The 57,223-nt window shown below is 55.8% G+C and carries 51 protein-coding genes, 3 rRNA genes and 3 pseudogenes (2 of these 57 running past the window's edge); 40 read left to right on the top strand and 17 right to left on the bottom strand.

What is annotated here, in order from left to right; all coding sequences use genetic code 11:
• Together HMPREF1261_RS01710 and HMPREF1261_RS01705 are read right to left on the bottom strand one after the other, a co-directional pair.
• Positions 1–1,168, bottom strand: partial view of a bifunctional ADP-dependent NAD(P)H-hydrate dehydratase/NAD(P)H-hydrate epimerase gene (locus HMPREF1261_RS01710; RefSeq protein ID WP_023029732.1) — the 5' portion only. It extends 425 nt beyond the left edge of the window; the window shows 1,168 of its 1,593 coding nt (coding positions 1–1,168); it begins with the start codon at positions 1,166–1,168; the stop codon falls past the left edge of the window.
• A gap of 17 nt (positions 1,169–1,185) precedes the next feature.
• A complete protein-coding gene (locus HMPREF1261_RS01705; RefSeq protein ID WP_023029731.1) occupies positions 1,186–2,001 on the bottom strand; it encodes an Fpg/Nei family DNA glycosylase in 816 nt (271 codons plus the stop codon).
• Positions 2,002–2,119: 118 nt separating this feature from the next.
• On the opposite strand from HMPREF1261_RS01705, the gene HMPREF1261_RS01700 reads away from it, so the two are divergent.
• Together HMPREF1261_RS01700 and HMPREF1261_RS01695 are read left to right on the top strand one after the other, a co-directional pair.
• Positions 2,120–3,616 (top strand): DUF1846 domain-containing protein, encoded by a 1,497-nt coding sequence (locus tag HMPREF1261_RS01700; RefSeq protein WP_023027989.1) that lies wholly within the window; start codon positions 2,120–2,122, stop codon positions 3,614–3,616.
• A 42-nt stretch (positions 3,617–3,658) separates the two neighbouring features.
• A complete protein-coding gene (locus HMPREF1261_RS01695) occupies positions 3,659–4,600 on the top strand; it encodes a rhodanese-related sulfurtransferase (protein WP_034657981.1) in 942 nt (313 codons plus the stop codon).
• Positions 4,601–4,851: 251 nt separating this feature from the next.
• Here HMPREF1261_RS01695 and HMPREF1261_RS13200 read toward each other — a convergent pair whose 3' ends face one another.
• Positions 4,852–5,085 (bottom strand): IS3 family transposase, encoded by a 234-nt coding sequence (locus tag HMPREF1261_RS13200; protein WP_367317541.1) that lies wholly within the window; start codon positions 5,083–5,085, stop codon positions 4,852–4,854.
• A 1,129-nt stretch (positions 5,086–6,214) separates the two neighbouring features.
• On the opposite strand from HMPREF1261_RS13200, the gene HMPREF1261_RS01690 reads away from it, so the two are divergent.
• The 4 genes from HMPREF1261_RS01690 to HMPREF1261_RS01680 all read left to right on the top strand — a co-directional run bounded on the left by HMPREF1261_RS01690 (position 6,215) and on the right by HMPREF1261_RS01680 (position 11,880).
• Positions 6,215–7,453 carry an IS256 family transposase gene (locus HMPREF1261_RS01690; protein WP_023029712.1) on the top strand — a complete coding sequence of 413 codons (1,239 nt, stop codon included), beginning with the start codon at positions 6,215–6,217 and terminating at the stop codon, positions 7,451–7,453.
• A gap of 163 nt (positions 7,454–7,616) precedes the next feature.
• Positions 7,617–8,138: a DUF3322 domain-containing protein gene (locus HMPREF1261_RS12255; protein WP_023029730.1), complete on the top strand. Its 522-nt coding sequence runs from the start codon at positions 7,617–7,619 to the stop codon at positions 8,136–8,138.
• A gap of 47 nt (positions 8,139–8,185) precedes the next feature.
• Positions 8,186–10,054 carry an ATP-dependent endonuclease gene (locus HMPREF1261_RS01685; protein WP_023027985.1) on the top strand — a complete coding sequence of 623 codons (1,869 nt, stop codon included), beginning with the start codon at positions 8,186–8,188 and terminating at the stop codon, positions 10,052–10,054.
• A 2-nt stretch (positions 10,055–10,056) separates the two neighbouring features.
• Positions 10,057–11,880 (top strand): UvrD-helicase domain-containing protein, encoded by a 1,824-nt coding sequence (locus tag HMPREF1261_RS01680; RefSeq protein ID WP_023029729.1) that lies wholly within the window; start codon positions 10,057–10,059, stop codon positions 11,878–11,880.
• Positions 11,881–12,487: 607 nt separating this feature from the next.
• On the opposite strand, the gene HMPREF1261_RS01675 is transcribed toward HMPREF1261_RS01680, so the two are convergent.
• The 4 genes from HMPREF1261_RS01675 to HMPREF1261_RS01660 all read right to left on the bottom strand — a co-directional run bounded on the left by HMPREF1261_RS01675 (position 12,488) and on the right by HMPREF1261_RS01660 (position 15,683).
• Positions 12,488–12,970, bottom strand: coding sequence for a hypothetical protein (locus HMPREF1261_RS01675; RefSeq protein ID WP_023027983.1), 483 nt, complete (start codon positions 12,968–12,970; stop codon positions 12,488–12,490).
• Positions 12,971–12,979: 9 nt separating this feature from the next.
• The gene (locus HMPREF1261_RS01670; protein ID WP_023027982.1) at positions 12,980–13,951 is read right to left on the bottom strand and encodes a universal stress protein; all 972 of its coding nucleotides are present in this window, start codon (positions 13,949–13,951) and stop codon (positions 12,980–12,982) included.
• A 94-nt stretch (positions 13,952–14,045) separates the two neighbouring features.
• Positions 14,046–14,540, bottom strand: a complete 495-nt coding sequence (locus HMPREF1261_RS01665; RefSeq protein ID WP_005280408.1) for a MarR family winged helix-turn-helix transcriptional regulator — start codon at positions 14,538–14,540, stop codon at positions 14,046–14,048.
• A 54-nt stretch (positions 14,541–14,594) separates the two neighbouring features.
• A complete protein-coding gene (locus HMPREF1261_RS01660) occupies positions 14,595–15,683 on the bottom strand; it encodes an inositol-3-phosphate synthase (RefSeq protein WP_023016356.1) in 1,089 nt (362 codons plus the stop codon).
• A gap of 116 nt (positions 15,684–15,799) precedes the next feature.
• Between HMPREF1261_RS01660 and HMPREF1261_RS01655 the strand changes: the two genes are divergently transcribed.
• The 8 genes from HMPREF1261_RS01655 to dnaB all read left to right on the top strand — a co-directional run bounded on the left by HMPREF1261_RS01655 (position 15,800) and on the right by dnaB (position 23,511).
• The gene (locus HMPREF1261_RS01655; protein ID WP_023029728.1) at positions 15,800–16,174 is read left to right on the top strand and encodes a DUF5318 family protein; all 375 of its coding nucleotides are present in this window, start codon (positions 15,800–15,802) and stop codon (positions 16,172–16,174) included.
• Positions 16,175–16,249: 75 nt separating this feature from the next.
• Complete coding sequence (locus tag HMPREF1261_RS01650) at positions 16,250–18,508, top strand: transglycosylase domain-containing protein (RefSeq protein ID WP_023029727.1); 2,259 nt, start codon at positions 16,250–16,252, stop codon at positions 18,506–18,508.
• Positions 18,509–18,524: 16 nt separating this feature from the next.
• Complete coding sequence (locus HMPREF1261_RS01645; RefSeq protein ID WP_023029726.1) at positions 18,525–19,916, top strand: glycosyltransferase family 87 protein; 1,392 nt, start codon at positions 18,525–18,527, stop codon at positions 19,914–19,916.
• Positions 19,913–20,101 (top strand): hypothetical protein, encoded by a 189-nt coding sequence (locus HMPREF1261_RS01640; RefSeq protein ID WP_005275803.1) that lies wholly within the window; start codon positions 19,913–19,915, stop codon positions 20,099–20,101. Before HMPREF1261_RS01645 ends, HMPREF1261_RS01640 begins: the two co-directional genes overlap by 4 nt.
• Before the next feature lie 122 nt (positions 20,102–20,223).
• Entirely contained in the window at positions 20,224–20,514 is a 291-nt protein-coding gene (rpsF, locus tag HMPREF1261_RS01635) for a 30S ribosomal protein S6 (protein WP_023016353.1), read from the top strand.
• A 49-nt stretch (positions 20,515–20,563) separates the two neighbouring features.
• Positions 20,564–21,115, top strand: coding sequence for a single-stranded DNA-binding protein (locus tag HMPREF1261_RS01630; RefSeq protein WP_005275799.1), 552 nt, complete (start codon positions 20,564–20,566; stop codon positions 21,113–21,115).
• Positions 21,116–21,163: 48 nt separating this feature from the next.
• Positions 21,164–21,616, top strand: coding sequence for a 50S ribosomal protein L9 (gene rplI / locus HMPREF1261_RS01625; protein ID WP_005275797.1), 453 nt, complete (start codon positions 21,164–21,166; stop codon positions 21,614–21,616).
• Between the two features lie 461 nt (positions 21,617–22,077).
• Entirely contained in the window at positions 22,078–23,511 is a 1,434-nt protein-coding gene (gene dnaB, locus HMPREF1261_RS01620; protein ID WP_005275794.1) for a replicative DNA helicase, read from the top strand.
• Between the two features lie 5 nt (positions 23,512–23,516).
• Here dnaB and HMPREF1261_RS01615 read toward each other — a convergent pair whose 3' ends face one another.
• Genes HMPREF1261_RS01615 through HMPREF1261_RS01600 form a run of 4 tightly spaced genes read right to left on the bottom strand, consistent with a single transcriptional unit; the run spans position 23,517 to position 27,720 of the window.
• Positions 23,517–23,981 (bottom strand): VanZ family protein, encoded by a 465-nt coding sequence (locus HMPREF1261_RS01615; RefSeq protein ID WP_023029725.1) that lies wholly within the window; start codon positions 23,979–23,981, stop codon positions 23,517–23,519.
• A gap of 28 nt (positions 23,982–24,009) precedes the next feature.
• Complete coding sequence (locus HMPREF1261_RS01610; RefSeq protein WP_023029724.1) at positions 24,010–25,311, bottom strand: MFS transporter; 1,302 nt, start codon at positions 25,309–25,311, stop codon at positions 24,010–24,012.
• 3 nt (positions 25,312–25,314) lie between these two features.
• On the bottom strand, positions 25,315–27,510 hold the full coding sequence (locus tag HMPREF1261_RS01605; protein WP_023029723.1) for a cation-translocating P-type ATPase: 2,196 nt from the start codon (positions 27,508–27,510) through the stop codon (positions 25,315–25,317).
• A gap of 9 nt (positions 27,511–27,519) precedes the next feature.
• On the bottom strand, positions 27,520–27,720 hold the full coding sequence (locus HMPREF1261_RS01600) for a heavy-metal-associated domain-containing protein (protein ID WP_023027975.1): 201 nt from the start codon (positions 27,718–27,720) through the stop codon (positions 27,520–27,522).
• A gap of 119 nt (positions 27,721–27,839) precedes the next feature.
• Between HMPREF1261_RS01600 and trxA the strand changes: the two genes are divergently transcribed.
• Positions 27,840–28,211 carry a thioredoxin gene (trxA, locus tag HMPREF1261_RS01595; protein WP_005275779.1) on the top strand — a complete coding sequence of 124 codons (372 nt, stop codon included), beginning with the start codon at positions 27,840–27,842 and terminating at the stop codon, positions 28,209–28,211.
• Between the two features lie 91 nt (positions 28,212–28,302).
• The gene (locus HMPREF1261_RS01590) at positions 28,303–29,040 is read left to right on the top strand and encodes a PspA/IM30 family protein (protein WP_023029722.1); all 738 of its coding nucleotides are present in this window, start codon (positions 28,303–28,305) and stop codon (positions 29,038–29,040) included.
• Here HMPREF1261_RS01590 and HMPREF1261_RS01585 read toward each other — a convergent pair.
• Positions 29,037–30,191: an NYN domain-containing protein gene (locus tag HMPREF1261_RS01585; protein ID WP_005280398.1), complete on the bottom strand. Its 1,155-nt coding sequence runs from the start codon at positions 30,189–30,191 to the stop codon at positions 29,037–29,039. The genes HMPREF1261_RS01590 and HMPREF1261_RS01585 overlap by 4 nt on opposite strands.
• Before the next feature lie 208 nt (positions 30,192–30,399).
• Between HMPREF1261_RS01585 and HMPREF1261_RS01580 the strand changes: the two genes are divergently transcribed.
• From HMPREF1261_RS01580 to HMPREF1261_RS12650, 8 genes are all read left to right on the top strand, one after another.
• Positions 30,400–30,774, top strand: coding sequence for a GntR family transcriptional regulator (locus HMPREF1261_RS01580; protein ID WP_034653268.1), 375 nt, complete (start codon positions 30,400–30,402; stop codon positions 30,772–30,774).
• Positions 30,771–31,574 (top strand): ATP-binding cassette domain-containing protein, encoded by an 804-nt coding sequence (locus tag HMPREF1261_RS01575; RefSeq protein WP_023029721.1) that lies wholly within the window; start codon positions 30,771–30,773, stop codon positions 31,572–31,574. Before HMPREF1261_RS01580 ends, HMPREF1261_RS01575 begins: the two co-directional genes overlap by 4 nt.
• A complete protein-coding gene (locus tag HMPREF1261_RS01570; protein WP_023029720.1) occupies positions 31,571–32,551 on the top strand; it encodes a hypothetical protein in 981 nt (326 codons plus the stop codon). The genes HMPREF1261_RS01575 and HMPREF1261_RS01570 overlap by 4 nt, the downstream gene beginning before the upstream one ends.
• 588 nt (positions 32,552–33,139) lie before the next feature.
• Positions 33,140–34,657, top strand: a 16S ribosomal RNA gene (locus HMPREF1261_RS01565).
• A 510-nt stretch (positions 34,658–35,167) separates the two neighbouring features.
• Positions 35,168–38,243 (top strand): 23S ribosomal RNA (locus HMPREF1261_RS01560).
• A 157-nt stretch (positions 38,244–38,400) separates the two neighbouring features.
• Positions 38,401–38,518: ribosomal RNA gene (gene rrf, locus HMPREF1261_RS01555) — 5S ribosomal RNA — on the top strand.
• The 16S, 23S and 5S rRNA genes sit together here, the layout of an rRNA operon.
• A 301-nt stretch (positions 38,519–38,819) precedes the next feature.
• The gene (locus HMPREF1261_RS12930) at positions 38,820–38,999 is read left to right on the top strand and encodes a recombinase family protein (protein WP_156907265.1); all 180 of its coding nucleotides are present in this window, start codon (positions 38,820–38,822) and stop codon (positions 38,997–38,999) included.
• Positions 39,000–39,009: 10 nt separating this feature from the next.
• Positions 39,010–39,171: a hypothetical protein gene (locus tag HMPREF1261_RS12650; protein ID WP_023029718.1), complete on the top strand. Its 162-nt coding sequence runs from the start codon at positions 39,010–39,012 to the stop codon at positions 39,169–39,171.
• On the opposite strand, the gene HMPREF1261_RS01545 is transcribed toward HMPREF1261_RS12650, so the two are convergent.
• Positions 39,158–40,350 (bottom strand): IS3 family transposase gene (locus HMPREF1261_RS01545; protein WP_100067808.1). Its coding sequence is split into 2 segments (ribosomal slippage): positions 39,158–40,071 and positions 40,071–40,350, totalling 1,194 coding nucleotides; the frame shifts between segments, so codons are not numbered across the junction. The two genes, HMPREF1261_RS12650 and HMPREF1261_RS01545, sit on opposite strands and share 14 nt — an antisense overlap.
• 1,301 nt (positions 40,351–41,651) lie before the next feature.
• Between HMPREF1261_RS01545 and HMPREF1261_RS01530 the strand changes: the two genes are divergently transcribed.
• The 5 genes and pseudogenes from HMPREF1261_RS01530 to HMPREF1261_RS01510 all read left to right on the top strand — a co-directional run bounded on the left by HMPREF1261_RS01530 (position 41,652) and on the right by HMPREF1261_RS01510 (position 45,149).
• Positions 41,652–42,233: a hypothetical protein gene (locus HMPREF1261_RS01530; RefSeq protein WP_023029717.1), complete on the top strand. Its 582-nt coding sequence runs from the start codon at positions 41,652–41,654 to the stop codon at positions 42,231–42,233.
• Between the two features lie 205 nt (positions 42,234–42,438).
• A pseudogene (locus HMPREF1261_RS01520) lies at positions 42,439–43,632 on the top strand (IS3 family transposase).
• 197 nt (positions 43,633–43,829) lie between these two features.
• Positions 43,830–44,078 carry an IS3 family transposase gene (locus tag HMPREF1261_RS13195; protein ID WP_156907263.1) on the top strand — a complete coding sequence of 83 codons (249 nt, stop codon included), beginning with the start codon at positions 43,830–43,832 and terminating at the stop codon, positions 44,076–44,078.
• Positions 44,079–44,528: 450 nt separating this feature from the next.
• Entirely contained in the window at positions 44,529–44,837 is a 309-nt protein-coding gene (locus HMPREF1261_RS01515) for a transposase (protein WP_232207964.1), read from the top strand.
• 36 nt (positions 44,838–44,873) lie between these two features.
• On the top strand, positions 44,874–45,149 hold the full coding sequence (locus tag HMPREF1261_RS01510) for an IS3 family transposase (protein ID WP_023029713.1): 276 nt from the start codon (positions 44,874–44,876) through the stop codon (positions 45,147–45,149).
• A 40-nt stretch (positions 45,150–45,189) separates the two neighbouring features.
• On the opposite strand, the gene HMPREF1261_RS01505 is transcribed toward HMPREF1261_RS01510, so the two are convergent.
• On the bottom strand, positions 45,190–46,428 hold the full coding sequence (locus HMPREF1261_RS01505; RefSeq protein WP_023029712.1) for an IS256 family transposase: 1,239 nt from the start codon (positions 46,426–46,428) through the stop codon (positions 45,190–45,192).
• A gap of 114 nt (positions 46,429–46,542) precedes the next feature.
• Here HMPREF1261_RS01505 and HMPREF1261_RS12640 point away from each other — a divergent pair.
• From HMPREF1261_RS12640 to HMPREF1261_RS01480, 5 genes and pseudogenes are all read left to right on the top strand, one after another.
• Positions 46,543–47,126, top strand: a pseudogene (locus HMPREF1261_RS12640) (IS3 family transposase); the annotation flags it as partial.
• Positions 47,127–47,519: 393 nt separating this feature from the next.
• Positions 47,520–47,774 carry an integrase core domain-containing protein gene (locus HMPREF1261_RS13190; protein ID WP_084538495.1) on the top strand — a complete coding sequence of 85 codons (255 nt, stop codon included), beginning with the start codon at positions 47,520–47,522 and terminating at the stop codon, positions 47,772–47,774.
• Between the two features lie 107 nt (positions 47,775–47,881).
• On the top strand, positions 47,882–49,408 hold the full coding sequence (locus HMPREF1261_RS01490) for an LGFP repeat-containing protein (RefSeq protein WP_023029709.1): 1,527 nt from the start codon (positions 47,882–47,884) through the stop codon (positions 49,406–49,408).
• Positions 49,393–49,845: a hypothetical protein gene (locus HMPREF1261_RS01485; RefSeq protein WP_034657812.1), complete on the top strand. Its 453-nt coding sequence runs from the start codon at positions 49,393–49,395 to the stop codon at positions 49,843–49,845. Before HMPREF1261_RS01490 ends, HMPREF1261_RS01485 begins: the two co-directional genes overlap by 16 nt.
• A 327-nt stretch (positions 49,846–50,172) precedes the next feature.
• Positions 50,173–50,391 (top strand): annotated as a pseudogene (locus HMPREF1261_RS01480) (transposase); the annotation flags it as partial.
• A 419-nt stretch (positions 50,392–50,810) separates the two neighbouring features.
• Here HMPREF1261_RS01480 and HMPREF1261_RS01475 read toward each other — a convergent pair.
• Complete coding sequence (locus HMPREF1261_RS01475) at positions 50,811–51,794, bottom strand: pseudouridine synthase (RefSeq protein WP_034657811.1); 984 nt, start codon at positions 51,792–51,794, stop codon at positions 50,811–50,813.
• Between the two features lie 183 nt (positions 51,795–51,977).
• On the opposite strand from HMPREF1261_RS01475, the gene HMPREF1261_RS01470 reads away from it, so the two are divergent.
• The 3 genes from HMPREF1261_RS01470 to HMPREF1261_RS01460 all read left to right on the top strand — a co-directional run bounded on the left by HMPREF1261_RS01470 (position 51,978) and on the right by HMPREF1261_RS01460 (position 53,995).
• Positions 51,978–52,877 carry a universal stress protein gene (locus HMPREF1261_RS01470; RefSeq protein ID WP_023029705.1) on the top strand — a complete coding sequence of 300 codons (900 nt, stop codon included), beginning with the start codon at positions 51,978–51,980 and terminating at the stop codon, positions 52,875–52,877.
• 179 nt (positions 52,878–53,056) lie between these two features.
• Positions 53,057–53,308: a GlsB/YeaQ/YmgE family stress response membrane protein gene (locus HMPREF1261_RS01465; RefSeq protein WP_023029704.1), complete on the top strand. Its 252-nt coding sequence runs from the start codon at positions 53,057–53,059 to the stop codon at positions 53,306–53,308.
• A 78-nt stretch (positions 53,309–53,386) separates the two neighbouring features.
• On the top strand, positions 53,387–53,995 hold the full coding sequence (locus tag HMPREF1261_RS01460) for a TetR/AcrR family transcriptional regulator (protein WP_023029703.1): 609 nt from the start codon (positions 53,387–53,389) through the stop codon (positions 53,993–53,995).
• On the opposite strand, the gene yidC is transcribed toward HMPREF1261_RS01460, so the two are convergent.
• Positions 53,952–54,896, bottom strand: coding sequence for a membrane protein insertase YidC (gene yidC, locus HMPREF1261_RS01455; protein ID WP_023018167.1), 945 nt, complete (start codon positions 54,894–54,896; stop codon positions 53,952–53,954). The two genes, HMPREF1261_RS01460 and yidC, sit on opposite strands and share 44 nt — an antisense overlap.
• A 43-nt stretch (positions 54,897–54,939) precedes the next feature.
• On the opposite strand from yidC, the gene HMPREF1261_RS01450 reads away from it, so the two are divergent.
• A complete protein-coding gene (locus HMPREF1261_RS01450) occupies positions 54,940–55,602 on the top strand; it encodes a class E sortase (protein WP_005279672.1) in 663 nt (220 codons plus the stop codon).
• Entirely contained in the window at positions 55,602–55,754 is a 153-nt protein-coding gene (locus HMPREF1261_RS12820) for a hypothetical protein (protein ID WP_005279674.1), read from the top strand. The genes HMPREF1261_RS01450 and HMPREF1261_RS12820 overlap by 1 nt, the downstream gene beginning before the upstream one ends.
• On the opposite strand, the gene HMPREF1261_RS01440 is transcribed toward HMPREF1261_RS12820, so the two are convergent.
• Positions 55,751–56,281: a DUF2020 domain-containing protein gene (locus tag HMPREF1261_RS01440; protein WP_005279676.1), complete on the bottom strand. Its 531-nt coding sequence runs from the start codon at positions 56,279–56,281 to the stop codon at positions 55,751–55,753. The genes HMPREF1261_RS12820 and HMPREF1261_RS01440 overlap by 4 nt on opposite strands.
• Here HMPREF1261_RS01440 and HMPREF1261_RS01435 point away from each other — a divergent pair.
• Positions 56,280–57,223: the 5' portion of a sensor histidine kinase gene (locus tag HMPREF1261_RS01435; RefSeq protein ID WP_005279677.1), read on the top strand. The gene runs 220 nt beyond the window's last position; 944 of the gene's 1,164 nt are visible here — the first part of the coding sequence; it begins with the start codon at positions 56,280–56,282; the stop codon falls past the right edge of the window. The two genes, HMPREF1261_RS01440 and HMPREF1261_RS01435, sit on opposite strands and share 2 nt — an antisense overlap.

Raw genomic sequence — 57,223 nt, 5'->3', positions numbered from 1 at the left:
CCGCGTGCGGCGTGAGAATGGCGCATGGGTGGGCGCGTACGCGATCGCGCAGCTCAGCGTTCTGGGCGAGCAGCGTCAGGGCATCGGCATCCAGGATCGTGGGCAGCTCGCGATCTAAGACGGCGCGGAGTTCGCGCGCCGCTGCCTCATCGGTGCCGCGGCCAGGGCCAACCACCCACGCCTGGGCATGTACCTTGTCCTCGGCGCTCGGGTGGGGAACCACCTCGGGCAGGTGGGGGACCACGGCATCGTTATCTATCACCCGCACCATTGACGGCGTCGCGCGCACCGCGCCGGTAGCCGCCAGGATGCCCGCGCCGGGATAGGCACTGCTGCCAGCGCAAATGGCGGTGACGCCGCCGGTGTATTTCGTGCTCGAAGCGTGGGGAGTGGGATCCACGATGGGGCCTGTGCAGCCCACGGGCTTGGGGGCGGTGACGTGGCCGAGGTGGGCATCGGCAAGCACGGGCTCCCCGGGCCACTGGAAAGGGAGATCGATGGTGGGCTCGTTGGCGATATAGCCCGCCGGCTCAGCCGTGGCCGTTAGCTCCTCCGCAAAGGAGCGCGGCGTGTTGGGCAGCTGCAGATCGCAGAGCACCACCGTGCCGCATTCCGGGGCGAAGATATGGCCGGCGCGCGCCCAACCGAAGCTCACGGTAATCGTGGCCTCGACGGCATTTTCCGCGGCCACGCCCGTATCCGCGTTGATGCCAGAAGGGATATCTACCGAAAGCACCGGGATATCGTGCTGCTTGGCCGCGCGGTACGCGGCAAGGCCGGCACCGCTAAGCCCGCGGGTGGAGTTGAGGCCGGCGACGGCATCAATGAGTAGGCCGGTAGCCTCCGCGTGCGGTTGATCTGTAATGGTCCCGCTGGCAGCGGTAAAAGCTTGCAGCGCTGGGTCGTGCGCAGCATCGGCGACGAGTATCGCTTCCACGCCATAGCCCTCCTCGGCGAGGAAAGCGCCTGCATAAAGGCCATCGCCACCGTTGCCGCCAGGCCCGGCCAGGATGGTGATGCGGCGTGGCGCAGGGCCCGTCAGTATGGATTTCGCCGCGGCAGCAACGCCTCTAGCGGCCAGGCGCATGAGCTCATCATCGTGGCTCTGCTGCGCGAGGAGCGCGGATTCGGCGGAACGAACGGTGGATACACTATAGGCAGGTCGCATGCCCGCCACTATAGGCCTTAAGCAGCAGATTGGCAGGTGGGGCACCAGAAGAGGTTTCGGCCCTCCATTACTTGTTCCGTAATCGGCGTGCCGCAGACATAGCAGGGCAGGCCGGCGCGCCGGTAGACGTAGACTTCGCCGCCGTGATCATCCTTGCGCGGGTCGCGGCCCATGGCCTCGGGGGAGTGCTCGGCGCGCACGGTATCGATGCGGCCGTGCTCTACGCCGTAGTTCATGAGCTCTACCAGGTCTTTCCAGATGGCGAAGAATGTTTCACGGGAAACATCCTTGCCAGGGGTGAAGGGGGAGAGGCCGGCGCGAAAGAGGGCCTCCGCGCGGTAGATATTGCCCACACCGGCATACAGGTGCTGGTCCATCATGAGGGAACCGATGCTGCGGCGGGATTTGCTCACCTTGGCCCACAGGACTTCAGGATCGGCATCGGCGCGGAGCGGATCTTGGCCCACTTTGGTCAGCCGCGCCTGGTAATCCTCCTCCGTGAGCAGCAGGCAGAATTGGGGCCCGCGCAGCTGCGCGGCCTGCGCCCCATTGTCTATGCGTATGCGGATCTGCCCGCGGGTTTCCTCGCGCGGTTCGAAGCTGAGCTTGCCGATGAGCCCTAGGTGAATATAGAGGATATGTGCCGGGTTGGCGGCGGTGAAGTGCACGAAGAGGTGCTTGCCAAAGGCCTCTGCGTGGTCGATTTCTGTACCGTCCAGGATGGCCGCCTCGGTGGCAAACCGGCCTTGCGGGCTGGTCACGCTGAGTGGCATCCCGCGATAGTCAGCGTTGAGTGTGAGGGCTAGGCGGTGGATCACGTGACCTTCAGGCATAGCTTCAGTGTAGTGACATCATTGGTCGCCCCCAACTAGGGCGCGTGGCGCCGGAGGATGAAAAAGAGTAAACTCGAAGCGCGGATTGATTTTATTTCTATTGAAGGGTCGATAAATCATGACGCATAAAATCGGTTTTGACCGAGAAAAATACATTGAGCTGCAGTCAAAGCACATCCAGGCCCGCCGCGAAGAAATCGGCGGAAAGCTCTATCTGGAAATGGGCGGCAAGCTTTTCGATGATATGCACGCCTCCCGCGTGCTGCCGGGCTTTACCCCGGATAACAAGATCGCCATGCTGGAGCGCATCAAAGAGGAAATCGAAATCCTCCCGTGCATCAACGCCAAAGACATTGCTCGCCACAAGGTACGCGCTGATTTAGACATCCTGTATGAAGATGATCTCCTGCGCTTGGTGGACGTATTCCGCAGCCGCGGCTTCTTGGTTGAAAACATCGTCATGACCCAGGTGGAAGACGGAAATGCACAGGCAGAAGCGTTCATCGAAAAGCTCGAGCGCCTCGGCCTCAAGGTTGCCCGCCACCGCGTTATCCCTGGCTATCCCACGAATACGGACCTCATTGTCTCCGAGGATGGCCTTGGCAAGAACGAGTTCGCGGAAACCTCCCGGGACTTGGTCGTCGTCACCGCCCCAGGCCCTGGTTCCGGCAAGCTCGCCACCGCACTATCGCAGGTCTACCACGAGCACCAGCGCGGCAATAACGCTGGTTACGCCAAGTTTGAGACCTTCCCCATCTGGAACCTGCCCCTCGAGCACCCGGTTAACCTGGCCTATGAGGCAGCCACGGTGGATCTCAACGATTCCAATATTATTGACCACTTCCACTTGAGCGCCCACGGCGAATCCACGGTGAACTACAACCGCGACGTTGAGGCCTTCCCGCTGCTGCGGACCCTGCTGGAAAAGCTCACCGGCACCACGCCGTACGAATCGCCCACGGACATGGGCGTGAATATGGCCGGCTACTGCATTACCGATGATGCGGTCTGCCGCGCCGCCGCCCAACAGGAAATCATCCGCCGCTACTTCAAGGCCAAGGTAGAAGAAGCCCGCGCCGGGCTGGGCGATGAGCAGTCTGAGCGCGCTGCCGTCGTCATGGCGAAGGCCGGCATCAAGGTCGATGACCGCCCAGTAGTGGGCCCGGCCCGCAAGCGCGCGGAGGAAACCGATGGACCCGCCTCCGCGATGCAGCTTCACGATGGCACTATCATCACCGGCCGCACCTCCCCGCTGCTGGGCTGCTCCGCGGCGATGCTGCTCAATGCCCTCAAGTACCTGGCCGGCATCGATGACGATACCCACCTGCTCTCGCCGGAATCGATAGAGCCAATCCAAACGCTGAAGACGAAGCACCTGGGCTCTTCCAACCCCCGCCTGCACACCGATGAGGTGCTCATCGCGCTATCCGTATCCGCCGCGAAGGACGAGGATGCCCGCAAGGCGCTGGAACAGATCAAGGAACTCGCCGGCTGCGACGTCCACACCACCACCATCCTGGGCTCGGTGGATGAGGGAATCTTCCGCAACCTTGGTGTGCTCGTGACCTCTGATCCGGTTTTCGCCCGCAAGAAGGCGCTGTACCAGAAGCGCTAAGGAATTGGGGATCTTGCCGGTAGCGCGCCTAAGATTATGGGCGTGACTATCGGCAAAGTTCTCCTGTATTACTGCTTTACCCCCATCGAGGATCCGACCGCCGTCATGCTGTGGCAGCGCACCCTGTGCGAGTCCTTGGGCTTGAAGGGGCGCATCCTCATTTCGGAACACGGCATCAATGGCACCGTCGGCGGCGACATGGATGCCTGCAAGCGCTACGTGCGCCAAACCCGTGAGTACCCGGGCTTTAAGCGCATGCAGTTTAAGTGGTCCGATGGCGGAGCCGATGATTTCCCGCGCCTATCGGTTAAGGTGCGCGATGAAATCGTGGCCTTTGGTGCCCCGGGCGAGCTGAAGGTGGATGAGAACGGCGTCGTTGGCGGCGGTACACACCTCAAGCCGGAAGAGGTCAACAAGCTGGTAGAAGAGCGCGGCGATGAGGTCGTCTTCTTTGATGGGCGCAATGCGATGGAAGCAGAGATTGGCAAATTCAAAAATGCCGTCGTGCCGGATGTGCGCACCACCCATGACTTCATTGAAGAGCTGGAATCCGGCAAATATGACTGGATGAAGGACAAACCGGTCGTCTCTTATTGTACCGGCGGCATCCGGTGCGAGGTCCTTTCCTCCCTGATGAAGAATCGCGGCTTCAACGAGATCTACCAGATTGATGGTGGCATCGTGCGCTACGGCGAAAAGTACGGCAATGATGGGCTGTGGGAAGGCTCCATGTACGTCTTTGACAAGCGCATGCACCAGGAGTTCGGCCAAGGACTAGAAGACCCGGGCTTTATCCAATTGGGTCACTGCGTGCACTGCGGCAAGGGTACTAATACCTTCCACAACTGCATTAACGAGGACACGTGCCGCCAGCAGGTGCTCATCTGTGATGACTGCATCCAGAATGTGGAAACCCAGCATTGCGGGAGGCCGGATTGCGCCGAGGTGGCTGCAAATCTCGTCGATCAAAATTCGAAGTTTTGATTATGGATTGTGAGAAGTTGCTAGGACCTGGCCCCTGTTCGGTGGACACTTGATATCCAGCCCGGTCGGGCTGGCAAGATTGGTAATCTTGCCATCATGTCCAGGTACTCCGAACAGTTCACACGCGACGGTGTGGCCCTCTATAAGTCGGCGACAAAAGCGGTGTAGACGAATCCTTTTCGTGTCCGTACATAGGTAATGTCTGCGACCCACCCCCCGGTTGGGCCCAGTGGCTGTGAACCGTCGACCAACTAGATCTGGGCACAGAACCGCCCCCTTGGGTCTGCCGGTAGTGACAGGTGACCGCCTTTATCTGACAGGCCGGCCATACGCATCAATCTGGCATTCTGCTCACAGCCGATAGCGATTCCTTCACGGCATAGCGCGTGCCGCATCTTCCGCGCACCATAAAGACCATAGTTAGCAGCATGAACATGGCGAAGGTGCTCGAGCACAGCTGCGTCAGGAAGTCTGCGGGCACTCATGCCACGAGATGTAGATTGACAGCAGTCACGCGAGGTAATAAACTCACCAGCCCGGCTATTTTGAAGCGTCTTACACATGAACTCGGGCAGTGAAACGATTCCGGTATTCATCGATGAACCGGATCATTTCTTAACGTTTCGGGTTTGGACGTGAGGTGAAAAAAGCTGAGGCAGCCTTCAGAAGTTCATTAGTGTCGCGTAGCTGGTGATTTTCACGACGGAGCTTCGCGTTTTCGGCCGCCACATTCTCAGGCACAGGTTTTGGGATTTTTCTCGCACGACGAGCGTGCTGAGTCCGTTGACGGGCAGTGTGCCATGAAACCCCTAGCTTTGGAGCTACTGGACCTGACCCCCATTCGTTGGTCAGCCGACTAAACAATGGCTATCGAATCCGAATCGAGGACTTTGATATACGCAAAGCTACTGCCCGGTAAACCTGAGGCCTAAGCACACAACACTCGGTCCGGGCTAGGTATCGCTTGGCCCGGGCCAGTAACTACTACCCGGAACACACCAGTACCGCGGTACTGAAACACCGGTACAAACCAACTGCATCCGACATGTAGCGAGGCGCGGTTGATTCCAAGCTCGGCCGATGCTGAGTTCAGTGAGAGTTCCTCGTTGTTTTCATAGGGGGCTACACCATCGCGTGTAAACTGTTCTTAGTACCCGGACATGGTGGTAGATTACCTTCTTTGCCGGCTCGACTGGGCTGGATATCAGGTGTCTACCAAGCAGGGATCAGGTCCTTATAGCCCATTGGAGGATCCTCGCCTTGTTGCTCATTTTTTGACCTACCGGCCTAAAAGGCCTGGTGCGACCCCAATCTCCTTGAGCCACATGCGCAATCGGGCGCTGCGACTCAATCACAAGATTTGCAGCCTCACTCGATACTCCGATGCATTTTGGCGTTGTTGACTCACAATGAACATCCTCTCCTACGGACACAAGATCCGCACTAATCGGGCGTTTACTAAACGAGGATAACCTCGCAATATTGGGTAATGGAGGGTTGCGTCCTTTAGTGTGGTGTAACGCTTGCTGATGGTGGGCCCCGGAAATAGTGGGGCGGTCACCGTCAGTTAACCTTTCGACTCAACTACCACATCTCACCGAAAGGCATATGACGATGACCGCTGCACCACATTCTATCGACCCTGCAACCTACTTGGATGATCTGCTCGCTCAAGCCTCCCCTGACTTGATGCGCCAGATGCTGCAAGGGTTTATCAACCAAATCCTCTCCGCCCAGGCCGACACCGTCTGCGGCGCCGAATACGGCGTTGCCTCCATCGAACGCGTCAACCACCGCAATGGGTACCGCCACCGCGACCTTGACACCCGTGTCGGCACGATCGATGTCGCAGTACCGAAGTTGCGTCACGGCGCATTCTTCCCGGACTGGTTGTTAGAACGCCGTACGCGGGCAGAACGGGCCTTATCGACCGTCATTGCAACCTGCTACCTCAAAGGGGTTTCCACCCGCAGGATGAATGATCTAGTGGCAACACTAGGCATTGCCAACATGTCGAAATCCCAAGTTTCACGCATGTCAGAAGAACTCGACGAGATGGTCGCCGATTTCAAAAATCGTCCGCTCGATCCCGGCGGCTACGCCTACCTGTCCTGCGACGCGCTGACAATCAAAGTGCGCGAAGGCGGCCGTGTGGTCAAATGCTCAGTGCTGCTTGCCACTGGGGTCAACGCTGACGGGTATCGCGAGATGCTTGGCATGCATGTCGCCACCACGGAATCCAACGCGTCGTGGAAAGGCTTCTTCCAAGACTTAAAAGCTCGTGGGCTTTCCGATGTCTACTTGGTTACCAGTGATGCCCACGAAGGCATCCAGCACGCCATTTCCGAAGTGCTACCTGATGCGTCGTGGCAGCGGTGCCGCACCCATTTTGCGAAGAACCTTTACGAGAAGGTCCCGAAGACACAGTGGCCTATGGTCTCTGCAATGTTCCAGACCATCTTTCAACAACCAGATGCCCAATCCACCTGGTCCCAAGCCCGTGAGGTAGTCGATCTAATAGAGCCGAAGTTCCCGCAAGTTGCGACCTATCTGGAGGAATCACTCGATGAAGTACTGGCGTTTACCGCAGCCCCGAAGTCGGTGTGGTCGAAGGTCTGGTCGAATAACCCCACAGAACGGTTAAACCGGGAAATCCGCCGGCGCACCGATGTTGTGGGCATCTTCTGGAACCGTGAATCCATCATCCGGCTTGTCGGTGCGGTCCTAGCCGAGCAACACGACGATTGGATCCAACAAAAACGCTACATGTCACTGACCGCACTCGAACACACCAGACACCTCATGCACCGCACAGGAGACGCCAATGGTGACCACAACCAGCTAACCGCCTAACCAAACCCCGAACTTCATACCGAGCCGAAAGCACAAACGGCTACACCACTACACGGGACTTGACCGGCAAGAACAATGTTTCCACCCATGTAACGATCAACGGTGCCAGAACGCATCACAGCTGCTGTAGGACTCGCTACCGCAAACACCCGCGTCCTTGAGCGTGCGCAGGGCATCGCTGCTATCTTCCCTGACTCTCCCGGCTTTCGCCCACATCATCCACCGGACCTACTTCCAGTGGAGGGACTTAAGTACCTATGACCTGCGCCGCCTCGCGCCGTGTTTAACTTGGTTGCATGCCAACCCTGACTCCAGCAAATGGGAACGGGGCGCCCCAGTAGAAGGTGTAGACGGCAAGTGGATCGGTCCCCACCGCCGCTTACTCATCACATTCATCGCACCGTTTGGCATCATGGGCTTAGGATTTCGGCGCAGCGATACCCGCCTGCGCCTGTGCTACTTCAACCACGCGCCAGCGCTTCCGGATATCGAAGTTCCTCTCGCCCCAGTCCGTCTCTTTCCAGGCGCTCCTCCCCACGTCCTCATCGTAGAAAACAAACAAACCTTTCTAACGCTGCTCTCGCTTTCCGCCGCCTGCCGCCCACCATCGCCCTCCTCGGCTTCGGCACCGCCTCCCACCAACTCGACGCGCAGGACTGACTCCACCACACCGACATCCCCATAGAAAATTCAGTAGCTATAGTTCACTGGCGAGAGTGGTATAATGGGAAAATGTTCCTGTCTCAACTCAAGATCGAGGGAATTCGCGGGCTTGAAAATTTAGTCGCTAGCTTTACCCCAAATCTAAATGTTATTGTCGGGCCGAATAATTGCGGTAAATCCTCTCTGATTGACGCAATTCGTCTTGCTCTGTCACCAAGAGATTCAGTCCACCCCCGATGGATAAGTGAGGACGACTTCACTAGGACTAGCACTAGAAGCAGCATCCATCGCGCCTCAGCCTCTCTGGTTTTCGAAGGACTCTCAATAGAAGAAAAAGCTCGATATGTTGAGGCTCTTGGTAATGAGCTTGATACCGTAACGTTCGGTAAGAGATTTGAATTGGAGACCAATTCAGGGCGTATCCGTACAATACCCACAATCCAAGACCAACTCGTCGGATGGGACTCATTGCCCAATAGGAGCCTTGTCCACTACGTCTACATCGAACCACTGAGGGACGCCAAAAGAGAGTTCAAACACCATACGGGAACCCGATTGGCTAGAATCTTCCGCTTAGTCTCGGGTCACCCTGAGGCCGAGCAAGAACTAAAATCCCAAGTCCAAAAGCTAGAAAGACTATTATTGAGCGATGACGACGAAGAGGGCAATTCTTCGCTCGCAAGCCTTCCAATCAAAATCAATGAGGAGTTGTCCAAGCTCACACAATCCGAAAACTCCTCCATCACGATGCTAGTCAATGACCAAGATCTCTCGCGACTCATGAGAAGGTTTCGGCTCTCATTCCTTGAAAACGGTGAGTCATGGGAAATTGATGACGTTGGCCTTGGATACGCAAACCTGCTTTACCTAGCTACGCTCCTCCTTGAGCTAAGCAACCAACCAAAAGATGTTTTTAGCATTCTCCTCATTGAAGAACCCGAAGCTCATTTGCATCCAAAATTGCAAGAGACACTTGTGGATTTTCTTAAAGTGCACGCAGCTGAGAAGGATAACCTGCAAATTCTACTCACCACACATTCTCCTGTTATCGCAGCCAAGGCAGGTTGCCAGTCACTTTGTGGGCTAAACAAGGAAGGCCAAGAAACCATCTTCTGGCATGCAAATAGCCTCCAAAACAGTCAGGAAGAAAAAGCCAAGTTGAACAGGTTTTTCTTATCCCACCGCCCTGAAGCTATTTTCAGTAAGCATGTCTTACTAGTGGAAGGTACGGCCGAGGAGCTTCTCCTTCCTGCACTTTTCGAGGCATATATACGCGGGACTTCACCTGACAAATCAAGCAGCAAAAGAAGAATCCAACGTCTACGGGAGTCGCTGTGTATTTGTAGCGTGCAATCCGCGTCTTTCAGTCCGCACTGGAACCTTCTAAAGCTGTCGAGAAGTGGCATGACGCAAAGAAGACTTGCCGTACTTACTGATGCCGACTGGTCTGAGGACCAATGGGGACAAACGAGCCGGATCCGTAACGAGCCAATCAAGGCCACGGCGGGAGGAGCCCGCTTGGACAAACTAAGCCTTTCCAGAACAGGGTGGGACCATCAGTATCCCCAATTCGGAGGGTTTCTTTCCCACAGCACCTTCGAACATGAACTAATCATTCTTGCTCTAAGACTTCGATTTCTCGCGAACGACTCTCGCCTTCTAGATGCGATGAAAAATATTTTCCAGAACAATCACTGCCTTCTTTACAAAACCGCACTGTCCGCCTTTCGAGAGGGTGAAACACCTAAGAAGTGGGCAGAGCCAGACATTGTCGACAAAGGCGATGCCATTTGGAACCGCATAAGGAAATCGTCCCTCAAGAAAGCAAATTTCGCACAAGAACTCGCCTTCGAAATTTCTAACCGTGAGTTAGCCTTTGAAATACTCCCGTCAGAACTCGAGAAGTTTGTAAACGCCCTCGTAACTGAAAACGATTGATCATGAGCAAAATCGAACTGACCCCCGAACAGCAGGCCATCATTGACACAGACCAGCCTTTTTTCATCGATGCAGACCCAGGTTCTGGAAAAACATTCATCATTTCCGAGCACATAAAAAGAATGTTGAGCTCAGCCGGCGGGAAGCCATTTCTTCTATTGACTTTCACCAACACCGCTGTCAATTCTTTTCAAGCCAAGCTCACTAGCTACGAAACTTTTGATATTGAAGCTAACCGACGGCTGACACAGTCACGCGTCTTAACTTTTGATTCCTTCATTAATGCTTATCTAGCACGTCCTCTTGCGTCGTATCTTTGGCCTGACATTAAGTATAGATTTGTTCCATCTTTCGAACGGATTCCAAATTCGAGAATCCCAACCCCGTCAAATGGCAAATCTACCGTCAATATTCAGCATTTCGAACCCGACGGAACATACAAAGGCAATAAAAAATCGTTCAAACGGTGGGCTGAAGATCCGGGCTTCTCCAACGCTCTTGCCAACGCCTATCATCAAAAGTTTTGCGAAGGGGCCTGGTCGAGCAAACTCATCCGCTTTAAACTAAAGGAAATCTTAACTGGCAATATCGAATCCTCTGACGCTGCTAAAGCCGAAGAATTAACGAAACAGCTTTTAAAATTGATTGCGCTGCGCTTTCCGAGCATCTATATTGACGAAGCACAGGACTGTAACCGCTTCGAATGGTGCTTGGTGGACGAACTCCGGAGAAACAATGCCGATGTCTTCATTATTGGCGATAAAAAGCAGGCTATTTACGGTTTCAGAGATATATCAGCGCCCGCACCAGTTTTTGCACCGCTAGCTTCTCAAAAAAGCTTCGTCTTACGTCGCTCATTCCGTTCCAACAATGCAATATGTGATTTCGCTAACAAATTTCAAAAAACGGGGCTGCATTCAAAAATTTCCCCTTTAGAATTCCCATCCTCATCGTCGGCAGTCTCAATATTCACCTACTCGAATCCTGCAGAATACATCCAAAAGCTAAACTCATTAGACGGCAGCAGAAATATAATCCGAGATGGCTGGACCGTTCTGAGCCACAGAGCACAGACCCTTGATGACATATTTGGTGATATTCCAGCTTTCGGGCAAGAAAGAGATCCTGCCCATGAAGTTTATACGCAATTGCTCTCTTTGCAACACGCTTCTGACAACGTCAATGCTTCTCAAATCACTGTACTTATAGATTCGTTCCAGCGTCTCCTTCCATTGATGTGCATTAGACCTAATCCTAAAAGTAATGAAGGCGAGTATCTATTGGCGAAAGGCGAGGGTGAGCTGTCCCGTGTTCTTGCAACCCAGGCCATCTGCAATACGGACGGGCTTATACGAGAATTGTCTCGCATAGATTTCGAAGCATGGCTGCAGGAAAGTGTGCTCGCTAAGCTTCATCTTAATGGCGTTCTAATGGGCATGCCTGACGTCTTTGTCAACAGACACGGTCAGGAGTTCCCGTCCTTGACGAAGAGGCTATGGAGCCAGCCACCAGAGAAAAAGCTTGGGACGCTTGATGTCAAGTATAGAGGCACAATTCACAGTGTAAAGGGGCTCGAATTTCCAAAAGTGTCGGTCGTTATCGATTCTTGGCGTCCGCCCGGGGAAGATTCTCTTCTTACGAAAGTACTGAAGCATCGAGATACACCGGGATCCGATGAAACCCTCAACGTCGCCTACGTCGGAATCACCAGGGCAATCCATCAAGTTAACATCGCGTTCAAAATCGATTCTCAAAACTACCACGAGAATACGTTCCGCGAAGAGCTTGAAATGGCCGGCCTAGACCAATACCTTCAATCCACCTAGAATCGGCATAGTGCCAATTTCAGAATACTGAAGCGTCTTGTGTCTGGAGCACCGTTACGACCTACGTGGATGGTCTGGGCGAAAAGTGCTCACTACTGTTTTCCGTGGACGTCAAAGTCCGAAACTTCGTGAAACCGTTTGGTTCCATCAATGCGCCCCCTACAAGGTAGCGTTTCAGACTCCCTCACCGACATCTGCGGGAATTGGGTGTCAATTAGTTCAATCTGGGCTGAGACGACTAACGGCCCAGGTAACACCGTGGTAAACTTTCATGACACTTTTGACTGCCCGAACATGGGCCTGACCGGTTGTGTCCTTTATTGTGGTGTATCTGTAGCCCGCGGTAAGCCTCGTGCCGGTGCACAATAAGGCGATTATCGTGGCTACCTTTCGAATCAACTTTTACCTATCCTCGAAAGGAAGTTACCCGCAAGCTAAATGCAAAAATAGATGGCCACCTGGTCTATTACTTTGGTGATAGAGCAGCTAACGCTAGTGCTGGAAGAAGATAATTACCGCAACGGGACGTATCCGAAACCGTAGATTCTAATTGCGGACCTGATCCTTCGACGTATCTAATTTCTGGGGGTCAGGCCCGTGCGATTCTCTATACGGCAGCCGAGTCCACCAGAATTAGCTGGATATCGCTAATGGCCCAGATCATGAAATTGAAGGCCATCACCCAGAAGATCGCCATCCAGCTGCGCCAGCGCAGGTAGCGGCGCAGTTTGCGCACCATAATGATCGCGCAGCCAATCATGCCTAGCAGGGGGATGATCATGGTGGAAATGGCAAAGAAGTTTCTTTGGCCCTCAGTACACAGCCAGCTTGCGGTGCCGTCCTCGCACAGGGGGCCGCCGGTAAGGCGCGAAAAGAGCGCGACGCCGAAGCCATACAGCGCGGAGATGACCAGCACGGAAACCATGTACCAGATGGCTTGGCGGGTAGAGCGCCGGTTGGCGGCGGCTACCTCGACGGGATCGGGCTCATCTGCCAAATCATCGAAGCTTTGCGGCTCAGGCCGACGCAGGTTGGCATAATCGGCGTCGGTCGTCAGGTCGTTTTCGGGGTGCTCTGGGCGCGAGCTCATACATTAAGCCTAGTCGGTCGCGGGGTGAATGAGTACCGGTACGCGAATATGAGGGAGCAACTCGGTTGCGGTAGAACCCAAAAAGACCCGCGCGATGGGGCCTTGTGGGGCAGAGGCCATCAACATCAGATCGCCCTTTTTCCACTTGAGCGAATCAACGGCACCGGACCACCCGGCGCCAGAGCCGATCTCGGAGGTGACCTCGACCTCCGGGTAGGCATCTTGGATGTGGTCGCGGGCCCGGTCGAGCATGGCCAACGAATCCTCGTGCCACTCCGCGGTGAGCTTAAGCGCAATATCGCTTTTATCCTTCGACGGGGAATGAAGCAGGTCATCCGCTGAGAAGGCCAAGATGCGCAGTGGTAGATCCCAGCGATCCGCCAGCGCGGCTGCGCCTAATAATTCCCTATCCGCGCGCTCACCGCGCTCTGTAATGACAAAATTAAAGCGGGTCACGCCGTGCTTCGATAATTTGGCCTTGCGCGGGATAAGCCCTAAGGATAGTGGCGAGTAGTGCAGGAGGGTATCCGCGGTGGAACCGGGGAAAAAGCGGCCCTTGGGTGCGGCCTGGTTGGGGCCTAGAAGGATGATATCGGCCTGAAAATCCTGGGCCATCTCAGTAAGGAGCTGGGGGCGGGAGGGGCCATCGACAAGCACGGAGGGCGTATCGTTCCAGTACTTTTCCGGGATACCTGCCTCCGTCAGGGCCGCAGCGGTGGCTGTCGCGCATGCTTGCTTCTGCTCTTTAAACCATTTTTTGTATTTCCCGCCCAGCTTGGACAAAGACGTCGTGGTCCAAGGCTGGAAAACCGTGGAAATAACGCGTACCTCAATCACCGCGGTGCGCGATAGCCAGGCGGCGAATTCGAGGGGTTCGGTACCGGAAGAGGAAGGACTCCAGGAAATGAGGATGCGCAGCGGCTCTTTGACCGAGCCCTTATGCAGGGTCGGCAGCAGCGGTTGTTTAGATTTTTTGCCCATAGAAAGAATATGTATGCGAAAGCTTAGTGAGTACTAAAGCTCATTATCGTCTGTTGTGGCCGCAAAACTAAAATTACATGCCGCCGTAAGCTCGCTACTCGCTATCCATGGTGGGGCGGTAGACATCCGCAAGCTTGGAAATGACCGCGCCCATCTCGCGCGCGGTAGCCAAGTCCCCGGGCTCGAGCCACCGCATAATCTCTGCAAGGGCCGCGGCACGTTGCCCGGAAACTATGGCCAATTCGGACTCGCCCAGTTGGGTGAGCGCGACCAGCACGCCGCGGCGATCTTCCTCATCGCGGTGGCGTTCCACGAACCCGCGGCGCTCTAGTTGGTAGAGCGCGTTGGATGCGGTGGGCATGCGGATAAGCTCCGCCTGGGCAATGGTGGATACGCGGGAAGGCCCGCGCAAGCGCAACTGATTCATGATGGAGACCTGCGAGGTAGTCAGCGATGAACCCTCTGCGGTGCGCTGGAAAATAAGAATTAACTTATTGAGCGCCGGTTGGATATCCCGGGCTACCTCTACCGCGTCCTCGTAGTCGGACGGGGACTTCGTTGGGTCCGTCTCATCATGGTGTTGCGTCATAAAACTAAATTCTATCGTGCACTACCGCCTGGCGGTAGTATCGCGACGAAAAAATTAGCTTCCCTTAATAAAATCTTCCAGCTCGTTGCGTGCGACATCGTCGGCCTTCTGTACTGGCGGGGACTTCATTAGGTAGGAAGAAGCGGAAAGTACCGGTCCGGCGACCTTGCGGTCCAAGGCGATCTTGGCGGCGCGGACGGCATCGATAATAATGCCGGCGGAGTTAGGGGAGTCCCAGACCTCGAGCTTGTACTCCAGGTTCAGTGGGACCTCGCCGAATGCGGAACCCTCCAAGCGGACATAGGCCCACTTGCGGTCATCCAGCCACTCCACGTAGTCCGAGGGACCGATGTGGACGTTGCGGTCTGCGCGCTTGCCAGCGATAGGGGAATTGTGCACGTTGGAGGTCACGGACTGGGTCTTAGAAATCTTCTTAGACTCCAGGCGCTCGCGCTCCAGCATGTTCTTAAAGTCCATGTTACCGCCCACGTTGAGCTGCATCGTGCGGTCCAAGCGCACGCCGCGGTCTTCAAAAAGCTTTGCCATAACGCGGTGGGTAATGGTGGCACCAACCTGGGACTTGATGTCATCGCCCACGATGGGCAGGCCTGCGTCCTCAAATTTCTTGGCCCACTCTGGGTCAGAAGCAATGAAGACCGGCAGGGCATTCACGAACGCGCAACCAGCGTCGATGGCGGCCTGGGCGTAGAACTTATCTGCTTCTTCGGAACCAACCGGCAGGTAGGAAACAACGACCTCGGCACCGGCCTCGCGGAGGGCAGCTGCGACATCGGCAGGAGCTTCGTCCGATTCCGTGATGGACTCCTGGTAGTAGCGGCCCAGGCCATCCATGGTGGGGCCGCGCTGAACGGTGACGCCTAGGTCTGGGACGTCTGCGATGGTGATGGTGCAGTTGCGGGAGCTGCGGGTAGCCTCCGCAAGATCCTTGCCCACCTTGTCCCCATCGACATCGAAGGCCGCGACGAATTCAATATCGCCGACGTGGTAAGGCCCGAACTGGGTGTGCATCAGGCCAGGAATATTTTCCTCCGCTGCGGCGTTGCGATAAAACTCCACGCCTTGAATAAGGGACGTGGCGCAATTGCCGACGCCGACGATGGCGACCTTTACTTTGTCAGACACACTATGCTCCTTTATTAATTCGTTGCTGTGTGGTGCCTGCGCAACGTTAGGCCAGAAATTATGCCTGGTGGTAGCACGACGGCATATGGATCGATCAAGAAGAGGAAATTAAGATAATGCGGGTGAATTCCGTTGCCTTCAAGCACGAACTTTCCCACGAGTGGGAGCGCACCCAACACGTCCGCGAATACCGCGCCGGGCACCTGGGGCGCGATGAGGTCTGCGATGCGGACTTCCTCCTCCGGGCCGCTGCCGAGCACCACGGCTGCACCATGGATAAGCCCTGCCCGGTCTGCGGTGAGAACCTGCGCCTGACCCGGTGGGTGTACGGCGAGAGCCTGGGCCGGCGCGCCGGGAGCGCCCGCAGCGAGAAAGAAATAGCGGAATTTGTCGGCGAAGGCCTGGAATTTACCGTGCACGAGGTGGAGGTCTGCCGGCACTGCCGCTGGAATCATTTGTTGCGTTCTGCAACGGCTTTTAACGCGTGTTAGTTTTCGGCGCACCGCCTTAGGCAGTAAGCTGCAATTATTTAGTTTGTTACCAGGGATGAATGAGGACACGAATCAGTGACCGAGAAGGAATCTACTGGCGAGTCCACTAAGGTGGACCGCCGCAAAGAAGGCGAAGAACCCCAAAAGCGCCGCATCTGGCCGTGGGTCGTTGTGGCCCTCCTATTGGTTTTTGTGGCACTGCCTGCAGGCCTTTTTGCGTATGCCTATTCGCAGTACACCGTTCCGGAGCCCAAAGAGCTGGCCAATAACCAGGTCTCTACCATCTATGCCTCCGATAACGACACCCAGTTGGCGCGTTTGGTTCCGCCGGAAGGCAACCGTACGCACGTGACCTTGGATGAGGTCCCCGTCTTTGTGCAGGACTCCGTGCTCGCCGCAGAGGACCGCGACTTCTGGGATAACTCCGGCTTTTCCTTCACCGGTTTGGGCCGCGCGGTACTGGGTAAGGTCACCGGCAATGACACCGCCGGTGGTGGTTCCACGATTACCCAGCAGTACGTGAAAAACACCCTGGTAGGCAACGAATACTCTTACGTGCGCAAGGCGCGCGAGCTCATCTACTCCATCAAGATGACCAACGAGTGGGAAAAAGAGGACATCCTCAACGCCTACCTGAATACGGTCTACTTCGGCCGCAATGCCTACGGCATCCAGGCCGCATCCAACGCCTACTTTGATAAGGACGCCAAGGACCTCACCCCCGAGGAAGGCGCCATGCTCGCCGGCCTCATTCAGTCCCCGTCTGGACTAGACCCCCGCGTGAACCAGGAGGGTTCCGAAAGCCGCTGGAACTACGTGCTTGACGGCCTCGTGGACATGGGCGATCTCAGCAAGGAAGAGCGCGATGGAATGGTCTTCCCAGAGACCCGCGATCCCGCTGAGTACTCGGCATACACGGAAGCCCCGGGTGCGAATGGCCACATTAAGGATCAGGTCATCCGCGAGCTCGAGGACGTAGGAATTACGGAAAACCAGGTCTCCACCGGCGGCCTGCGCATTACCACCACCATCGATATGAACGTGCAAAACAACACGATTCAGGCAGTCGATGACCAGCTGGCGCCGCTGCAAGAAGACGCGCGCGCGGCCTCTGTGACCATCGACCCGAAGACGGGTGCGGTGCGCGGTTACTTTGGCGGGCATGATTCCAACGGTTGGGACTACGCCAACTCCCCGCTGCAGACCGGTTCGACCTTCAAGATTATGGCGCTCGCCGCTGCGCTGCAGCAGGGCATTAGCTTGGATACCAACTACTCCTCGGCGCCGTACCAGCTGCCGGGCTCCGATCTGGTTACCAACGTGGGCGGCGGCTGTGGCGTCTGCGACCTGCGCGAGGCCACCAAGCAGTCCCTGAACACCTCTTACCTGCGCCTGCAGAGCGATCTGAAAAATGGCACCCAGGACACCGCGGATATGGCCCACGCCTTGGGCGTTGCCCGCTCTCTGCCGGGCATCGAAGAGACGCTGACTGAAAACGGCAAGCAGCCTTTTGAAGGCGTGGTCTTGGGCCAGTACCAGTCCCGTCCGCTGGACATGGCAACCGCGATGTCCACCCTCGCGAACCAGGGCGTCTGGCACAACCCGCACTTTGTGCAGCGCGTAGAAAATGCCGCCGGGGAAGTTCTGTATGAACACCCAACCGATGAGGGCGAGCGCCGCGTTTCCGCGAATGTGGCCAATAACGTCCTTGAGGCCATGGCGCCGGTAGCGGCATGGTCCAATGGCTCGCTGGCTGGCGGCCGCACTTCGGCTTCCAAGACCGGTACGACCCAGCTGGGCGATTCCGGAACCAACAAGGACACCTGGATGGTTGGTGCCACCCCGCAGCTTGCTACCTCCGTGTGGGTCGGTACCGCGGACAACACCTCGGCCATCTTCGACCAGTACGGCGGAATCATGTACGGCGCCGGCGCGCCGACCAAGATCTGGAAGTCCGTATTGGATAACTCCTTGGCGGATCAGGAATTCCAGCAATTCCCCTCGGCTTACCCCGTTCGCTTCGGCACGGTATCTGCCGGCGGTGGTGCCCCGGCCTATAACCCAGGCGGCGGTTCCGGTGGGCAGGGTGCACAGAACTACACTGGCCCAGCCCAGGACGGCGCCCCAGAAGAAGAGGCCAGCCCAGCACCTGCCGAGACCCCGGATGCGGGCCACGATGCCCCGCCGCAGCCGCCCGAGAACCAGGGTGGCAATAATGGAAACGGCGGCAACCGTGGCAATGGCGGCGGTAATAATGAGCCGGCCCGGCCTGAGGCCCCGTCTTTAGATGACTTCTTCGGCCGCGAAGGCGGCCTGGCTGACCTCTTAGGCTAAGCAAGGAGCGGTACGCGTGAGCCACGATCAGCGCATGTCCGCCGCAGACGAACCGATGGCGCGCGGCGTCATCGAGTTCCTGGGCGGGCCAAGGGGACGCTTTGCTCGGGATGGCCACACACAGTGGTGGACCCCGTTGCGCGCGCTCATCGCGGTAGCCTGGATTTTCTTAGCCGGCGGGTTCTTATCCAAGGCGAATTGCGCTGGTGGCACCCGCGGCGAAGACGGCACCATCAACCTGGATTGGTCCGCCAACCGCCAGTACACCTCCTTTTGCTATAACGACATCGTCCCGCTGTATGAAGGCCGCGGCCTCGATCAACCGGGCTTTCCCTACGCCTTTTCCTGGCAGGAAGATGGCCTGACCCGCTATATGGAATACCCGGTATTGGCGGGCATGTTCCAGGGCCTGATGGGCTGGATTTCGCGCCATACCTATGGCCTCGTGGAGTGGGCCGGTGTGCCTGCCGCTGGCTGGTACTTTGGGCTCACCGCCTTGGTCATGGCTTGCATCTGGGTCGGCGTCATCTACATGGTCTACCTCTTGGTGGGAAACCGCACGTGGGACACCATCCTGGTGGCCGCCAGCCCGTTGATTATCATCCATGCCTTTAGCAATTGGGATATACCTGCCATCGCCTTCGCCGTCGGCGCGCTGCTGGCCATTAGCCGCCACCGCCCCTGGCTCGCCGGCATCCTCATTGGCCTTGGAACCGCCTTCAAATTATGGCCGATATTTTTGCTGGGCGCGTTTTTCGTCCTTGCCTGGCGCAATCGCCGTTGGGACGCTTTTGCAAAGGTCACCGTCGCTACGGCCGCCGCGTGGCTTGCGGTCAACCTTCCCATCGCCCTGAAATACCCGGCCGCTTGGGCGGAATTTTTCCGTTTGAACCAAGAACGCGGTGCGGAATGGACCACCCTCTATGCCCTGATTAGCCGAAATCTGGGTATTTCTTTCAGCCAGGACTTTTTAAATACCTTCTCCCTCGTGGCGTTCATCCTTTTATGCGCCGGTATCGCCCTGGCCGGCTGGCGCAGCCCGCTTACCCCGCGGGTAGCGGAGTTGGTCTTCCTCATCGTCGCGGCGTTCCTGCTGGTCAATAAGGTATGGTCCCCGCAGTATTCGCTCTGGCTGGTGGTTCCGGCGGCCTTGGCCGTGCCGCGTTGGCGGTTGGTTCTGGGCTGGGCGCTTGCCGATGCCCTCGTATGGCCCCTGCTCATGTGGCACATGCTGGGCATCGATAATAAGGGCATTCCACACGAGCTTTTGGACGTGGCGATCCTCGTGCGCGATGGCTTCATCATTGCGATGGCGGTTATTGTGCTGCGGCAAATGTGGAATAAAACGGAAGATAAAGTGCGTGCGGCGCATATGGGCCGCGACCCAGTGGCGGGAGTATTTCAATGATTGTGACATTAATCGGCATGGTGTCGATCTTGTTGGGCTTTATCTGCGTCATGGCGGCCTTTTGGCTGTTTCATAACAGGGAAGACAAGCGCGGGCCCATCATCTTGGGCATCCTTGCCATCGTTTTCCTCACCATCATCCCCGCGACGGGAGCTATCTTTTTCGCCGCCACCACGACGGGATAGATTTCTTTTCGCCGGTCATATGCGGTACTGTGGTGAGGTTGCTTGACGCAACGTACCCTCCTGCTGCATCCGCAAAGGTGATGCAGCCGAAAACGACTAGACCATAGGAGGTGATGAGGTCCGTGCGTCACTACGAAGTCATGATCATTCTGGATCCTAATCAGGATGAGCGCACCGTAACCCCGTCCCTAGATAAGTACCTCGACATCGTCCGCAAGGACGGCGGCAAGGTTGAGAACCTCGATGTATGGGGCAAGCGTCGCCTTGCATACCCCATCGAGAAGAAGGAAGAGGGCATTTACGCCGTCGTTAACCTGGAGTGCGAGCACCCTTCGGTTTCCGAGCTCGACCGTCGCCTGAACCTGAACGACACCATCCTGCGTACCAAGGTTCTGCGCACCGACAGCAAGTAGCGGATACTGGGATCAGGCACAATCCACGTAACCGATAAGGAGTAAAGACATGGCACAGGGAGATACCAATATTACGGTGGTGGGCAACATAGTTGCTGACCCCGAGCTTCGCTTCACCCCGGCGGGTGCGGCGGTAGCTAACTTCCGCGTCGCCTCCACGCCTCGTCGCTATAATTCGCAGACGAACCAGTGGGAAGACGGCGAAGCTATGTTCCTGACCTGCAACGTATGGCGCCAGGCGGCGGAGAACGTCGCCGAGACCCTGAGCAAGGGCATGCGCATCATCGTTACCGGCCGCTTGAAGCAGCGTTCCTTCCAGACCCGCGAGGGTGAAAACCGCACCGTGTTTGAGATCGACGTCGATGAGGTCGGTCCGTCGCTCCGCTACGCCACCGCACAGGTAAACCGCAATCCCCGTGAGGGTGGCGGCAACTATGGCGGCGGCCAGCAGCAGCGCTCGAATAACAATAATCAGGGCGGCTTTGGAGGACAGCAACAGCAGCAGTCGCAGCAGCAGAACCAGGCTCCTGCAGAGGATCCGTGGAACTCCGCACCGCCAGCTGGTGGTTTCGGAGGCGCTGATTCTGAACCCCCGTTCTAAGTCTGTCACCCGCAACTATTCAACTAACTCAATTGAAAGGCAGGGATCATGAAGCTGATCCTCACCGCTGCCGTTGAGAACCTCGGCGCCGCTGGCGAAATTGTTGAGGTTAAGGACGGCTACGGACGTAATTACCTGCTTCCCCGCGGCTTGGCCATCGTGGCTTCCCGCGGCGCTGAGAAGCAGATTGAGGGCATCAAGCGCGCCCAGGAAGCTCGCGAAATTCGCGACCTGGACCACGCACGCGAGGTCCGCAACCAGCTTGAGCAGCTGACGAACGTTGAGGTCAAGGTTAAGACCTCCACTTCCGGCAAGCTCTTCGGTTCCGTTAACGCAGAAGACATTGTCAAGGCCGTCTCCAAGGCCGGTGGCCCTAACTTGGATAAGCGTATCGTTGATATGCCCAAGGGCCTGGTCAAGAAGACCGGCAACTACCAGGTCGAGCTGAAGCTACACGCTGACGTGCTCGGCAAGGTGAACTTCTCGGTCGTCGCTGCCTAAGCAGCGCACGACGGTCCACAGACCCAAAGACAACAGCACGGCTTAAGGCCCCACGAATTCTCTATGTGAGGTGGAGAATTCTTGGGGCCTTTTGCCTGCCCAATTGGCCTGTGGATAACTGTGAAAATCTGTGAATGAATGTGGAATTCGGCGTTCTTTCCCACCAAGATTTTTGCTTGCCTTAGCCGCTGGTCACAGGCCATATTCCACTATCGTGTGGCAATTTTCACACCTCCAAATAACTTCCTGACCAGCGATTATGATCACCGCAGGTCAGAAAGGTGGCAAGTTATCCACAGCCGTGACCTCGGTCAATGGAAAGCGATGATTGGACTACCTGGTAATTCCACAAGCCCTTGTGGATAACTGTGGAAGTTATACCCAGGCGGGTAGTGCCTGGACGCTGGTCTACACTTGGACAGCGTTACACAAGGTCGCTTCACGGACACCAAGGGGGACACATGACCAACGCGAGCTTTGATGATGAACAGCTTCCACCGGAACCACCGGCACCGGACAACGCCGTAGCGCGCCGGCCGCGGTACCAACAGGACCAACCGCAGCGTTACGAGGAGTATCGCCAGCCGCCGTCGGACCGGGAAGCCGAGCAAGGCGTATTGGGTGCAATGCTGCTTAGCCCCAATACGGTCATGGAAGTTATTGAAGAGCTCGAGCCCGATGACTTTTATTATCCGGCCCACGCGCTAATTTATGGCGCGATGCTGGACCTTTACGCGGCGGGCCAAGACATTGACCCGCTTATCCTTTCCTCGCGGTTGGATAGGTTTAATAACCTCGAGCGCGTTGGTGGTGCGCCCTACTTGCACACCCTGTTGGCTACGGTTCCTACCGCTGCCAATGCCCGCTATTATGCGGAAATTGTGGCGGAGAAGGCCGTCCTGCGCCGGCTCGTGGATGCCGGTACGCGCGTGGTCCAACTGGGCTTTTCGGGCACGGAGGATGCTGAGATTGAATCGGTGATCGACCGGGCCCAGCAGGAAGTATTTGCCATCGCCCAGCGCAAGACCGCTGAAGACTACCGCGTGCTGGGGGATCTGATTGATCCGACCATTGATGAGTTGGCGGCGCTGCAGCAGGCCGGTGGCGTTGAATTGGGTGTGCCCACAGGTTTCATTGACCTAGATAAGCTCACTAATGGCTTGCACGCGGGACAGATGATCATCGTTGCGGCGCGACCCGGAGTGGGTAAGTCCACGCTAGCGATGGACTTCATTCGCTCGTGCTCGCTGCAGCATGGCAAGTCTTCCGTCATCTTTTCCTTGGAAATGTCCGCCTCAGAGATCGTGATGCGCCTGCTCTCCGCGGAATCCGAGGTCAAGCTCACCGATATGCGCAGTGGTGGGGTCTCCACTGAAGATTGGGCGAAGATCGATGACACGCTTAACCGCATTCAAGATGCGCCGCTATTCATTGATGATTCCCCGAACCTCACCATGATGGAGATTCGCTCTAAGGCCCGCAGGCTCAAGCAGCAGCATGGCCTCGACCTCATCGTCTTGGACTATCTCCAGCTGATGTCTTCGGGCAAAAAGGTGGAGTCGCGCCAGCAAGAGGTCTCGGAGTTCTCGCGCCAGCTCAAGCTATTGGCCAAGGAACTTGAGGTGCCGGTGATTGCCATCTCGCAGCTGAACCGTGGGCCTGAAGCCCGTAATGACAAGAAGCCGCAATTGGCTGACCTGCGTGAGTCCGGTTCCTTGGAGCAGGACGCCGATATGGTGATGCTGCTGTACCGCCCAGACTCGCAGGACCGCGATAACGAGCGCGCCGGTGAAGCGGATATTATCTTGGCCAAGCACCGCGGCGGGCCCATTGATACGGTGCAGGTGGCCCACCAGCTGCACTACTCCAAGTTCGTCAACATGGCGCACGGATAAAGGGCTTATAGGTCCACGACGGCGGCGGGGTCTCCTAATCGGGGACCTAGAATTACAAGCACGATAAAGACCGCGGCCGCGGCCAGGGAAAGCCACCGCCAAACCGGGAAGAAGCGTTGGCCGCACCAGTAGGCGATTACTGCACCGATGAGCGCGCCGAGGGTATTAAACAGCAGATCGTCGATATCCGTGCGGCCCAGCGCGAAGGCATATTGGGCCGTCTCCAGGGTTAAACTCAGCGCGAATCCCCAGGCCGTCGATACCTTCACGGAACGGCATAGCGTGAATACCAAGAGCCCGAAGGGGATGAAGAAGGCGGTATTACCAGCGTATTCAAAAAGCGGGGCAAACCAACTATTGCCGGAGAATTCATCGAGGGGAACTAAGTGGAGCTCGCGGACGCGTTGGTTTTCAGGCTTCCACAGGTAACCGATCTGGAAGAAGGCCTTCAGGGTAGTCAGTGCCACCATGACGCCGATCCAGGCGCTGAGGGCTATTTTATCGAGCAAGGGCCTTACCTTTCAGCTCAGGCAAAGTAAATGCCGCAACGGCGGCGATGGCGAATGCGGCCGCAAAGAGAACGAAGAGGAATCCAGCGCCGGTCGCCGCGATCAGTGGCGGCACAACGAGCGGTGCGACGATCGAGGCGATGCGGCCAAACCCCGCCGCGGCGCCCGTACCGCGGCCGCGCAGCGCGGTGGGGTAGAGCTCGGGACCGATGGCATACAGGGCACCCCAGGCACCGAGGTTGAAGAAGGACAATAGGCACCCGGCGATGATGATGGATACCTCGGAGCTCGCGGTGCCGTAGAGCCCGGCCGAGATAGCGGAGCCGACCAAGAACACGGCGAGGGTGATCCGCCGGCCCCAGACCTCAATGAGCCAGGCGGCGGTGGCGTAGCCCGGCAGCTGTGCCAGGGTAATGATGAGGGTGAAGCTGAAGGATTTTACGAGCGAGAAACCATCGGCAACCAGCAGGGACGGAATCCAGATGAAGGCGCCGTAATAGGAAAAATTAACGCAAAACCAAATGGTCCACAGCGCCGCCGTGCGGCGGCGCAGGCCCGGCCCCCAAATGGAGGTCTCGGTAGAGGCGGTGGGTTCCGGGTGGACATCGTCAAGCGGCTGGCCCGCGGCGGCTTCTTCGAAGGACACCACAATCTTTTCGGCTTCTGCGTGGCGCCCCTTGGATTCGAGGAAACGCACCGATTCCGGCAAGCCTAGGCGCACGTAGACCGAATAGGCCGCGGGGATGAGCCCCACGGCAAAGCCCCAACGCCAGCCGTTCTCGCCGGCACCAACGATGAAGGTGCCGATGAGCGCGGCGAGGATCCAGCCGAGCGCCCAGAAGGCCTCGAGCAGGACCACCATGCGCCCGCGGATGCGGCGCGGCGAGAACTCGGAGATGAGCGTGGAGGCGACCGGCAGCTCCGCGCCCAAGCCGAGCCCAACGATGAAGCGGAAGATGATAAGCATGGTCAGCCCACCGGCCAGGGCGGAGGCGCCGGTGGCCAGGCCATAGACCAAGAGGGTAAGGGAGAAGACGTGGCGGCGGCCGTATTTATCCGCAAGGAGCCCGCCGAATGTCGCGCCCAGAGCCATGCCGAGGAAGCCAACAGAGGCGAGCCAGGAGGTTTGGGTGCTGCTCAAATCCCAATGCACGGCCAGGGCGGCCATGATGAAGGAAATAAGCCCCACATCCATAGCATCGAGCGCCCACCCTAGGCCGGAGCCCAAGAGTAGGCGCTTGTGTTTGCTGGTGACCGGGAGCCGGTCTAATCGTTCATTGCGGCTGAGCATGCGCTAATCATAGCGCTGGCTAGAAAATTTCCGGAGACGCAGGGAATTGGAGACGACGAATACGGAACTCAATGCCATAGCGATGCCGGCAAATAGCGGGTTGAGCAGGCCAAAGGCCGCTACGGGGATGAGAATAATATTATAGGCAAAGGCCCAGAACAGGTTGCCCTTAATGATCTGCAGCGTGCGGCGGGATAGGCGAATGGCATCGGCTGCGGACCGCAGGTCCCCATTCATCAAGGTGATATCGGAGGCCTCGATGGCAACGTCGGTACCGGCGCCCATCGCCAAGCCAAGGTCCGCTTGGGCCAAGGCCGCGGCATCGTTGACGCCGTCACCAACCATCGCCACATTGTGTCCCTCGGACTGCAGCTTCTTGATGACGTCGACCTTTTCCTCCGGAATCACGCCGGCCGTAACCTCGGTAATGCCAACTTCCTCGGCCACGCGCTTCGCAGCGCCCTCGTTATCGCCGGTCAGCAGGTGCGGGGTCAGGCCCAGCTGCTTCATCTGCTGGACGGCCTCAGCGGAGGTGGGCTTGACGGTATCGCGGACCTCAATGAGGCCAGCGAGTTTATCGTCGAGGTACACCGCCACCGGGGTGGCACCAGCTGCCTCGGCCTCGCGGAATGCGCCTTCGTATTGGCCGAGGCTCCCACGCGGCTTGCCGACGCCCACGCGGACCCCATCCACCGTCGCTTCCACACCAGCGGTGCTGGTGGAAAAATCGGTACCGGGCTCCACGTCGCGCTCACGGGCAATGGCCTGGGCGATGGGGTGCTCGGAGTTCCGCTCGACGGCGGCGGCGTACTCGAGGACATCGCCATGCACGGCCGTAACGGACATTTCCCCGGCGGTCACCGTGCCGGTCTTATCCATCACGATGGTATCGACCTGCTTGGTGGACTCAAGGATCTCCGGGCCCTTGATGAGCAAGCCCAGCTGGGCACCGCGTCCCGTGCCGACCAAGATGGCGGTTGGGGTAGCAAGGCCCAGCGCGCAGGGGCAGGCGATGATCAGCACGGAGACAGCGGCGATAAATGCCGGTGCCACGCCGCCAAAGATGAGGTGTACCAGCAGCGTGAGGACGGAAATGCCGATGACTACCGGCACGAAGACCTGCGCGATGCGGTCCACCAGGCGCTGCACGGGAGCCTTGGAGGCCTGCGCGTTGGTGACCAAGGTGGCCATTTGGGAAAGGACCGTGTCTTCGCCCACCTGAGTGGCCTTTACTTCCAATTTGCCGGAAGCGTTAATGGTGGCGCCGGTAACGGTATCGCCCACGCCCACTTCTTCCGGGACGGATTCACCGGTGATCATGGAGGCATCGACTGCAGAATTGCCGGAGACGACCTCACCATCGGTGGCAATCTTTTCGCCTGGGCGAACGACGAAGACATCGCCCACCTGCAATTGGGAGATGGGGATGCGCTTTTCCTTGCCATCCCGCAGCACGGAGGCTTCCTTCGCGCCCATGGATAGCAGGGTGCGCAGCGCCTCGGACGATTGCCCCTTGGCCTTGACCTCGAACCAGCGGCCGAGGAGCAGGAAGGTAATGACCATTCCCACGGACTCAAAGTAGATATGGTCCATCTCGGCCGAGCTGGAGGACCACGACATGCTCATCGTCATGCCGGGCTCGCCGGCGTTGCCAAAGAATAGCGCGTACAGGGACCACAGGTAGGCGGCCGAGGTACCCATGGAAATCAAGGTATCCATGGTGAACGAGCCGTGCTTCAGGTTGGTCCACGTAGCGGAGTGGAAGGGGGCGCCACCAAAGATGAAGACGATGGTGGCCAGCATGGCGCAGGCCCACTGCCAGTTCTGGAACTGGAGGGCAGGCACCATGGAGACGACCATGATGGGGGCAGACAATACCGCGGAGATGATGGTGCGCCGCAGCAGGCTCTGTTGTTCGGCAGCGCGGGCATCATCAACCGGCGTGCCCTCTGCGTCTGCGTCCCCGCCCTGGTCGCCGTCATCGCTGCCGGACATATCGAAGGCGCTGTATCCGGCGCCTTCGACGACCTCGATCAGATCCGCAGGCGTAGAAGTCTCCGGATCGAACTCAATAGAGGCGGATTCGGTGGCGAAGTTAACGCTCGCCTCAACGCCGTCTACCTTGTTGAGCTTGCGTTCTACCCGGGAAGAGCAGGACGTGCAGGTCATGCCCGAGACCCCGAGATCAACGTGTGACATAGTATTCGCCTACTTCAGGGTGTATCCGGCTTCGGCTACGGCTGCGGCCACTTGCTCATCGGTGAAATCGCTACCGGAGACAGACACTGCGCCGGTGGTGTGGTCTGCGGAAACTGCGTCCACACCGGCGATTTCGCCTACCTCTTCGCGGATGGACATTTCACAGTGTCCGCAGCTCATTCCTTCTACGGTGTAGTTCTTCGTTGCCATGACTATCATCCTTTCTCGATTGCTTATGCTTCCATGCTATACCCCCTAGGGGTATCAGGCAAGGAAGAAATTTAGGTACGGTGGGGAATAAACCACAATGTAAAGGAGTTACAACGAGTATGGCTACTATCGATGTCACTGAAGAGAACTTTGAACAGACCGTAACCGGCGAAGGCATTACGCTTGTCGATGCCTGGGCGGACTGGTGCGGCCCATGTAAGCGCTTTGCCCCTGTCTACGAGAAGGCATCCGAGGAGCACACGGATGCTACCTTTGCCAAGCTGGACACCGAGGCAAACCAGGGCCTTGCATCCGCGCTGCAGATTCAGTCCATTCCTACCCTGATGATCTTCCGCGATGGCATCCTCGTCTTCCGTGAGGCCGGCGCACTGCCGCCCGCAGCACTGGAGGATCTGCTCAAGCAGGTCAAGGACCTGGACATGGCTGAGGTTCGCCGCCAGGTTGAAGAGCAGAACGCACAGCAGGCATAGAATCTGAATTTTCAGAGCTTCCACGGCGCTTTCTGGTGAGTATCGCTAAACTCGCTAGAAAGCGTCTTTTTTATGACCAAAGGAGATTGTGATGGCTAACCCCTTCAGCAAGGGCTGGAAGTACGTGATGAGTTCTCTCGATCAAAAGATTGATGAGAACGCCGATCCAAAGGTCCAAATCCAGCAGGCGGTCAAGGCCGCCAAGGCACAGCACCAGGAAATCTCGGATCATGCGGCAGAGATTATCGGGCACAAGTCTCAGTTGGAAATGCAGATGAACCGCCTGGTGAAGTCCCAGCAGGATTACCAATCCCAAACCCAGCGCGCATTGGAGCTTGCGGATTCCGCCGAGGACCCACAGAAGGCGAATGAGTACAACCAAGCCGCTGAGGTAGTGGCCTCCCAGCTCGTTGCGGTGGAACAGGAACTGGAAGACGTCAAGCAGCAGTACGCGGCGGCGGAGCAGGCGGCTGAACAGGCCAAGAACCAGCAAAAACAGTCCGAGGCCCGCCTGAAGGAGCAGCTGGCACAGGTCAGCCAGCTAGAAGCGCAGGCGGATCAGGCTGCAATGCAGGAAAAGAACGCGGAAGCGCTTGATTCCATGAACGAGCTCAAGCCCGACGATTCCGTGCCGAGCCTGGACTCCGTCCGCGCCAAGATTGAAAAGCGCTATGCTGATGCCCTTGGTGCACAAGAATTGCAGCAGGCAACCGGCGGCGACCGCATGAGCGAGATTCAAGCGGCCGGCAACGATATGAAGGCCAGCGCGCGGCTCGATGCGCTGCGCGCCGATATGGCCAAGAAGAAGGAAATCGAATCCGGGGATTAATTCTCGCGGCGGATATTAATTAGCACGCCGCGGATTCCTGAGTGGAACCCATCGCGTAAGTTCACGCGCTGGGTTTCCGTCAGGGTGTATTCATGCAGGGTTTCGCAGGCGAACTGCAGCAGCGGGCGGTCGATCTCCGGTGGCAATCCGCCGCCAGACAGTAAGTGGGCTTGGTCGCGCTGCTCTGAGTTGGCGGCATTATCAAACCACCATGATGCGTATTGCTGGCCCACATCGAATGGTGACTGGAACCCGGCAGAGCTCCAGACCTCTTCTGGCAGCGGGACGTACTTCGAGCGCAGCTTGCGCCGCGGTGCCATCATTGACGGTTTCGGCGCAGGCTTTGGTGCTGCTTGATCGGTAGCCTCGGCCTCTTCCGCGGCGGGCTTTTCCTGCTCTTGTTGGGCTGGTGGCGCAGCCTGCTGTGCGCTTTGAGGCGGCGCGGGCTTTGGGGTAGGTGCCGGCGTGGGCTTTTCTGGGGTGCCGAATGCGGTTTCTACCTCGGAGGGCTCTTCGCACTCGTCGCAGTGTTCGGTGCCCGGAAGCTCCTCTTCTGCTCCCTCTGCCTTCTGCGCTGCATCGCGCACAACTGGGGGAAGCGGTCCCTCGAGGACCTGCAGCTCCATGGAATCCGCGAAGTCCTCGCGCGGATCCAAGATGGTGGTGGAATCACACGTATGGCGCAGCGCTGCGGACATCGAGTCCCAGCCAAAGCCGTACAGGTGCACGCGGATGCCATTGTCTACGGCGGTCTGCGCGCCGGGGATCATGTCAGCATCGCCGCTGACCAGCACGAAGTCGGTGAACTGGTTCTTCACGGCGGCCATGACCATATCGGCCACAAGCCGGGTGTCGACGCCCTTTTGGGTGCGTCGCTCACCCCATTCAATGAGTTGTCCCGTGCGCAATTGCACGCCCTCGCAGGTGCGAAGGGCGCGTTGGTAGCGGTGTGGACCGGTATCCGGGATTCCGTCGTACCAGTATTGGCGCTGAATCGGGTTGCCTAATTGCTCCTCGATCATCCCGCCCATGGTGCTGACCACCTCGGGCAGATCGATTTCTAGCTGCGCGCGAGCCCCCGTTTCCCAGGAGTTATAAAAGCTCGCGAGCAGGTATGAGGTATCGACAAAGACAAGTGTGCGTTCAAGCATGGCTCCTAAGTTCCGTTCTAATTGTTCTAAATAAAATTCTTTGTTACCCCCAGTGTGCCTTATTCACCCCGAAACGTCGATCAGAATTCGCTAATTCCCAGCATATTGGCCGCAAATGAAAAGAATTCGGTGACCATTGCGGCGTCGGCAAGTGTGTTATATGGTTAGTTACACAACTAATTAAGTAACTAACGAGCCGAAGGTGATGATGGATAACTCCACGCAGCCGCTCTTTCGGCAGATTGCGTCCTTGGTGGAAGACACCATTGTGGACGGCACTCTGGCGGAGGGCGATAAGGCACCTTCCACCAATGAGTTGGCGGATTTCCACAACATCAACCCCGCAACCGCGCGGAAGGGGATCACTCTCTTGGTGGACTTAGGGGTGCTGGAAAAGCGGCGGGGCATCGGCATGTTTGTGGCCGAGGGTGCATCGGGTGCCATTCGCGAGCGCAGGCGAGGTGACTTTGCCGCGGAGTATATGGCCCCGCTTGTCGATGAAGCAGTGCGCCTGGGCTACAACCGGGCCCAGCTCCATGACCTTTTCGATCGGGTTGCAGAAAGCAGAGGAATGTACTCATGATTACTACCCGCGATTTCACCTTTTCCGCAGGCCTTACCCATGGCTTGGTCGGCCGCAACGGAATTGGCAAGACCACCTTATTGCGAAAAATCGCCGGCCAAATTCAATCCGGCCGCATCACGGTCTTTGACCGCCAGCCCTTTGATAACCAATCCGTGCTCAACCGGGTGATCCTCATGGGCATCGACAATCCGCTGCCGGATTCGTGGGGCAGCAAGAAGCTCGGCGCCGTTGGCCAAGCGCGGTGGCCCAACTGGAATGCTGAGCGCTACGAAGACCTCATCGCGCGCTTCGACATCCCCAATAAGGCGTATTCTGCGCTCTCGCGCGGGCAAAAATCGGCGTTGGGATTTGTCTTCGCCGTTGCCTCTGGCTGCGAAATAATGCTTCTGGACGAGCCTTATCTGGGCCTCGACCTGCCGCGCCGCGAACTCTTTTACCAGGTACTCCGGGAAGAACATGGTCGCACCATCGTGGTATCCACCCATCACCTCAACGAGATAGAGGGCTTGCTGGACACCATTTCCCTCATGGGGGAGCACCCCATTAGCGGCCCCGTAGATGAATTTGTTGATTCTTTCCTGGAAATCAGCGGGCCCGAAGAGGCGATCTCCGCGGCCGTTTCCGCACTGGACCTGCCGGTATTGGAGCGCGCTTCAACCAGCCTGGGAGACCAGGTGCTTGTCGATGCCCGCACTACCTCGCCCGATCCCGTCTTCCGCTATGCCAACGAACATCATCTCCGGGTAGCAGAGGTATCACTTGAAAAGGCTGTCCGAGCATTGGAGGAGCAGTCATGAAACTTCTATGGCACACAACGGAATGGGTTTGGGTTACAGTCCTCTTCTTCATTGCGGTTTACCCCGTACTTTTTGGCGAAAAGTGGGGAACTGTCACCTTGCTCTTGCCCCTTGTGCCCATCCTGACGTATCAACCCAGTTTTGATAAGTACCAAGTACTAGGCCTGAGCTCACAGATATGGAATGAACATCGCCGGATTATAGTCACGGTTTTCGCTGTCGTGGCCATGGCAGGAACGGCTGCACGGCAGGGCTGGTGGGCGTTGGCTGTTTATGCGGCGGCATTGGCATGGGCACTGTGGCGCGAACCAACCCCAACCAGGACGGGCTACTCGACGACCCCTTTGGGAATTGCATCCAAGCTTGGGCGTTTCCCGCCGACGCTCGACGCGCAGGCTGTATACCGCCGCCAGATCCGTATCTGGCTCTTAGTGGTTGGCTTCTTCGCCATCAACGTTGTCCTCTCGCTACTCAGCTGGCGGTGGGAGCCGATGGAATTCATCGCTTTCATTGCTTGGGCACTCTCCGCCGTTTTCATCAGCCAGCCCATGGGCATATTGCGGGATACGCTCAGGGATTACGTCACGTTCGGCGGCACGCGCCGCCGCTGGGCGACCATGACTGCAGCGACTGGGCTCATCTTCGTCCTTGGTTGCGCCGCCGTAGGGTTAGCCCTTTCCTTCTGGGGGAACACAATCGAGGTCGCCGCCGGTATCACCGCAATCGCGGCCGTCACCGTACCTGGGCTTACGTACCTCGAGTTCCTAGAGAAGAGGACTCTTGGAGTTTTTGTCGCGTACCTCCTCGGTATCGCAGTGCTGGTCTGGCTTTTCGCCCAAGGCTATGTCTCGGCCGCGGTGGGGATGTTTATAAGCCTTGGCATCTACGCCGTATGGGCCGTAACCCTGCCGATGTACGCACGCCGCATAAGCAGCCTGTGGGAGAAAGGCCTTGCGGGCTGGCTTGGCATGAAATAAAAGTGTCCGAAATTCGTGCTGACCAGCGAGTTTGTGAAAGTTTAAAGCGGTGTGTAACTTAATACGAGTCAGCGCGACCGACAGCGCCCCACAGAGACAAGAAATTGTTTCTGGCTGAAGCGGCGATAGGAAAACAGGCCCTGACAAAAACAATTTTTACTCGCAACGAGTTCCATGCTTTTGAGCATGTAGCTGTTGTGTGGTGACGATGTCTGAGAACTCAATAGTGTGCCAATGTACTTATTTTTTATTTTTGTGTGCATGGTTGTGTGTTGATTGGTCTGTTGGCCGGCGAACCTAATGGTGGTTTGTTGGTTGGTGTGTGCCGGTAAGGTGTTGGAATACGCATCTTTTTGAATACTGTTTAGTGTTTCGGCTGCATTGATGGATTGGTTGGCATGTGATTGTGTTCAACTTTTTGTCTCCCTTTTTTGCCCCGTCGGGTTGGGGAGGCAGTATATTTTTTCTTTGCAGTAATTTTTGGACGCCAGCATGGGCCTGCTTTTGTGGGTTTGTGGTGGTTTGTTCTTTTGGTTAGGTTTGGGCTTTTCACGGCCTTTTTCAGGATTTTGTTGTTCTGAAATTCTTTTTGTGGAGAGTTTGATCCTGGCTCAGGACGAACGCTGGCGGCGTGCTTAACACATGCAAGTCGAACGGAAAGGCCCTGCTTGCAGGGTACTCGAGTGGCGAACGGGTGAGTAACACGTGGGTGATCTGCCCTGCACTTCGGGATAAGCTTGGGAAACTGGGTCTAATACCGGATAGGAGCCATCTTTAGTGTGGTGGTTGGAAAGTTTTTTCGGTGTAGGATGAGCTCGCGGCCTATCAGCTTGTTGGTGGGGTAATGGCCTACCAAGGCGGCGACGGGTAGCCGGCCTGAGAGGGTGTACGGCCACATTGGGACTGAGATACGGCCCAGACTCCTACGGGAGGCAGCAGTGGGGAATATTGCACAATGGGCGCAAGCCTGATGCAGCGACGCCGCGTGGGGGATGAAGGCCTTCGGGTTGTAAACTCCTTTCGCTAGGGACGAAGCTTTTTGTGACGGTACCTAGATAAGAAGCACCGGCTAACTACGTGCCAGCAGCCGCGGTAATACGTAGGGTGCGAGCGTTGTCCGGAATTACTGGGCGTAAAGGGCTCGTAGGTGGTTTGTCGCGTCGTCTGTGAAATTCTGGGGCTTAACTCCGGGCGTGCAGGCGATACGGGCATAACTTGAGTGCTGTAGGGGTAACTGGAATTCCTGGTGTAGCGGTGAAATGCGCAGATATCAGGAGGAACACCGATGGCGAAGGCAGGTTACTGGGCAGTTACTGACGCTGAGGAGCGAAAGCATGGGTAGCGAACAGGATTAGATACCCTGGTAGTCCATGCCGTAAACGGTGGGCGCTAGGTGTGAGGGTCTTTCTACGACTTTCGTGCCGTAGCTAACGCATTAAGCGCCCCGCCTGGGGAGTACGGCCGCAAGGCTAAAACTCAAAGGAATTGACGGGGGCCCGCACAAGCGGCGGAGCATGTGGATTAATTCGATGCAACGCGAAGAACCTTACCTGGGCTTGACATACATCAGATCGCTGCAGAGATGTAGTTTCCCTTTGTGGTTGGTGTACAGGTGGTGCATGGTTGTCGTCAGCTCGTGTCGTGAGATGTTGGGTTAAGTCCCGCAACGAGCGCAACCCTTGTCTTATGTTGCCAGCATTTGGTTGGGGACTCATGAGAGACTGCCGGGGTTAACTCGGAGGAAGGTGGGGATGACGTCAAATCATCATGCCCCTTATGTCCAGGGCTTCACACATGCTACAATGGTCGGTACAACGCGCTGCGACACTGTGAGGTGGAGCGAATCGCTGAAAGCCGGCCTTAGTTCGGATTGGGGTCTGCAACTCGACCCCATGAAGTCGGAGTCGCTAGTAATCGCAGATCAGCAATGCTGCGGTGAATACGTTCCCGGGCCTTGTACACACCGCCCGTCACGTCATGAAAGTTGGTAACACCCGAAGCCGGTGGCCTAAACGTGTTAGGGAGCCGTCGAAGGTGGGATCGGCGATTGGGACGAAGTCGTAACAAGGTACCCGTACCGGAAGGTGCGGGTGGATCACCTCCTTTCTAAGGAGCTTTTATTTTGGCTGCAGTTGCAGCCATGACCCACAGTTGTGGGTTGCCCACTGTTGTTTGATGGTGGGTTGGTGGTTGAGTAGGCGAGTGTTCTGCTGCCACCGATGTTTGGAAATTCCGGGTAGGACATACACCTTAATCAGCAGGTCTAAGTGTTGAGACAGTGCTTTGTGACATGCGTAAAAGTGTCCATGTATACGAAAATGAGTGTTGATTGTACGTTGGTGCATTGTTGGGTGTCTGGGGCATTATCCCCTTTTGTGTGTGCCTGACTGGTTGATGAGCATCGTCTGTTGTGGTGGTGTTTGTTGCTGGTTGGGGTGTTGTGTGAGAACTGTATAGTGGACGCGAGCATCTCACATGATGCCACTTGTTTTTGTGCTTGTGGTGTCTTGTGTGTGATGTGATTTTTCTTTTTGTTTATTTTGTCAAGTTCACTTGTTGCCACTGCATACGGATTGTGTGACCTTTGTGTTGTGTGGTTTGTGTGTGGTGGTTGGTGTGTTCGTTATTTAGGGCACATGGTGGATGCCTTGGCATGCTGAGCCGATGAAGGACGTGTAAGGCTGCGTTAAGCCTCGGGGAGTTGTCAATAAAGCGTTGATCCGAGGATGTCCGAATGGGGAAACCTGGCCCTGGTTATGTGGGGTTACCCTTCAGTGAATTCATAGCTGTTGTGGGGGTTACGCGGGGAAGTGAAACATCTCAGTACCCGTAGGAGGAGAAAATAATAATGATTCTGCTAGTAGTGGCGAACGAACGTGGATGAGGCTAAACCGTGTGCATGTGATACCTGGTAGGGGTTGTGTGTGCGGTGTTGTGGGGCCTAGCTTTGTGTCATCTACCAGTGGCACGCCCTGTGCATTGTTGTTAGGTGAAGTGGTTTGGAATGATCTACCGGAGTAGGTGAGAGTCCTGTAGCTGAAGATGATGATGTGGGGGTTGTTGGGTTCCCGAGTAGCAACGGGCTCGTGGAATCTGTTGTGAATCTGCCGGGACCACCCGGTAAGCCTAAATACTCAGTGTGACCGATAGTGGATAGTACCGTGAGGGAATGGTGAAAAGTACCCCGGGAGGGGAGTGAAATAGTTCCTGAAACCATGTGCTTACAATCCGTCAGAGCACCTGTTTGTGTGTGATGGCGTGCCTTTTGAAGAATGAGCCTGCGAGTCAGCGGCATGTCGCGAGGTTAACCCGTGTGGGGTAGCCGTAGGGAAACCGAATCCTAATGGGGTGATAAGTGGCATGTCCTGGACCCGAAGCGGGGTGATCTACCCATGGCCAGTGTGAAGCAGCTGTAAGAGGTTGTGGAGGCGCGAACCCACGTAGGTTGAAAACTGCGGGGATGAGCTGTGGGTAGGGGTGAAAGGCCAATCAAACTCCGTGATAGCTGGTTCTCCCCGAAATGCATTTAGGTGCAGCGTCGCATTTAGCTTGGTGGAGGTAGAGCGACTGGTTGGTTGAGCGGGACTACAATCTTAGCAATGTCAGCCAAACTCCGAATGCCATCAATTGTGTTGTGCGGCAGTGAGACTGTGGGGGATAAGCTTCATAGTCGAGAGGGAAACAGCCCAGATCGCCGGTTAAGGCCCCTAAGGGTGTACTAAGTGGAAAAGGATGTGGGATCGCGAAGACAGCCAGGAGGTTGGCTTAGAAGCAGCCATCCTTGAAAGAGTGCGTAATAGCTCACTGGTCGAGTGGTTCTGCGCCGACAATGTAGTGGGGCTCAAGTACACCGCCGAAGCCGCGGCAAGCAACATACGTTGTTTGGGTAGGGGAGCGTCGTGCATGGGTGGAAGCGTTACCGTGAGGAGGCGTGGACTGTGTGCGAGTGAGAATGCAGGCATGAGTAACGAATTGTAAGGTGAGAATCCTTACCGCCGGATGACTAAGGGTTCCTGGGTCAAGTTCGTCTTCCCAGGGTGAGTCGGGACCTAAGGCGAGGCCGACAGGCGTAGTCGATGGATAACCAGTTGATATTCTGGTACCCGTACATGTGCGCCCATGATAAAGCACGGATACTAACCACTGCGGATACGCTACCTGTTCACTTTTTTGAGTGTTGGTGGTGTTGATGTCGTGGGGCCTGATGTGTGGTTCAAGTGATGGGGTGACGCAGTGAGGTAGCCGCGCCACTTATTGGATTGGTGGTGTAAGCGTGTAGGCCGTGTGGTAGGTAAATCCGCCGCACTTTGTGGTTGAGGCGTGATGCGTAGACCCTAAAAGGGTTGATGGTGGTGATCCTGTACTGTCGAGAAAAGCCTCTAGCGAGTGTGTGTATGGCCCGTACCCTAAACCGACACAGGTGGTCAGGTTGAAGATACTAAGGCGTTCGGGTGAACTGTGGTTAAGGAATTCGGCAAAATGCCCCCGTAACTTCGGGAGAAGGGGGGCCCTGTGACGTGAAGACCTGTGCGGTTGGAGTGTTGTGGGGTCGCAGAGAATAGAGGGAAGCGACTGTTTATCAAAAACACAGGTCCATGCGAAGACGTTAAGTTGATGTATATGGACTGACGCCTGCCCGGTGCTGGAAGGTTAAGAGGACCGGTTAGTAACCTTTGTGGTTGCGAAGCTGAGAATTTAAGCCCCAGTAAACGGCGGTGGTAACTATAACCATCCTAAGGTAGCGAAATTCCTTGTCGGGTAAGTTCCGACCTGCACGAATGGCGTAACGACTTCTCTGCTGTCTCGACCACAGGCCCGGTGAAATTGCATTACGAGTAAAGATGCTCGTTACGCGCGGCAGGACGAAAAGACCCCGGGACCTTCACTATAGCTTGGTATTGGTGTTTGGTTCGGTTTGTGTAGGATAGGTGGGAGACGTTGAGGCTATCACGCTAGTGGTGGTGGAGTCGTTGTTGAAATACCACTCTGATCGGATTGAGCATCTAACCTTGGCCCATGATCTGGGTTGGGGACAGTGCCTGGTGGGTAGTTTAACTGGGGCGGTTGCCTCCCAAAATGTAACGGAGGCGCCCAAAGGTTCCCTCAGCCTGGTTGGCAATCAGGTGGTGAGTGTAAGTGCACAAGGGAGCTTGACTGTGAGACAGACATGTCGAGCAGGGACGAAAGTCGGGACTAGTGATCCGGCACCTACTTGTGGATGTGGTGTCGCTCAACGGATAAAAGGTACCCCGGGGATAACAGGCTGATCTTCCCCAAGAGTCCATATCGACGGGATGGTTTGGCACCTCGATGTCGGCTCGTCGCATCCTGGGGCTGGAGTAGGTCCCAAGGGTTGGGCTGTTCGCCCATTAAAGCGGCACGCGAGCTGGGTTCAGAACGTCGTGAGACAGTTCGGTCTCTATCCGCCGCGCGCGTTGAAACTTGAAGAAGGCTGTCCCTAGTACGAGAGGACCGGGACGGACGTACCTCTAGTGTGCCAGTTATCCCGCCAGGGGTATCGCTGGTTGGCTACGTACGGAAGGGATAACCGCTGAAAGCATCTAAGCGGGAAGCCTGTTTTAAGATGAGGTTTCTTTTGAGGTCCCCTAAAGACTATGGGGTAGATAGGCCAGACTTGGAAGCACTGTAAGGTGTGAAGGCTACTGGTACTAATTGACCAAAACAAACACACCACAACAACCCCCGAACACCATGTGGTTTAAGGGAAGTTGAAGAGTGTTCTTGTTTAGCGAGTAAACAAAATGTACACATTCCGTGTGTCGCGTCCACTATGCAGTATCTGACACAACACCACACACACATGTGGTGGGTAGTGTTCTAATAGGTTTGTCGGTGGTTAATAGCTACAGGGAAACGCCCGGTCCCATTCCGAACCCGGAAGCTAAGCCTGTACGCGCTGATGGTACTGCAACCGGGAGGTTGTGGGAGAGTAAGTCACCGCCGACACCAAACAACAAAACAACAAAATAGTGTTTATACGGTAGTCCCCGAAAGGCCATCACCCCGAATAATTGTGGGTGGTTGGTGTTTCGGGGACTACTTGGTGTTTCACCCCTGCTTGTATTTGCGACGTGTACTCTGTCGAGCAGGGGGAATGTGTGGTGGGGGTGTCGTGGTTTTACCCCCTAGTGTCAGGTGTGGTGGGTAGGGTGTACGCCAGAGCAACAGGTTCGATAAGGCTCAAAACTGCTGTTGCGATAAGTCCAAGAACGATATTTCTCAGCAGATGCGTGCAACATTCTTAAACATGGCACAACATACTTCATCCCCTGGTGGTCTCACTATCGGCTACTGCCGCGTCTCGACCGCGGACCAGAACCTGGATTGCCAACTCGAGACCATCGGAAACGTAGACCGCGTCTTCACAGATTACGCCTCCGGAGAGAAGGGCGCACCTCGCCAAGGGCGTGTCCACGAACTTCCTTAAGGAACGGGTCATGTATCTACCGAATATCACCGATTCACAGGATCAGTTGACCCTCAACCTCCTCGGCTCCTTTGCCAAGTTTGAACGCTCCTTGATTCATGAGCATCAGGCCGAGGGCATGGGCCTGACCCCCGGAAAGTGGACACGTCGGGGGTTAGCTATGCTGCTCTAGTCAGTGTAGCTGAATTCTCGGCTTCAAAGACGTCAGGAGCTGAAAGATTGCACCAGGAGTGCCGTCGGCGTGTGTTGTAGCGCATGCACCACCGGAAGACTTCTTGGCGGCAGGAGATCGGATTGTCAAAGACTTTCCTGTCACGCAAGATTTCCCGCTTGAGCGTGGCGTTAAACGATTCTGCTAGGGCGTTATCAGCACTCGTTCCTACCGCTCCCATAGACTGGCGCACACCCAACGACGAGCAATAGTTCCTAAAGGCTTGTGAGGTGTACACGCTGCCGTGATCAGAATGGAAAATTGCCCCTTTAAGGCTTCCGCGGACTTTCCTGGCATGGGACAAAGCTTCGATAACCAGTGATACCCGCATGTGATCGGCGAGTGCATGTCCGACAAGTTTGCGCGAGTAGACGTCGATGACCGTGGCCAGGTACATGTTCTTGCCGCCCTTACACGGCAGGTACGTAATGTCGCCTACATAGACGTGGTTTGGCCTGTCAGCTGTGAATCTGCGGCCTACTAGATCTGGCATGACGCGGTGACCAGGCTTACGCCTGGTAGTGACGCATCGGCGGCGTTTGGTAAAGCCTTTAAGTCCCATGGATTTCATGATTCGTGCGACTTTCTTGTGATTTATCGGGCCAAAGCTCGTATCGGCTTTAAGGCTTGCAGCGATGCGTTTAGCACCATAAAGCCCGTATTCATCATCGAAGATGGTCTTGATTCTTGCACCAATAAGAGCATCCGAACACGTCTTTAACCTGCGTTCTTCGCGGGTTTGCACCCATTTGTAGAACGAGGAGCGATTGAGCTTTAACACCTGGCACATCCGCTTAACCGAGAATTCGGTTCGGTGGTCATAGACAAACTGGAAGCGGATCACCAGTGAGTCTCTTCGGCAAAATATTTCGCGGCCTTGCGCAGGATGTCACGTTCTTCGCGCAGCTTTGCGTTCTCTTTTTCTAACTGGCGGATCCGTTCGGAATCATTCGCTGCTTGGACCTTGTCGCGCATGCTTTTTGTGCGGGCACGTTTGCCGGTGCCGTACTTCTTGATCCAAGAATGCAGCGAGGCACGGTTGATACCGAGCTCTGCTGATGCTGAGTTCAGTGAGAGGTCCTCATTGTTTTCGTAGAGGGCCACGGCATCGCGTTTGAACTGTTCGGAGTACCTGGACATGGTGGTAGATTACCTTTCTTCCAGCCCGACTGGGCTGGATATCAGGTGTCCACCAAACAGGGGTCAGGTCCCATCGCCCTGGCCAAGGCAGTCAGAAAATAAGAAAGAAGAGCAAAGAAACTCACAGACAAGGAAGTCAGGTATTTCCGAGAGAAAACCGCCGTGGGAGTGCCCAAGACCAAGCTTGCCCGCGAGTACAACGTCAACCGAACCATCCTCTACCGTACATTCGAACGGGAGTAATTAATCGAGTCCGAAGTTCCCCAGTTTCTTGTTAAGGTCTAACAGATACACCAGCTCATGTTTCTTCTTGGCCGCTCTCGCCTCAACTGCTTCCCTCGCCCCAGCAGCTGCAATCCGCAATGAAGCCGCCATCGCTGCGGCTGAAGTGGGGAGGAGGTCGGCAACGCTGCTCAGGCTGGTGAGAGTGACTGTGATGGTCGGAATACCGTACCCTTGAGTTGCTAGGCATAGACCAGTTTCTTTGGCTATCCGGGAGCCCTTCACTGTTTTCCGTATATCTATAAGAGTAGGGCGCACTTCGTCTCGCCATAGCTCTTCAATGTCACTAGGAAGCGTCTCGTCGAGGGCGGATGACTGAAAGTCTCTTCGACACCTCGGAGTATCTCCTGGATGGCCGGCCGCCACAGCCTTTCGCCTTCCACACGCTTTGGGTCCATCGACGAGCATCTTCCCAGGCTGCGCATCATCTGGCGGAAGACCGGCAACGGCACCTCAGATTCTTCCACTCCCAGACGCTGCAATGCCTCTGGTGGAAGATCCGCAACCGTTTCCCACACATTGTCTGGATCTAATCCACGTAGAGGGGAAACGTCCACAGCAAAGACGCGGCAGGCGCGATCAGATCAACCTGATCGGCATATAACAATGAGCTCCGAACAAGGCGGAGTTCATTGTGCAAGACAACCGCACCACTAGCACGTCTACTGGTGGGAGCGGCTCCCACCGTGAGTGTAAAACCGCGGTCTAACCGCTGCTGTTTCCGGCGAGTGTGGCGCGAGGGCCGACTTGGATTCTTTCCCATAGAATCATTATTCACCGATCGTCCCCCCGCCCGTCCTCGCTTCGAAAACAACAAGGCTGTTTCGTTGAGTATCATCTCGTCACGGAACTGCTACAGCCGAAAAGCGGATAGCGTCTTGGTGGTCAAAGCACCTTCTTCTCCTTATACACAGACAACGGCTGTCTAGTTCCCTGGTGGCTGTTTTCTGACCACAGCGATCGTGGCTTGCATCCCGTCATATGGAAGTTGTCTTTGAAGGCTAGGCTACAATTTCAGGGTGGAATCACAGCTAGTCGCCTACATCGATGAGTCCTCCGCCCTTAGACCCCCAGACCGGCAGGAGTACCTGGTGTGTGCAGCCATCATCGACACTCAAGACTTGGAAAAAATACGCGAGGAGCTGCGTCCACTACGACTTCCTGGCCAGGTCAAACTTCACTGGACCGACGAACGTAATAGCCGACGCCGAAAAATCGTGGACACCCTTTCTGAGATCGACTCCATGCAAGCGATCATCACCCACCAGAGTGAAGTGAGCAAGAAGACGGAGAGGCACCGCAGGAAATGCTTGGAGCAGATGTACTTCGAGCTCTCCGAGATGCACGTCCACAACGTCACTTTGGAAAGCCGGCAAGAAGCACAAAACAGGCGAGACGTCGCCCATATAGTTGCCCTGCAGGGCCAGGGACAAAGTGCTGGCATCCGACTGCGACACGTACGCGGTGGCGATGATCCCCTGCTCTGGATTCCAGATGCCGTTCTGGGAGCACTGAACTCCGTCCATCTAGGGGAAGAGCAGTACTGGGAGAAGCTGCACGAGAAAGTGGTCCTCAACCGTCCCACCCCGGATTCCCTCTAGAGGCAGGCGAAGACCCTGGGTCCAGTCGTCCGGCTGGGGTCCCAGGGTCTTCTTCCGATCCTGTCGTAACAGGTGGCAATAACACTAGGGTAGCACCATTTGGCACCATTTGGCACCATTTGGCACCGATAGGGGACCTGACCCCTGTTTGGTAGACACCTGATATCCAGCCCGGTTGGGTTGGGAAGAAAGGTAATCTACCACCATGCCTAGGTACTCCGAACAGTTCAAACGTGATGCTGTGGCCCTCTACGAAAACAATGAGGACCTCTCACTTCACGCGGCTTCAGCAGAGCTTGGAGTCAATCGTTCCTCACTTTATTCCTGGATCAAGCAGTACGGCACCGGCAAACGCGCCCGCACGAAGACCCTGCGTGACAAGGCCCAGGCGACGACTGATTCCGAACGGATCCGCCAGCTAGAAAAAGAAGTCTCTAAGCTGCGCGAAGAACGCGATATCCTGCGCAAGGCCGCGAAATATTTTGCCGAAGAGACACGCTGGTAATCCGCCTCCAGTTTGTCTATGACCACCGAACCGAGTACTCGGCTCACACGGATGTGCCACGTGTTAAAGCTCAATCGATCCTCGTTCTACAAATGGCTCAACACCCGCGAAAATCGCAGGTTAAAGACGTGTTCCGATGCTCTTATTGGTGCAAGAATTAAGACCATTTTTGATGATGAGCACGGGCTTTATGGTGCTAAACGCATCGCTGCAAGCCTCAACGACGATACGGGCTTTCCTCCGATCAATCACAAGAAGGTCGCACGCATCATGAAATCCATGGGGCTGAAAGGCTTTACTAAGCGGCGTCGGTGTATCACCACCAGGCGCAAGCCTGGCCACCGCGTCATGCCAGATTTAGTAGGCCGTAAATTCAGCGCTGACAGGCCGAACCACGTGTACGTAGGCGACATCACCTACCTGCCGTGTAAGGGCGGCAAGAATATGTACCTAGCTACGGTCATCGACGTCTACTCGCGCAAACTCGTTGGCCATGCTCTGGCCGATCACATGCGGGTATCGCTGGTTATCGAAGCTTTGTCCCATGCCAGGAAAGTCCGCGGAAGCCTTACTGGGGCAATTTTCCATTCTGATCACGGCAGTGTGTACACCTCACAGGCATTTAGGGACCACTGCGCCCATCTTGGTGTGCGCCAGTCCATGGGAGCAGTGGGTACAAGTGCCGATAATGCCCTGACAGAATCCTTTAATGCCGCCTTAAAGCGTGAAGTTTTGCGTGATCGGAAAGTCTTTGACAATCCCATTGTCTGCCGCCAAGAAGTCTTCCGGTGGTGTATGCGCTACAACACGCGCAGACGGCACTCCTGGTGCAACCTTCTAGCCCCCGACGACTTCGAAGCACTCACATCGGCTACACTGACCAAAGCAGCATAGCTAACCCCCGACGTGTCTACTTTCCGGGGGTCAGGCCCCCTCATGACCAGGCCCCAGGCCTCGGTTATGATCCGGTTCATCGATAAATACCGGAATCATTTCTCTGTCGAGTTCATCTGCATCGGCGTTGAAAAATAACCGGGCTGGTGGGTTCATCACCTCGCGTGGTTATCGCCAGTCCAAAGCCCGTGGGTTAAATGCTCGTCGCCTTCGTGACGGCTGTTTTAGTTGAACGCATTGGTGCTGTTCATCGGGATAATGACGGTGTCTTAGGCGTGCGGAAAATGTGGCATGCACTTCACCGTGACGGAATCGACATCGGTCGTGAGCAAACCGCCCGGCTGATGCGCCTGGCTGGTGTTTCTGGCAAAGGCAAAGGCGGATCACCAATCACACCCCGTACACCTCAACGTGCCGAATCTGCGCCCAGACTTGGTCGAGCGTGAATTCAAAGCCCAGGGCCCGAACAGGCTGTGGGTGGCCGACATTACGTATGTTCGTACGAAGAAAGGCTTTGTGTATGCCGCATTTGTCACTGACGTTTGCCCCCGGCGGATCATTGGGTGTGTGGATTTGGGGTAGTTGGTACCGTGAGTCCGCGTAGTTGGTACCAGGGTTACGCGTACCTGGTACTGCCAGGGTTTTTCTTTCATAGTTGATGTTGGCGACACCACGATTCGTTGGTGTCGCATCAACTTCTGCCTGGAAGGAGCCCGTTGTTGTGGCTAACTTCAAACAGATCCTTGCGGTGTGCCTTGACGGTGAGTTATACGCAGATAGCACATACATTGGGGTGGGGCCTAACCCCCAACGTGTCCATTTCCGGGTGAGGTTACCCTCGTTTAGTGGACACCCGATTAGTGCGGATTTTGTGTCCGTAAGAGAGGATGTTCATTGTGAGTCAACAACGTCAGAAATACACGCCGGAGTACCGGCGTGAAGCCGCGAACCTGGTAATCGAGTCAGAACGCCCGATTGCTCATGTGGCTAAGGAGATTGGTGTCGCACCTGGCCTTTTAGGTCGGTGGGTGAAAAATGAGCGTCAACGCCGAGGGTCCTCTGATGGGTTAAGCGAGGCGGATCTTCGTGCTGAGAATGCTCGTCTGCGTCGTGAGCTGGCAGAAGCCAAGATGGATAACGAGTTTTTGTCAAAAGCGACAGCCTTCTTCGCCGCACAGCAACGCGATCAGAAAAGTTCGAATTGATGCAGCCAGAGCAAGGCGAATTTCAGTATCAAGCGCATGGCACGCTTGTTGAAGGTGTCTCGGTCTGGATACTACAAATGGGCCCATATGCAGCAGCAACGCTTATCCGGTAAAGATGATCGGATATCTTTTTACGATGATGTTGATCGTAAGATTCATCAGATCTGGAAAGACTCCGATGAGGTCTATGGTGCCCCGCGGATTACCGCAGAACTCGCCGAGCGCTACCAGATCAGTGTAAATCGTAAGACTGTGGCCAAGCGGATGCGTCTGATGGGCATTGAAGGGGTCAAGTCCCGTGTAGTGGTGTAGCCGTTTGTGCTTTCGGCTCGGTATGAAGTTCGGGGTTTGGTTAGGCGGTTAGCTGGTTGTGGTCACCATTGGCGTCTCCTGTGCGGTGCATGAGGTGTCTGGTGTGTTCGAGTGCGGTCAGTGACATGTAGCGTTTTTGTTGGATCCAATCGTCGTGTTGCTCGGCTAGGACCGCACCGACAAGCCGGATGATGGATTCACGGTTCCAGAAGATGCCCACAACATCGGTGCGCCGGCGGATTTCCCGGTTTAACCGTTCTGTGGGGTTATTCGACCAGACCTTCGACCACACCGACTTCGGGGCTGCGGTAAACGCCAGTACTTCATCGAGTGATTCCTCCAGATAGGTCGCAACTTGCGGGAACTTCGGCTCTATTAGATCGACTACCTCACGGGCTTGGGACCAGGTGGATTGGGCATCTGGTTGTTGAAAGATGGTCTGGAACATTGCAGAGACCATAGGCCACTGTGTCTTCGGGACCTTCTCGTAAAGGTTCTTCGCAAAATGGGTGCGGCACCGCTGCCACGACGCATCAGGTAGCACTTCGGAAATGGCGTGCTGGATGCCTTCGTGGGCATCACTGGTAACCAAGTAGACATCGGAAAGCCCACGAGCTTTTAAGTCTTGGAAGAAGCCTTTCCACGACGCGTTGGATTCCGTGGTGGCGACATGCATGCCAAGCATCTCGCGATACCCGTCAGCGTTGACCCCAGTGGCAAGCAGCACTGAGCATTTGACCACACGGCCGCCTTCGCGCACTTTGATTGTCAGCGCGTCGCAGGACAGGTAGGCGTAGCCGCCGGGATCGAGCGGACGATTTTTGAAATCGGCGACCATCTCGTCGAGTTCTTCTGACATGCGTGAAACTTGGGATTTCGACATGTTGGCAATGCCTAGTGTTGCCACTAGATCATTCATCCTGCGGGTGGAAACCCCTTTGAGGTAGCAGGTTGCAATGACGGTCGATAAGGCCCGTTCTGCCCGCGTACGGCGTTCTAACAACCAGTCCGGGAAGAATGCGCCGTGACGCAACTTCGGTACTGCGACATCGATCGTGCCGACACGGGTGTCAAGGTCGCGGTGGCGGTACCCATTGCGGTGGTTGACGCGTTCGATGGAGGCAACGCCGTATTCGGCGCCGCAGACGGTGTCGGCCTGGGCGGAGAGGATTTGGTTGATAAACCCTTGCAGCATCTGGCGCATCAAGTCAGGGGAGGCTTGAGCGAGCAGATCATCCAAGTAGGTTGCAGGGTCGATAGAATGTGGTGCAGCGGTCATCGTCATATGCCTTTCGGTGAGATGTGGTAGTTGAGTCGAAAGGTTAACTGACGGTGACCGCCCCACTATTTCCGGGGCTCACCATCAGCAAGCGTTACACCACACTAAAGGACGCAACCCATTGAAGGGATTTCACCGCGTGCTTTTGTGCCGGTGACAACGATTCAATCTAAGCGTAAGTCAAGTCTTCCTGACCTGGTCAAGCGCATGTTTGATACCGGTGAACTTAACCGGGTGTGGATGTCAGATATTACTTACCTGCGCACTGGCGAGGGCTGGTTGTACTTATGTGCGGTCCGCGATGGTCATTCCCGCAGGGTGCTGGGCTGGGCTATGGATAGCGTGCAAGATACTTCCCTGGTCGAAAGGGCCCTACGGATGGCGCATACGCTTCCGTGGTGACGTTCCTGACGGGCTGGTGTTTCACGCTGACCGGGGGACGCAATTTACCAGCGAGAAGCTCTGGGAGGTGTGCCGCAACCTGGGCATTGCTCAATCTGTAGGGCGTACCGGGGTGTGCTTCGATAACGCGATGGCCGAGTCGTTCTGGTCGACGCTGAAAACCGAGTTCTACGACCGGAAGCGCTGGCCAACCCGCGATGCTGCCCGCAAGGCCGTTGCCTACTGGATTGAAGTCGTCTACAACCGTCGACGCCGGCACTGAAGCCCTCGGGATGGTCAGCCCCGTCGATTTCGAGAACCACACCAGCCTAACCACCAGCAGAAAAGAAATCGCTGCCTAACCACTAGGTAGCTCCACTACGTGTCCACGATTTGCGGGCAACCCCACGGGGGTCAGGCCTTCACTCTTAAGCTGCCTCAATAGTGGCCGCCGAATCCGCATAGGAGACTTTGATATGCGCATAGTCACCTCCCCAATGGAACCGGACGAAATCGGACTCGATGCGCACTTCAGGCATTGCCGCCGCAAGCACTCAATCAAGCGACCCAAGTGTGCGAGGGAAACAACAGGTCTTATTCACCATTCGGATCACGGCTTATAGTACGTCAGCGTTGTCTACAACCAGCGACTTTCCCAGCACGGGATCACTGCTTCCACTGGGACAGTTGGCGACTGAAATGACAATGCACTGGCTGAAAACGTTAATGGCTCTTACAAGAACGAGCTGATCCATACTCGCAGGTGGGATGATGTTGTCGAGGTAGAAATCGCCACGTTTGAGTGGGTGTCATGGTGGAACGAGGTAAAGCTTCATCAAAGTCTGGGATACCGAACCCCAGCCGAGGTGGAAACCGAATTGTGGAAGAAGAACCCGCAACAGGGAATAATAGAAATCAAGGCACATGCCGAGGAACAAAACTTGGGGCACTTCAGACGTTGTTGACTCACAATGAACATCCTCTCTTACGGACACAAAATCCGCACTAATCGGGTGTCCACTAAACGAGGGTAACCTCACAATCATCTTTTTCTGATTCATTATCGTCATCAGTGTCACAGGATACTTTTCCTGCTAATCCTAGTGAAAATTCCGTAGAGGAAATCGACAGTAAAGAAACGTCAGATGAATACCCCACTCCAGTACTGCCAGAGTGGGCTAAGGGGGCCTCGTCTGAAACTGTAGAGACTGAACTTTCACCGGAAGAAGTCTCCGAGTGGACTCCGACGAAATCTCCGAAATCTACTGTACGCCCTGGAGAAATGCGTAGCGATAGGGAAGAAATACCGGGTGATTTCACCAAAGAAGAGGCGGATCTTGCAGAAACAAAAGAAGCACAGCTGCAAGAAGAAGATAACCCGACCCTAAATTCTGCCCCAGGTTGCAAAGTTTACTGGCCTTCTCCTTTTGAAGTATGCGGTGCAATCCGGGAACTTTATGATTCCATTGGCGGACCGAAAAGCTTTCTAACGTTTCCTAAAAGCAACGAGCTAACGAATCCTGACGGTATCGGTAAAAGGTCCGAATTCGTCAACGGGTTTATCTATTGGCACCCAAAGACAGGTGCTCATACTGTTAGCATTCCTGCAACCGTCGTGTGGGCAAAGCATGGTTGGGAACGCGGGCACTTCGGGTACCCAATGACTAATGATATCGCACTTGGGGATAGTTGGTATAAGCAGAAATACCAAGGTGGCTACATCTACACACGAAACTCCATTCCTGCAGTACAAGCAGGAATTCAGGGGCGAATCTATGACAAATGGCAGGACATGGGAGCCCAAAAGAGTACCTTAGGTTTCCCTATCAGCAGTGAAGAAAAAACACCTGACGGGATCGGGCGATACAACCTTTTCCAAAAAGGAATTATGGTTTGGCACCCCAAATTCGGCGCTCACGCTATCACCGGTGATGTCCTACTCCAATGGGTGTATGCAGAAGCAATCGGAGAAGGTCAGGGGTATCCCACAGGAGATCCACAAGATTTTCAAGAGGGGTGGAAGCAGCAGTCCTTTGAAAAAGGAAAAATTTATGGTTTCCAGCTAGAAAAATTTTTCCCAGAGTACCTCCCTGGGGCAGGACTCGAGCAAGATGCACCTACCCTACAAGCCAGCGGAATTGCCGGAGGTAATGACTACACCGATGAACTTCTTTTTGAAACTAGGGATATGTGTGGTAAGCTGATATTGCTGCGTCGTGGATGGTTTAATACGACGGACAGAGCACCATGGGGATACGACAAAATTGTTTATAAACACAACATTTGGAGTCTGTGGTCTATAAAAACCGTGCTTAATAACTCTTGTGTACGAGAGCCACAAGGCCCTTCCATGAGATATGAAGAAATGGTTTATCAAATCAAATGCTCTGATCCAGTAGGAGCAGTTTGCCAGCTCACTGGTAAATCTTTTGCATACCGTGCGATTGTTGAGCCGAAACCTCGTGGAAACGCTTCAGAGCCACGCGGAATTACTACCATGTATCCCGTTCACAATACTGGCACTCATGGAATGAGCGACAAGGCTCCTAGCCGGTTTAGTACAGATATTCCCACTTTGGATTTATGGAAATGGCAGTAGAATCAGAGCGTCATTTTGATTTAAAGGCCGCTGCGTTCTCTTTGTCAGAAATCCTTAATAGGGACGCTTTGAGTGAAAATAGGTTTAGGGATGAAGACGCTACATCATTGCCTAAATATCATGGCGCCACTGCTTGGATTAATACCTTTTTATACATTGTTTTAGAAGTGGAAACTCCTAACGGTACAGCCCTTGTAGGGTTTGAAACCATCTTCCACCCTGAGGGAACTTTTCGAGAATACTCGGTTGAGTATGAAAATGTCCACGACTTATGGGCGTACGAAATTGCTGGCGAATCGTTTCTTAAAAAACTCGATTTTGAAGATTCAAATCGTATCACTTGGTTGAAAACTGATAGGAAAAGTTTCGTTCCTTCTACATGGCGCGATTTGCTCGATTTTAATGATGCTTCGAATCAAATATGGATGCAAAATTAAAGGATTTCCTTTTGACTATTGCCATGAAGGGGCTTGACCACTTAATGCGAGATGACTCGTATCCACCATTAGGTCATCTATCCACCATTAGGTCATCATAAATAGCTACTACCCGACACGGTCAGAACCGTCAAATTCATCATCTGATTGGCGGAGAAACCACCCATAAATGGAAGGATAGAGGCTTCTGGCTGGTTCAGCGGTTGCGTCCGCTAGTGTGGTGTATCTGTAACCCGTGGTAAGCCTCGTGCCGGTGCACAATAAGGCGACCATCACGGGTACCTTTCGAATCAACTTCAACCTATCCTCGAAAGGAATAAAACCGCGATGGCCGCTAACCCCCATCATATCGATCCCACTGCGTATCTGGAAGAATTGCTCACCCAAGCCTCCCCAGACTTGATGCGACAGATGCTTACAGACTTCATTAACCAGATACTTTCAGCTCAGGCTGACACGGTCTGCGGCGCTGATTACGCCACGGTACCTCCACAACGGACTAATACCCGCAATGGCTACCGTCACCGGTCCTTAGACACCAGGGTTTAAGTGCCCCGAGTTTTGTTCCTAGGCATTTGCCTTGATTTCTATTATGGGCCTAACCCCGACGTGTCCAATTTCCGGGGGTCAGGCCCGCTGACGCGGCCTTCAGCAACTCGTTGGTATCTCGAAGCTCTTGATTCTCACGGCGTGGCCTCGCGTTTTCGGCGGCCAAGTCTTCGGGCACTGGTTCTGGGGGTTTCCTGCGCGACGAGCAGGCTTAAGTCCATTGACGAGCCGTGCGCCATGAAACCCCGAGCTTTGGGGCTACTGTCTAGCACGCGGCCTGCATCGACATATTTTCCGCCAAGATACGATCCTCTACAAGACGGACCACACGGTCCTTTGCATCCTGGTCAAATTTTCTTGGCATGTTCCAGATTTTCCCATCTACTCAAACGGAACAAAACCTGGAACACTTCAGCCTAAAGCAATTTGTGCATGGCCAATGGAAGGCCTGAGGTGAAATGGCGCGGCTTTCCGCTGAGTGGATCCGTGAATTCTAAGTCCGTTGCTGTTAAGTGCATGGGTACGGACATGTCTTCGGCCTCCTCGGGGAAGATCGTGGGGTAGACCGGATCGCCGAGGATCGGTATGCCCGCCTGCCACATGTGCAGCCGCAATTGATGGGTCTTCCCAGTCTGTGGCTTTAGGGTGTAGATGCCGAGGTCAGCTAGTGAACCGTGAACTTTTTCATAAGGGGCCTTATCAATGGGTTCTACCGATTCTAGTGTGGTGAAAGCATTTGGTTCACCTTCTGCTATCCGGCCCTGGATTTCACCGGGCGTTTTAGTCAGGCGGGAGGACCATTGGAGGGGCGTCTGCAAGCTGCGGAATTCCGCGACCGCCTGGTAGGTCTTGTGGACTTTCTTTTCCGCGAAGAGGGACTGGTAGGCGCCGCGGACATCCTTGTGCTTAGTGAATAGAAGGAGGCCGGAGGTGAGGCGGTCGAGGCGGTGTGCCGGCACTAGCTCGTTGTTTCCGGTGGAACGGCGGAGGCGTACGGTGGCGGTTTCGACGATGTGCCGGGCGCGCGGCATGGTGGCCATGAATGGGGGCTTATCGGCTACCAGGATATTGTCATCTTCATAGATGATGGGGATGTCGTAGGGTACGGGTATTTCTGGTGCGGGGATGCGGTAGAAGAAGACATCGACATCCTTGCCGAGCACGGTACCTGGCTTCAGGGGAGTTTGATCGCGCAGGACTACCTCGCCCGCGGTGAAGCGGTCACGCAGAGCCTGTGCATCATCATTGGGGTGGCGGTGGCGCTGGGAGGATATGACTTCGCTGAGGAAATCCCAGGTGGTTAGGCCTGCCTCCGGGGTGCGTACGCGCGTAGGATTGAGCCCATTTTTGATGGGCAAAGGGGTGAATCCTTTTCTGCGATGTATTAGTGTGTTTGGCATGGATATTAATTCTCTCGCGGACCAGGTGATGGCTTTTTTCTCTGACGGAATTGGCGCGGTGTTAAGGGACGTATTCCGGATGCTCCTCGAAATTTTCTCTCCGTCCAATTCTGATCCTGCAACTGTCAACCACTAAGCCTAATCCGTACTATAATTAAGTTATAACCACTGAAAGGAAAGATCATGGCTAAGGAAGACATTGTAGTCGTCGCCGTCGACGGCTCTGACGCCTCAAAGAATGCCGTCCGTTGGGCAGCAAATACGGCGATGAAGAGGGAAATCCCCCTGCGCATCGCATCGAGCTACACCATACCGCAGTTCCTGTATGCGGAAGGTATGGTCCCACCGAAGGACCTCTACGATGACTTGCAGGATGAAACCCTGGAAAAGATCGAGGAAGCTCGTGCAATCGCTCACGAGGTAGCCCCGGAGCTCAAGATTGGGCACACCATCGCAGAGGGTTCTCCGATCGACATGCTGCTGGAAATGTCTCATGACGTCACCATGGTCGTGATGGGCTCGCGCGGTATGGGTGGCCTGTCCGGCATGGTCATGGGCTCTGTTTCCGCCGCGGTTGTTTCCCACGCTGCGTGCCCGGTAGTCGTGGTGCGCGAAGATAATAATGTCACCGATTCCACCAAGTACGGCCCGGTTGTCGTTGGTGTGGACGGTTCCGAGGTCTCTCAGAAGGCCACCTCCTATGCTTTCCGCGAGGCTCAGGCTCGCGGCGCGGCCCTCGTTGCCGTGCACACCTGGATGGATATGCAAATCCAGGCATCCCTCGCCGGCCTTTCTGCTGCTCAATCTGAGTGGGCAGAAATTGAAAAGGAACAGGCTGAGGTGCTGGAAGAAAACCTGAAGGAACCGCGCGAAGAGTTCCCCGATGTTGAGGTAAAGAAGCAGATCACCCGTGACCGCCCCGTCCGCGCGCTGACGGAAGCTGCCGAGGGTGCGCAGCTTCTCGTCGTTGGTTCCCACGGCCGCGGTGGGTTCAAGGGCATGGTCCTTGGATCTACTTCCCGCGCATTGCTGCAGTCTGCACCGTGCCCGATGATGGTGGTACGCCCAGACGACGAAGGCTAAATATTTCACTAGCCTGACTTCCCGGCGCTCTTCTCCCCGGCTTTTGCAGCTAGGGAGTGGAGCGCTTCTGGTGTTTTAGAGCCACTTTGCTATACAAATGTGTCGTATTTGTTATCCCCAGGTGAGTCACAGGGGTTTACACTGGGAAAGACTCGATACGTTTATATTAGGAGGAAATCATGGGACTAGGTTTAGGTCTATTCACCTCGATCATCGTTGGTATCATCGCCGGCTGGCTGGCGGAGAAGATTATGAAGCGTGACCACGGGTTGTTTACCAACCTAGTGGTGGGTGTTGTCGGCGGTCTCATCGGTGGCATCATCATCCAGTTGCTGAATATTGAGGCTAGCGGTGGTTGGATCTTCTCCATCATCGCGGCTACCGCGGGTGCTTGTATTTTGCTGTGGATTGTGGACAAAGTGAAGCAATAGTCCGCATATAATTAGCGTACATACCGGTTTGTCTATAAAGTATGGATGAACCGGTTTTGTCGTTGTAGAGAGGAATCCATGGCAGAGAAGAAGTCGCGCCGCAATCGGCCCAGCCCGCGAAGCAGGCTGCTGGAATCTGCAACTAAGCTCTTTAAAACCGAGGGCATTCGCGTCATCGGTATTGACCGCATCTTGCGTGAAGCGGATGTGGCCAAGGCGTCCCTATATTCCTTGTTTGGCTCCAAGGATGCCTTGGTCATTGCCTATGTAGAGTCTTTGGATGAGCAGTTCCGCCAGGACTGGGAGCAGCGGACGGCTGCCATGCAGGATCCGGATCAGAAGATTTTGGCCTTTTTTGACAAGGCCATCGAGGAAGAGCCGGAAGAAGGTTTCCGCGGTTCGCACTTTTTGAATGCAGCGGGCGAGTACCCGCGGCCGGAAACGGATTCGGAGCGCGGCATCGTTGCGGCTTGCATGCAGCATCGCACTTGGGTGCATTCCACCCTGACGGCGCTGTTGACCGAGCGCAATGGCTATCCCTCGGCCTCCCAAGCAAGCCAGCTCTTGATTTTCCTTGATGGAGGTCTCGCCGGAGCCCGCTTGACCAAGGAAGCCGGGCCGCTATATACGGCCCGCGAGCTGGCTACTCAGATGCTGTCGGCCCCTCCTGCTGATTATTCGATCTAAGGTACTTGCGCGCCTCTAGGCGCAGCCGGTTGACCCGCTTCTTTTCCTCCTTGGAAAGGGCGGGCTTTTTATCTTTCTGGCGCCATGCGCGGATGCTCTCGCGGCGCATCTCGTGGACTTCTTCCGTGAGCGGGTAGCGCTTGTGCAGCAGGATCTCAAAGACGATGGTTTGGACCAGCGTGAACAGGTAAGCCCAGCCCCAGTACAGGATGATGGCGACGGGAAGCGGACCGCTATGGGCCAGGTACCAGAGCAAGATGGGAGCCACAATCAGCAGGATGCCGATAATAATGAAGATTCGGCGGTTGACCTTTTGATCAAATTGCGTAGTGAGGAAGCTGCGCACCACGGAAATGATGGAGTTGGCCAGGGTAAAGGCAATGGCGGCAATCACGATTGGGTTGAGCAGATCGCCGTGATCGCGGGCGAAGTCCGTGATGGGGACCCCGGAGTAGGTGGTCTCCCGGAAGGCTGCGACATCGGCAGCGTCAAGCATGCCCACCGTGGACGAGCCCTGTTCGATATTCGACATGCGCAAGATGACTTGGTACAAGCCAAGGAAGGCGGGGATCGTAATCAGTGGGGGAATACAGCCGGCAGCAGGCTTGTAGTTATAGCTCTTGGACAAATCCTGCTGTTTTTGGATGAGCTCCGCCATCTCCTCGGTGGTTTCGGCGTGATTCATCTGCTCGTTAATCCGCGTGCTTTCTGGGCGCATGAGGACGCTGATGCGACCGGAGCGCAGTGCCATCCAGTTCAGCGGGGAGACGATACCGCGGACGGTAATAACCAGCAGGATGATGGAAACAAGCCAGGCGGTGGATTCATCGACGAAGCTACCGATAAGCCAATGCCAGAATTTCATGATTCCGGAAACCGGGTACATGAAGACTTCGAACATGCTTAACCTTTCGATGTGGCGGTATATATTAGGGTGTTAAAGCATGACTAAAGTTCTTGGGGAACTCATGCTTACCATTGGCGTGGTTTTGGTCCTCTTTGCATTCTATGAAGCCTATTGGACAAATGTGGAATCAGGGCGGCTACAGGACGAGGCCAATGCGAAGCTGGAACAGCAGTGGCGCAACCCACGGGAGAAAATGGACCCAGATTTGGGAGAGGCTTTCGCGCAGATGCGCATCCCTGCCTTTGGTTCGGATTATCACTTTGCCATCATCCAAGGCACGGATGACGATGATCTTCTGCGCGGCCCTGGCCACTATGAAGACACACAAATGCCAGGTGAGACGGGGAATTTTGCGGTGGCTGGGCACCGCGTGGGCAAGGGTGCCCCATTCAATGACTTGGGTTCCTTGCATACCTGCGATGACATCATCATCGAAACCCAAACGGAAAAGATTACCTACAAGGTGCTGCCCATCGATGGCGAGCACGCAGATTGCTTCGATGAAGTACCAGAAGAATATAGCCATGTTGCCGGCCGGCATATCACCACGCCTGGCGATGTCTCAGTGATCGACCCCGTGCCGGGAACTGAAGCGGACCCCACGCGGGGAATGCTGACCCTCACCACTTGTCACCCACAATTTTCCAACGCCGAGCGCATGATTGTGCACGCGATGGAAGTTGGAAAGGAAGCTAAGTAATGTATCGCGCTTTGTGGAATCTATTGCCGGGGCCGAAGCCTGTGAAGGCGCTGCTCGCCGTCGCCATTGCGGTGGGAGTGTTCTTCCTCCTCATGGAGGTCGTCTTCCCCTGGGTTTCGCCGATGATGCCCTATAACGACGTCGCGGTTTAAAGCCCTAAATTGGCAATGGCTTCTTGGGCAATCTGCTCGGACTTGAAGGTTTGTTGCTGATTGCTCCACACCAGCACCGCGTGGGTGTCCTTTTGCACGGCGTAGACGGCCTGCTCATTGACGATGCCCCGTCCGCCCTCCCAGCCTGCAAAGGAGGCGGGCTCGGTGGCATCGATTGGCGCGGCCCAATCCACCGCGGCGCGGGCGTCTTCTACGGTGGGCAAATCGCGCACGATAACGGTAGCTTGCGGGTTGTCTTGATAGGACCAAAAGACACACGCGGGGATGGGAAAGCGAGTGTCGATGCCCTGCTTGGTAAGGCGCTCGCCATTGGTATTTTCCAACCAGCCGGGATCGATATAGGGACAGTCGCTCCACTCGTTGACCTCTGCGGTCTGTTCCACGTTGACGGCGGCGCTTTCCGATGCCACCTCGTGTTCCGGTTCGGTCTGGTCTGCTTGTTCGGTCTGGCATCCCGCGATCCCTATTCCGGTCACGGCGAGAAGGACAAGTAGGCTTTTGCGCATGAGCTCCACATTAGATCGGGATTCCGATGCGCTGCGCACCGGCATTCATTTCTTAACGGCGGTCCTGTTGGTGGTGGGTATTTTTACCTCGGTGAAAATGCCGCTATCCCAGTCCCTTATCAACCTATTGCTATTGGTGGGGTTCGCGGCGGTCTACTTTGCGGGATCGATCTATGCGGAGCAGTGGCCGCGGCCCATGCACTACCTGTGGATAAGCATCCTCACGGTGTTATGGGGCGCGGATCTATTCGTGGCTCCCGCCGCCATCTACCTGGTATTCGTCATGTACTTTTTGTACCTGACCGTGCTGGATATGGCTGCGGGTATCCTATGCGTGATTGGCGCTACCGTTCTTACCATCGTGGTGCAGATACCGGGAGGCTTGACCTTTGGCGGGGTGATGGGCCCGGCGGTCTCGGCACTGGTCACCGTGGCGATTACGTATGCGTTTCGCACCCTATCGCGCATGAACCGGGAGCTCATAGAAACCCGCACGCAGTTGGCGGCCACGGAACGAGATGCCGGCATGGTGGCCGAGCGCCAGCGCATCGCCCACGAGATTCATGACACCTTGGCCCAGGGATTGTCATCGATTCAGATGCTCCTGCACTCCGCCGACCGGGATCTGGATAAGGGAGACATTCCCGCCGCCCGCCGGCGCATTGAGCTTGCGCGGCGGGCCGCCGCGGATAACCTGCATGAAGCGCGGGCCATGATTGCTGCGCTTCAGCCGCCCACTCTAACGGAGACGTCCCTCGAGGCGGCGCTGACGCGCATGGCGGAAAACTTCGCCGCTACGGCGGGGTTCCAGGTGGAGGTCGACAGCGAGGGTGCGGAGCAACAGCTGCCGATGAAAATAGAGGCGGCGCTATTGCGGATTGCACAGGGGGCGGTGGGGAACATCGTCAAGCATGCCGGTGCCAGCCGCGCCCGGATCACCGT

The organism is Corynebacterium sp. KPL1818, assembly GCF_000478135.1.
GTDB classification, from domain to species: Bacteria; Actinomycetota; Actinomycetes; order Mycobacteriales; family Mycobacteriaceae; genus Corynebacterium; species Corynebacterium accolens.
The sequence above is the reverse complement of the archived record's forward strand: the minus strand, read 5'-3'. Positions and strand labels throughout refer to the sequence as shown.

Coding starts and splice junctions, on each gene's coding strand:
- HMPREF1261_RS01705 (WP_023029731.1), bottom strand. CDS start 2,001: ATGCCTGAAGGTCACGTGATCCACCGCCTAGCCCTCACACTCAACGCT.
- HMPREF1261_RS01700 (WP_023027989.1), top strand. CDS start 2,120: ATGACGCATAAAATCGGTTTTGACCGAGAAAAATACATTGAGCTGCAG.
- HMPREF1261_RS13200 (WP_367317541.1), bottom strand. CDS start 5,085: ATGAGTGCCCGCAGACTTCCTGACGCAGCTGTGCTCGAGCACCTTCGC.
- HMPREF1261_RS01690 (WP_023029712.1), top strand. CDS start 6,215: ATGACCGCTGCACCACATTCTATCGACCCTGCAACCTACTTGGATGAT.
- HMPREF1261_RS01685 (WP_023027985.1), top strand. CDS start 8,186: ATGTTCCTGTCTCAACTCAAGATCGAGGGAATTCGCGGGCTTGAAAAT.
- HMPREF1261_RS01680 (WP_023029729.1), top strand. CDS start 10,057: ATGAGCAAAATCGAACTGACCCCCGAACAGCAGGCCATCATTGACACA.
- HMPREF1261_RS01675 (WP_023027983.1), bottom strand. CDS start 12,970: ATGAGCTCGCGCCCAGAGCACCCCGAAAACGACCTGACGACCGACGCC.
- HMPREF1261_RS01670 (WP_023027982.1), bottom strand. CDS start 13,951: ATGGGCAAAAAATCTAAACAACCGCTGCTGCCGACCCTGCATAAGGGC.
- HMPREF1261_RS01665 (WP_005280408.1), bottom strand. CDS start 14,540: ATGACGCAACACCATGATGAGACGGACCCAACGAAGTCCCCGTCCGAC.
- HMPREF1261_RS01655 (WP_023029728.1), top strand. CDS start 15,800: ATGCGGGTGAATTCCGTTGCCTTCAAGCACGAACTTTCCCACGAGTGG.
- HMPREF1261_RS01640 (WP_005275803.1), top strand. CDS start 19,913: ATGATTGTGACATTAATCGGCATGGTGTCGATCTTGTTGGGCTTTATC.
- HMPREF1261_RS01630 (WP_005275799.1), top strand. CDS start 20,564: ATGGCACAGGGAGATACCAATATTACGGTGGTGGGCAACATAGTTGCT.
- rplI (WP_005275797.1), top strand. CDS start 21,164: ATGAAGCTGATCCTCACCGCTGCCGTTGAGAACCTCGGCGCCGCTGGC.
- dnaB (WP_005275794.1), top strand. CDS start 22,078: ATGACCAACGCGAGCTTTGATGATGAACAGCTTCCACCGGAACCACCG.
- HMPREF1261_RS01615 (WP_023029725.1), bottom strand. CDS start 23,981: ATGGTGGCACTGACTACCCTGAAGGCCTTCTTCCAGATCGGTTACCTG.
- HMPREF1261_RS01610 (WP_023029724.1), bottom strand. CDS start 25,311: ATGCTCAGCCGCAATGAACGATTAGACCGGCTCCCGGTCACCAGCAAA.
- HMPREF1261_RS01605 (WP_023029723.1), bottom strand. CDS start 27,510: ATGTCACACGTTGATCTCGGGGTCTCGGGCATGACCTGCACGTCCTGC.
- HMPREF1261_RS01600 (WP_023027975.1), bottom strand. CDS start 27,720: ATGGCAACGAAGAACTACACCGTAGAAGGAATGAGCTGCGGACACTGT.
- trxA (WP_005275779.1), top strand. CDS start 27,840: ATGGCTACTATCGATGTCACTGAAGAGAACTTTGAACAGACCGTAACC.
- HMPREF1261_RS01590 (WP_023029722.1), top strand. CDS start 28,303: ATGGCTAACCCCTTCAGCAAGGGCTGGAAGTACGTGATGAGTTCTCTC.
- HMPREF1261_RS01585 (WP_005280398.1), bottom strand. CDS start 30,191: ATGCTTGAACGCACACTTGTCTTTGTCGATACCTCATACCTGCTCGCG.
- HMPREF1261_RS01580 (WP_034653268.1), top strand. CDS start 30,400: ATGGATAACTCCACGCAGCCGCTCTTTCGGCAGATTGCGTCCTTGGTG.
- HMPREF1261_RS01575 (WP_023029721.1), top strand. CDS start 30,771: ATGATTACTACCCGCGATTTCACCTTTTCCGCAGGCCTTACCCATGGC.
- HMPREF1261_RS01570 (WP_023029720.1), top strand. CDS start 31,571: ATGAAACTTCTATGGCACACAACGGAATGGGTTTGGGTTACAGTCCTC.
- HMPREF1261_RS12930 (WP_156907265.1), top strand. CDS start 38,820: ATGGCACAACATACTTCATCCCCTGGTGGTCTCACTATCGGCTACTGC.
- HMPREF1261_RS12650 (WP_023029718.1), top strand. CDS start 39,010: ATGTATCTACCGAATATCACCGATTCACAGGATCAGTTGACCCTCAAC.
- HMPREF1261_RS13195 (WP_156907263.1), top strand. CDS start 43,830: ATGCTCGTCGCCTTCGTGACGGCTGTTTTAGTTGAACGCATTGGTGCT.
- HMPREF1261_RS01510 (WP_023029713.1), top strand. CDS start 44,874: ATGGCACGCTTGTTGAAGGTGTCTCGGTCTGGATACTACAAATGGGCC.
- HMPREF1261_RS01505 (WP_023029712.1), bottom strand. CDS start 46,428: ATGACCGCTGCACCACATTCTATCGACCCTGCAACCTACTTGGATGAT.
- HMPREF1261_RS01485 (WP_034657812.1), top strand. CDS start 49,393: ATGGAAATGGCAGTAGAATCAGAGCGTCATTTTGATTTAAAGGCCGCT.
- HMPREF1261_RS01475 (WP_034657811.1), bottom strand. CDS start 51,794: ATGCCAAACACACTAATACATCGCAGAAAAGGATTCACCCCTTTGCCC.
- HMPREF1261_RS01470 (WP_023029705.1), top strand. CDS start 51,978: ATGGCTAAGGAAGACATTGTAGTCGTCGCCGTCGACGGCTCTGACGCC.
- HMPREF1261_RS01465 (WP_023029704.1), top strand. CDS start 53,057: ATGGGACTAGGTTTAGGTCTATTCACCTCGATCATCGTTGGTATCATC.
- HMPREF1261_RS01460 (WP_023029703.1), top strand. CDS start 53,387: ATGGCAGAGAAGAAGTCGCGCCGCAATCGGCCCAGCCCGCGAAGCAGG.
- yidC (WP_023018167.1), bottom strand. CDS start 54,896: ATGTTCGAAGTCTTCATGTACCCGGTTTCCGGAATCATGAAATTCTGG.
- HMPREF1261_RS01450 (WP_005279672.1), top strand. CDS start 54,940: ATGACTAAAGTTCTTGGGGAACTCATGCTTACCATTGGCGTGGTTTTG.
- HMPREF1261_RS12820 (WP_005279674.1), top strand. CDS start 55,602: ATGTATCGCGCTTTGTGGAATCTATTGCCGGGGCCGAAGCCTGTGAAG.
- HMPREF1261_RS01440 (WP_005279676.1), bottom strand. CDS start 56,281: ATGCGCAAAAGCCTACTTGTCCTTCTCGCCGTGACCGGAATAGGGATC.